This is a genomic window from Caballeronia sp. dw_276 (assembly GCF_018449635.1).
Lineage (GTDB): Bacteria > Pseudomonadota > Gammaproteobacteria > Burkholderiales > Burkholderiaceae > Caballeronia.
The window spans coordinates 230,687-285,670 of sequence record NZ_JAAVUV010000007.1 but is presented as its reverse complement, the minus strand read 5'-3'; the positions used below and the strand labels follow the sequence as shown (position 1 = coordinate 285,670).

Here is a 54,984-nt window from a genome sequence, read left to right as displayed (position 1 = left end):
GGAAGTATCGAAACGCAGCCGCCTCGGCGGCCTCGCGCGGCGCCTGCATGGCGTCGGGCCGTTGCTCGGGTTGATCGCGTTGTGCGTTGGCGGGACGCTGCTCAATCCCGATTTCGCGACCTTCGACAACGCGATGAACGTCCTCACGCGGACATCGTTCATCGGCATCATTGCGGTGGGGATGACGTTCGTGATCATCTCGGGCGGGATCGACTTGTCGGTTGGATCGATGGCCGCGCTGATCGCCGGCAGCATGATCTGGACAATGAACACGCTCGCCCACGGTGTCGGCGGACACAGCTTCGCGCCGCTGACGATCATTGCGATCGGTATCGTTTTAGCCCTCGTATTAGGGGGTCTTTTCGGTTTGGCGCATGGTCTGCTTGTGACGAAAGGGCGCATAGAACCGTTCATCGTGACGCTTGGGACACTCGGGATTTTTCGCGCCGTGCTGACGTGGCTCGCGGATGGCGGCGCGCTCACGCTCGACAACACCTTGTCCGATCTCTACGGTCCCGTGTATTACGCAAGTCTCTTCGGCATTCCTGTGCCGATATGGGTGTTCCTGATCGTCGCGGCGGGCGGCGTGGTCGTGCTGAATCGCACCGTGTTCGGGCGGCACGTCCAGGCGATCGGATCGAATGAACAGGTTGCGCGCTACGCCGCGATTCGCGTGGATAGCGTGAAGATCGTCACGTACGTGCTGCTCGGTCTCTGCGTTGGCGTCGCGACCGTGTTGTACGTGCCGCGCCTCGGGTCCGCGACGCCCACCACGGGCCTGCTCTGGGAACTCGAAGCGATCGCGGCCGTGGTCGTCGGCGGCACGGCGCTCAGAGGCGGTGAAGGACGTGTGATCGGAACCGTGATCGGCGCAATCCTGTTGTCCGTGATTGCCAACATCCTGAATCTCACCAGCATCATCAGCGTGTATCTCAACGCGGCAGTGCAGGGCGCCGTGATTATTTTCGTAGCGTTTTTACAGCGTGGACGTCGTTGAAGTCTGTTCGAACCGTGCCCTGAAACCCTATCAGGCGCCTGTCATGACAATGGAGACACAGCAATGAAAAACATTCTTCGCGCACTCGGCGCATTGACGCTGGCGGCGAGCGCCGTCTCGGCCATCGCCGCCGATAAAGTCACGCTCGGCGTCGCCATTCCAACGGCCACGCACGGCTTTACGGGGGGTATCGTGTGGTGGGCCAACGAGGCGAAAAAGGAGCTGGAAAAGGCGCATCCGGATCTGAAGATCATCGTCAAGACTGCTGGCGGTGCGCCAGAACAGGCGAACCAGTTGCAGGATCTCGTGACGGTCAACAAGATCAATGCGCTGGTTATTTTCCCGTTTGAATCAGCCTCTTTGACGCAGCCCGTCGCGCAGGTCAAGAAGAAGGGCGTGTATGTGACGGTGGTGGATCGCGGTCTGACCGATACCAGCGCGCAGGACGCGTACGTTGCCGGCGACAACACCGCGTTCGGCAAATTGCCGGCCGAATATCTGGCGAAGACGCTGGATGGCAAGGGCGACATTGTCGCGTTGCGCGGCATCCCCACGACGCTCGATAACGAACGCTGGACCGCGTTTGAATCGGTGATCAAGCAGCATCCCGACATGAAGATCCTCGACGCGAAATACGCCAACTGGAATCGCGATGACGCGTTCAAGGTGATGCAGGACTACCTGACGCGTTTCAAGCACATCGACGCGGTCTGGGCCGCCGACGACGACATGATGATCGGCGTGCTGAAGGCCATCGATCAGGCGAAGCGCACGGACATCAAGGAGGTGTTTGGCGGCGCGGGATCGAAGGAAGCGGTCAAGCGGATCATGGACGGCGACAAGCGGGTTCAAGCCGACGTGTCGTACTCGCCCAAGTTCATTTACGACGCGATCAAGCTCACGGCCGAAGCCCGCTTGAAGGGTGAAAAGCTGCCGGCCACGACCATCATTCCGTCGGTGCTGATCACGAAGGAAAACGCGAAGCAATTCTATTATCCGAACTCGCCGTTCTGAGTTTCATCGATTTGAATAGCAGTCAAATAGCAGTTGAGCGCACCCGTTCGTGGATCGACGATCATGAAAACCATCAAAGGCCCGGCCATTTTCCTGGCGCAGTTCCTCGGCGATGAATTGCCATTCGACAACCTCGCGCATCTCGCAGGCTGGGCGAAGGGGCTGGGCTATGAAGGCATTCAGGTTCCGTGCGATTCACGCCTGATCGATCTCGAGCAGGCGGCGAAAAGCGATGCTTATTGCGATGATCTGCGTCGTGTGGTGGACGACGCGGGCGTGTGCATCACGGAGTTATCGACGCATCTGCAAGGGCAACTCGTGGCGGTTCATCCCGCCTACGACACGCTCTTCGATGGCTTCGCAGCAAAGCATGTTCGCGGCAATCCGGAGGCGCGCACGGCGTGGGCGATCGAGCAGGTCGGGTTCGCGGCAACCGCGTCCAGACGCCTGGGCCTGGACGCGCATGTGACGTTTTCAGGCGCGCTGGCGTGGCCGTATTTGTATCCATGGCCGCAGCGCCCGCAAGGTTTGATCGAAACCGCGTTCAGTGAACTCGCCACACGCTGGCGTCCGTTGCTCGATGCTTTCGATCAAGCCGGCGTGGACGTGTGCTACGAGTTGCACCCTGGCGAGGATCTCCATGACGGCGTGACCTTCGACCGGTTTCTAGATGCCGTCGATCATCATCCGCGCGCCAACATACTTTTTGATCCCAGCCATTTCCTGCTGCAACAACTGGACTACCTTCAGTTCATCGATATCTATCATGAGCGTATCAAGGCATTTCACGTGAAGGACGCCGAGTTCCGGCCCAATGGCCGGCAAGGCGTGTACGGCGGTTACTCGGGCTGGGTGGACCGCGCGGGCCGCTTCCGTTCTCTCGGCGACGGGCAGATCGACTTCGGCGCGATTTTTTCGAAGATGGCTCAGTACGATTTTCCCGGCTGGGCCGTGCTCGAGTGGGAATGCGCGCTGAAGCATCCGGAAGATGGCGCGCGCGAAGGCGCGACCTTTATACGCGAACACATTATTCGCGTAGCGGATCGTGCTTTCGATGACTTCGCCGGAAGCGGTGCGAACGGTGAGGTTTTACGGGAGGTGCTGGGGATCCGGGGGTAGCGTGCCTACACATCGTATTGCCGTTGCGCTCGCGCGCATGATCACCCCGGACCAATCAAAGTGAAGCTTGTCACGTCAACCAGCACACGCGGTTGACGCCCGGGACGTAGCCGCCCCGCGATCCGCACAAAAGTGCGATCGTCGAGATGGGCCGCAACTGCCTTTGCATACTGTTCGTGGTTGAGTACGACGCGTGCCTTGATTGTTTCCTTGTCATGCTGAAGCAACCCAACGATAACTTCGCCCGCCCGGTTTCCTTCGATGTCGAATTGCCCGTTCAAGTGCTCGACGGTTCCAATGAATACGTCGTCGCGATCGTGCTCGACATCGCGCAACTCACGGCGCACCTCTTCTATACGCCCAAAGTGATCGCTTTTGATCCGTATGCTTTCGCTCGTGGGAATATCTTGCGGCAACGCCACAGTCGTTGCCCAACGGAATGACAGGTCGATGGTGTTCTGCATCTCTTCGTCATGCATACGCGTCAGCGCCTCACACAAATTTGAGGAAACGACGGGTGAGCGCGCACCTTTCTGCAAATCGACGAAGCGCGTAAGCGTGTCTGTCTCGATAGCATCGACGAGGTCTCGCACGCCGCGCCGCGCACTCAGCATGGTCATGCGAACGAAGGACTCGTTGGGGTTGGTAAGCGCCAGTGTGGATGGCGTTTCCATGGCATCGACCGGGCACGACACGCGCACCACGAAGCTACCACGCTCTGTGTGACCGAGCCTCGCGTGGCTTGCAAGCTGCGTGGCTTCGCCCCTGTGCAGACGCGGATGATGGGCCTGTGGTCGCAATACCGTGCAAGCCGAAGCGAGAAGGATCTGTTCGGCGCCCAAAAGCAACGACGCTGCAAACGACAAAGGCAAGCCTTCACTGAGCACGCCGCTGCCCGTCACCCGGTAATACATGGAGTCGTCACGCGAGATTGCGGCAAGCTGAACCAAATCCGCCGGCTTCATGCCTTGCAGGTCTGCGAGTTTGGACATGGCGAGTTCGCACGCCTCCGCGTAGTCCGGCGCGTGATGGTCCATGGGAATGACAATCTGGCGACGCGGCGCTGAAACGTGATTGAACACGTACAGTCCATCCACCATGCCATCGGGCAGCAATTGCCATCCGAGCGATTGAATGAAATCGCGCAGGCCTGACGGAGATAGCGTACTAAGCGTCATGGGGCACCTGATCGGAAAGGCTTCGATAAACAGGGATCTCGCGTCGCGAGATGCTTGCCATGAGTTGCATGAGACCGGCTCCGTCGAACGTCTGGTTCTTCGGGATCTTCACGGTGACTCCCGCTGCGTTGTTCGTGGCCGGGGCGCCGCGCAAGCTGACCCAGTAGGCGCATTTTCGAAGCACCAATTGCTCTTCGGAATGCTCCAGCCAGTCCTCGGCGTTCGGAGGCAGGAACAGCACGGCGAGTATTCGCGGCGACGCGTGCGTCTCACGGCGCAGGGCATCGTACTGTTGCGTCCCTGGGAGGAAGTAGGAGAGCGATTCGCCGTCGTCGAACGGCACTTTGACGGTTGCCTTCAATTGAACCTTGATGTCGACCTCGGTCAAGGCGCCGCCATTCGGAAACGGTTCCCAGCCCGTAAGAATGGCGTCGATGCCGGCATTGTCGTCGTGCCAGTTGCTGATCTTGCAGTTGACCCCTGCGTGCGACGCAATTGCGTGGAGATAAGCGTAGCTCAGCTCCGATTCTCTGTTGAGTACTGAAAGTGCAGTGGCCATGATTCTCCCGCTAATGTTTCCTATCGACAGGAAATGCTAGCGGGAAGCGAAAAACGCCGCCTGATGAAATTTTCGGCGCGACAAAATTTGGCAATTTTGTGCAGCTAGAAAAACAAAACGCCGACGCGAATGCGCCGGCGTTAGAACACCAACAATCAGGTGCTTCTGAAGCCCTTACGACCAGTCAGCGTGAAAGCTTCCCTTCTTGTCCACGCGCTCGAACGTATGCGCGCCGAAAAAGTCACGTTGCGCCTGCACCAGATTTGCCGGCAGCGTCTCCGAGCGATAGCTGTCGTAATACGCCACGGCCGATGAAAACGCCGGCACCGGCACGCCCGCCTTCACCGCAGCGACCACGACCTCGCGCAACGCATCCTGGTACTTCGCGGCGATGTCGCTGAAATACGGATCGAGCAGCAAGTTGTGCAAGTCGGCGTTCGTCTTGTACGCATCCGTGATCTTTTGCAGGAAACCGGCGCGGATAATGCAACCCGCACGGAAGATCTTCGCAATCTGGCCGTACTGCAGATCCCATTTGTATTCTTCCGATGCCGCGCGCAACTGCGCAAAGCCTTGCGCATACGAAACAATCTTGCTCAGGAATAACGCGCGCCGCACGGATTCCACGAACGCATTGCGGTCACCATCGAATTTCGGCGACGGTCCCTTCAACTGCTTGCTCGCCTCCACACGCTGATCCTTCAGCGACGACAGCACGCGCGCAAACACGGCTTCGGTGATCAGCGGCAGCGGTGCGCCGAGATCGAGCGCGTTCTGGCTCGTCCACTTGCCGGTGCCTTTTTGTGCGGCGCGATCGAGAATGACATCGACTAGATCCTTGCCGGTTTCCTCGTCCTTCTTCGAGAAGATCTTCGACGTGATCTCGATCAGGTAACTATCCAGTTCACCCTTGTTCCACTCGACATAAACGTCGCCCAGTTGCTTGTTCGACAAACCCGCCACGCGCTTCAACACGTCGTAGCTCTCGGCGATCAGCTGCATGTCGCCGTATTCAATCCCGTTGTGCACCATCTTCACGTAGTGTCCCGCGCCGTCCGGGCCCATGTACGCAACGCACGGCTCGCCGTCCGGCGCTTTCGCGGCGATCTCGGTGAGGATCGGGGCGACGAGGTCGTAGGCTTCCTTCTGGCCGCCCGGCATGATGGACGGGCCTTTCAGCGCGCCTTCCTCGCCGCCCGATACACCCGTGCCGATGAAATGCAGGCCCGACTTCGCGAGGTCGGTGTTGCGGCGGATGGTATCGGTGAAATGGGTGTTGCCGCCGTCGATCAGGATGTCGCCTTTTTCAAGCAACGGGCGCAACGAATCGATGGTTGCATCGGTGCCCTGACCAGCCTTGACCATCAGCAGGATGCGGCGCGGTTTTTCCAGCGACTCGACGAATTCTTCCAGCGTGTAAGAAGGCACGAGCTTTTTGTCGGGATGCTCGGCGATCAGCTCGTCGGTTTTCTCGCGACTGCGGTTGTAGACCGATACCGCATGCCCACGGCTTTCGATATTCAAAGCCAGATTGCGTCCCATGACGGCGAGGCCGACAACGCCGATTGCTTGTTTGCTCATGTTTCTCTCCGAATGACCGGAGCGCTTGCGGTTCGTGGCCGCGTACGCTGCGGATGCGTTTGTGTCAATGGGGGCGGTGCCCGCGACGGCGTTCCGGCCGGGCATCCTCGCCACCATGCGGGTGGCCCCCGGGCACTTGGGCCCGGCAGCGCGCAATCTGCCGCCGCTGCTACCCGCCGAACGCCGCGCGGAACGCGCAGACCGAGCGAGATTACCACTTTGACACGTAACTGGCAGACATCGGTTGCGGTTCGGAGCGCCGCACAGGCAGGTTGCACGGGCGTAAGCCGGCAAAACACATCGTGGAATCGGCTCCGGCAAGCGCCTCGTTCAGCGCCGGTCTAGAATGAGCGTCCCAGCCCGTTCCAGGACCGGTTCGCGCGAAAAGGCGCACCAAGGCAAACGCATGGCGCTTCGAAAGAAGATTCATCACTATCACGTGTACGTCATCGAACTCGCCGATCCAGTCTGGAACGAAGCGCGTTTCCGGCGCGCCAATCCGGATTACGTGCTGGGCAAGCCGTTTGTCTATGTGGGCATGACGGGCATCGATCCGGACGTTCGTTTCGATAAACACAAAGCCGGCATTCAGTCGAACCGTTATGTACGCGATTTCGGGCTGCGCCTGTTGCCGCAGCTGTACGAGCTGTACAACCCGATGCCTTACGAAGGCGCGCGGGAAATGGAAGTGGAGCTGGCCATAGGTTTGCGGGAAGCAGGATACGGCGTCTGGCAAGCTTGACCGCCGTAAGCAAAAGCGGCGTACGGACCAAACCAATTCCGTGCGCAAAAAAATCAGACTAATCAGGAGCAGCACATGCGGATTCTGGTGGTGGGCGCGGGCGCAATCGGCGGTTATTTTGGCGGACGGCTGCTGGATGCCGGACGAGACGTAACGTTCCTCGTGCGCGAACGGCGCGCCGCGCAACTTGCGAAGGCGGGCCTCAACCTGCGCAGCCCGAACGGCGATTTGTCGATACCCAACCCGCCCGTCGTGCTGGCAAAAGATGTAAGCGAACCGTTCGACCTGATCGTGCTCAGCTGCAAGGCTTACGATCTGGACGGCGCCATCGAATCGATAAAAACCTCGGTCGGTCCGAACACCGCCATCCTGCCGCTGCTCAACGGCATGCATCATCTGGACGTGCTCGAAACGCAGTTCGGCCCAGACCGCGTGCTTGGCGGCCAATGCGTCGCGGCCGTGACGCTCGACGCCGATGGCACCGTCGTGCATCTGAACAAGCTGCATTCCCTGACATTTGGCGAGCGGGCGGGCGGGAGCTCTGCGCGCATCGAGGCGATCACGGCCGAGCTGACAGGCGCGCAATTCGATGCCATCGCAAGCCCGAACATCCTCCAGTCCATGTGGGAAAAATGGACCTTCCTTGCCACGCTCGCGGCCGGAACGTGCCTGATGCGCGCGCCGGTGGGCGACATCATCGCGGCGCCGGGCGGTCAAAAACTGCTGCTCGATCTCTTCGATGAAGCCCGCGCCATCGCCGCCGCAAACGGTTTTCCGCCGGGCGAAGCCGCCGTGAAGCGCACGCATTCCATGCTGACCGAAGCCGGCTCCGGCATCACGGCTTCGATGCTGCGGGACCTGGAAAACGGCGCGCGCATCGAGGCGGACCACGTGGTGGGCGACCTGATTGCGCGCGGCAAGTTGGCGGAGCAGGAGCAACACGCGCCGATATTCTCGACCGCTTACACGCATCTGAAAGCTTACGAATCGCGACGGGATCGAATCAACGCGAAGGCCTCCTAGGCTCGGAAACGGCGAGGCTGTCGAAGTCAATGCTTTGAGTCCGCGAGAATAAAGCGGTACCCTCTTTCGCTTTCCAAAGCACTCATCGCGATCAATGCACGAAGACGCTCACGAACAGCCATCCGCGCCGCCGACCGTAGCGGAAATTTTCATCGGCTTCCTGACGCTGGGGCTGACCGCCTTCGGCGGCGCACTGCCGCTGGCACGCCGCGAAGTCGTCGAACGCCGCAAGTGGCTCAGCCCTGAAGAATTCACCGATCTGCTTGGTCTCTGCCAGTTCCTGCCCGGCGGAAATGTCATCAACTTGTCGGTGGCGATCGGGATGAAGTTTCGCGGTATTCCGGGCGCGCTCGCCGGTCTGCTTGGCCTGCTCGTGGGCCCATCGCTGATCGTGATTGCGCTCGGCGTGCTTTATCAGCGCACGCACAACGACGTGCACATTCGCCATCTGTTCGCGGGTTTGGCGGCGGCTGCCGCGGGTCTGCTGGTATCGATGGCGGTGAAAGTCGCGTGGCCGTTGCGCAAGAAATTGTCGATGGCGGTCGTCGCCGTGCTGGCTTTCGTCGCGATCGCGTTGCTGCGCTTGCCGCTGTTGCCGGTGATGCTCGTCCTCACGCCAGTATCGATTTTCATCGCGTCGAAAACGAATCGCGAGGTCAGCCGATGAACCACGATCTTGCTTCCCTCGCCGCGATTTTCAGCCAGCTTTCGTTGCTCGCGTTTGGCGGCGGCAATTCCATCTTGCCCGAGATGCAGCGGCAAGTGGTCGAGGTGCATCAGTGGATGTCGAAGGCGGATTTCTCCGCGATGTTCGCGCTTGCACAGGCCGCGCCGGGACCGAACATGATGATCGTGACGCTGGTCGGCTGGCACGTGGCGGGCTGGCCGGGTGTGATCGTGACATCGATTGCGAAGTTCGGGCCGTCGTCGGTCGTGACCATCGCGGCCATGCACGCGTGGGAGCGCTTCAAGCACCATCCGTGGCGTCGATACGTACAACTCGGCCTCGTTCCGATGACCGCGGGCTTGCTCGCGGCAAGCGCCGCGCTGATCGCGGAGGCGTCGGACACGCAGTGGGTGCTTGGCGGCATTACGGCGGTAGTCGCGTTGCTGTCGTTCAAGACAAAGGTGCATCCGCTGTGGTTGCTGGCGTTGGGAAGCCTGATCGGGCTGACTGGCTTCGGCCAGTTTTGAACGATGCCAGGCCGCCGATGCTCGAACGTGAAGCTTGAGTCGCCCTAGATGGACGACTCAGGCGGCATCGACGAGATTGGCGATGTCATGGACGTCGATGGTGCGACCATATTTGTTCTTCACGCCGTGTCCCCACGCCTGCACGAACGCGCCCGGGCTCAAGTAGTCCGCCAGTTCGGCCGCGGCGTGCGGCGGCATGCGCAGCGACGTGCCATCGTCGAGCAATGCGCCTCGCAACTCACCCTTCGGGCCATAGAGCGACAAGGTCACTTCACCTTGAATGTCCATCGGCTTGCCTTCGGCTTTCTCGGGCTTTGGCGCGTGATGTTGCGGGCCTTCATCGATAAGCTCCACGCCTTGCGCGCTCGTCAGCGATACCGCCGCGATGACGTTCGCGCCGCGCGGTTTGACGCCACGCACGCGGATGGTGTTGCCCAACGTGATGTGCTTTGCGATCTGCCTGGTCATGTGCGGCGGGAAGTGAACTTGCAGCTTGCCATCGGCGGTATTCAATATGACACCGTCGAGATCGCCGTGCGGATTCAACAGGAATTGCGTGACCTTGCCACGTGTTTCCGGCAGGCTGGCGGGATCGATCCAATGCATGAGTGCTCCTTTGAGAAGAGTGGGGAAAATTCAGTCGACGCGGCCGTAAAGCGGCGTCAGATTGCCGGGCGTGCCGAAGGACGTAGCTTGCAGCGATTGCCCGAAACGGTTGCGTGTGCCGTATCCGTGCGCCGCGACCAGCGCGCCCGGTTGCAGCAGCGCGGGAAATTGCCGCGCGCCGGGCGGCGTGAGCTTGATGACGGTGCCGTCGGCGAGCAGCACGCCGTCGGGTTCGCCACGCGGCGCGGTTGTCACCTTGAGCACACGGCCGCTGGCATCGAGCTTCACGAGGCCCACCCCTCGAAGCGACGGCGGCAGGCGCTGGGTATTGACGGCCGGCGGCTGGTCGATGGCCGATTGACCGCTGCGCGTGTTGGTGACTTGTTGTACGCGCAGCGCGCCTCCGGGTTCGGCGAAGCCGTTCACGCGAATGCTGTCGCCCGGCGCCGCGATTGCCGCGACGCTCGCGCCCACGTGCGGCGGAAAGCGGACGAGGGAATCGTCGCCGAGAAGCAAGCCGTCTATGTCGCCTTCCGGATTGATGAGGTATCGCTTGACCACGCCCGTGGTCACGCTCGCGGTAGTCGCGGGTTGCGCGGCGCCGGGGTCCAAGGGAGGCGGCGGCGCGTTGCCTGCAACCGGTGGCGGTGCGGCGTCCGGGGGCATCGGTGCATTCTGTGCAGCGCACGTGACTGCGCCCGTGATGACGGCGATCAAGCCGGCTGATTTCAGTGCGATGGCGAGTGCTTTCATGTCTGGCTCCGGCAGCGTTGCAAGTGGTGACAGCCATACTTTGCAAGCCCTATGCCATGCGCGAAAGCCTTATCGGGAAAGGGTTTTCGGATAATCGCCCGAATGCATGTGTCCAATTTTCCGACAGTCGATGTCGCGAATCTGGACAGCACGTCATCATCCCAATCCGTAGGCCGCCAGCTTCGTGTAAAGCGACTGCCGGCTGATACCGAGCCGTCGTGCAGCTTCGGCACGGTTACCCGATGCAGCCGAAAGCGCATGTGTAATCGCGAGCCGTTCCAGTTGTTCCACTGCATCGGAAAGCGACAGGTCGAACCACGCGGCGGGCAGACCTGTGGCTGTATCGCCGGAAGACGGCGTGTGCGAGAGAAATGCGAGATCGTCTGCAACGACGACTGGCCCGCGCGCCAGCGCGAAGACGCGCTCCATCGCATTCTTGAGTTCGCGAACGTTGCCGGGCCACGCATGTTGCAGTAGTTTGCTTTTGGCGCCGTCGCCGAGCGTTTTCGGGCGCGTCGAACCGGCTGCCGCAACGGCAAGAAAATGAGCGGCAAGGGGCGCGATATCCGCAGGACGTTCACGCAGCGGCGGCAAGTGAATGGGAATCACATTCAGCCGATAAAACAAATCCTCCCGGAATCGCTGCGCGGCAACCTCCGCCTGCAGGTCGCGATGCGTGGCGGCCACGATCCGTACATCAATGCCGACTTGCTTGTTGCTTCCGACCGGCGTCACCGTGCGTTCCTGGATCACGCGCAATAGCTTTGCCTGAAGCGGCCACGGCAAGTCGCCGATTTCATCGAGGAAAAGCGTGCCGCCGTCTGCCTGGGTAAAGCGGCCAATCCGCTCCGAGACCGCGCCCGTGAACGCGCCTTTCGCATGCCCGAAGAGTTCGCTTTCGAGCAGATCGGCGGGAATCGCCGCGCAATTGACCGCGATAAACGGCGCTTGCCGCCTATCCGATGCATCGTGCAGCACGCGCGCCGCGACTTCCTTGCCGGTGCCGGTTTCGCCGTTGATCAGCACGGTGGCCCCCGTTGCTGCAGCGCGGCCGATACTTTTCTGGACGTCGCGCAACGCGTCGCTGAAACCTAGCAGGCGTGGTGTGCTGTGCGCGTCGCGGGCTTCATCGGATATCTCCGAAGGATCGGCTTGCATCGACGCGCAAACGCCGAAGCCCGGCTGCGACAGCTCGATCTTCTTCAGCAATGCGGCGATCTGATCCCGGCCGATGGGCTTCGCGAGATGATCGAACGCGCCCAGGCGCATGGCGCGTACCGTGTTGTCGCTGGTGGCGAACGCGGTGAGCACGACGACCGGCAAGTCCGCGCGCGCGGGCATGTCGCGCAATCGTTCGAGCACCTCCAGACCGCCGCCCGAGTTCGAGTTCGATTTTTGCGCCATGCCATCGGGCATCCGCAGATCCAGGAAAACGCAGTCGATCGGTTCGATGCTTTCGAGCAGCGCGAGCGCCTCGCCCGGGCTTGCCGCTTCGAGCGTATCGTGGCTCATGTCAGTCAGCGTCTCGGCGAGACTCTCGCGAAAAGCGCTGTCGTCGTCGACTATCAGGATGTGCGCCATGGAATCTCGATGACAAAACACGCGCCCGTTTGGCGCGCTTCATAAAACGCTCGGCCGCCGTGTGCGGCTGCAATCTCGCGCACCACGGCCAGACCCAGTCCCGACCCGGCGGCGTGACCCGTGACGAAAGGTTCGAAGATGCGTTCACGCTCGGCTTGAGGCACGCCAGGGCCATCGTCGGCAACGTCCACGCGCAGCGTGTCGCCAACCTGCGACGCATGAATCGTCACGCTGCCGCCTTGCGGCGTATGACGCAGGGCGTTCAGCACGAGGTTATCGAGTGCGCGCGACAATTGCGCGGGATCGAAGAAGGCCAGAGCAGGCGTCGGGGCCGTCCCTTCGATGATCGTCAGCGCGACGTCTGCGTTCGCCGCCGCTTCCCTGTGCAGCGCGACGCGTTCGTCCAGCCACGCGCGCACTGCCACGGGCCGCGCGTCGACCCGCACAGGCTGCGTAAGGGCCAGCAAGCCTGAAAGCTGCTCTTCCACCCGATGAATCTGCTCAAGGATTGTGGCAAGCGCGCGCTGCTTGCGGTTTTCATCGCCGGCAAGGGCATTTTCTGCCTTGAGCCGCATTGCGCCGATCGGATTGCGGATCTCGTGTGCAATCTGCGCGGCGAGCCTGCCAAGCGCTGAAAAACGCTCGGCTTGCGCGAGCCGGGCATTCAGGTCGGCCGTCTGAGACCGCAGCGCCGCAGTGCGCGCTGCGTGGGTGTTGAACGCTTCCACGATGCGATCCAGCTCCGGCTCGCCAGTCTTCCCAATTGGTTCTGCGATAAGGGCAGTACCGTCCGGCTGGGCGCTTGCATGTTGCGCGACGCTGCGTTCCACTGAAGCGAGCTGCGCGCGCCAGCGCCGCAACCGCACACCCAGAGCAATCGCAATCCCGACAATGCCAGCAAGCAGCACTGCAAGTGCGGCAAGAAGGCTGCGGCCAGAGGCGCCTAGCGAAGGCTGCGAGCGCGTGAGCGTCCACGCGAGCAACGCCGGGCGATGCGGCACCGGACACGCCGCCACGATCACCGCGTCCTGCTGGCCACTGACTACATCGGTCGACGTCGTTTGTTTCGCCGCCGCCGCGCGCAACGTCCGCAGGATGAGCGGCGTCTCGGCGTCGGGCACATCGCGCTTGATGCCGCTGCCCTCGTAGGTGGGAAATGCGTAGGCGTCGAATACGCCGCGCTCAGTGCCCGCATTGCGCCAGAAACCGCCTTCCACCCCGGGCATTTGGGCGAGTACTACGTCGAGAATCGCGTGCATCAGGTCCGTATGCGGATCGGCATCTCGATTGTTATCGATGGAAAGATCGTAGCGCGACGCCACCGCCTGGCAGCCGGCCACGCTGCGTTCGCGGGCGGCGTCGATACGCCTTCCCGCGTTCTCCCGCGCCATGAACAGCACCAGCGCGCAAAGCAGCGCGCACATGACTGCCACGAGGGCCCAGAAAACCGCTAGCTGGCTGGAAAATGAAAGGCGCGCGGAAGAAGCGGGCATGTAAGGAGCGCGAGAGAAGGTGCAGCATTACAGCAAGAATCTTGCCGGGGTTCTGTTCATGCCGCGCGTACGTTCCAAGCGGGCAGACTCGTTGCTCAATAGAATGTCTGTAATCCGTTAAATGGAGCATCACTCATGGCGATGGCAACCGAATACACACCGGACGCGCCGCCGCGCGCGGATGTCGACGCGCTGCAAGGCCCGTCGGTTATCGAGTTCGGCACCAACTGGTGCGGTTACTGCAAAGCGGCCCAGCCATTGATCGCGCAGGCGTTCAACGATCATGCCGACGTTCGGCACCTGAAGATCGAGGACGGCAGCGGCCGGCCGCTTGGCCGTTCCTTTCGGGTCAAACTCTGGCCGACACTGGTTTTTCTGGACAACGGGCGCGAGGTTGCGCGGCTGGTCCGGCCACACGACGTATCGGAGATACGGGATGCATTTGCGCTGATCGGCCAGGCTTCTTCCACGTAAAGCCATCTCCGGCGAGGGTTTGTACCGAGCATCGTCGGCGAGGAGGCGGGCAATATCATCGGTGAGAGCGGGCGCGAGAGTTGCACGCTTATTGGCAACCGTTGTTTCTCAGCAGGAGAATCACCATGCCGCGTTTCGCCGCCAATCTCACGATGATGTACAACGAGCACGCATTTATCGACCGCTTTTCGGCGGCGGCACGCGACGGGTTCAAGGCCGTGGAGTTTCTGTTTCCATACGAATTCCCGCCGTCCGACATCAGGACGCAACTGGACGATAACGCGCTCAAACAGGCGCTGTTCAATGCGCCGCCGGGCGACTGGAGCGGCGGGGAACGCGGGCTTGCATCGCTGCCGGGACGTGAGGACGAATTCAAGCGCAGCATGGACATTGCGCTCGACTATGCGCGCATCCTTGGCAACGACAAGTTGCATGTGATGGCCGGTCTCATCGCGCCGGGAGAATCGCGTGAGCAACATCGCGAGGTATATCTTAAGAATCTCGCGCTCGCGGCGAACATGGCTGCTTCCGCGCATGTGACCATCGTGATTGAACCGATCAACACGCGCGACATGCCGGGCTTTTTCCTCAACCGGCAGGACGAGGCACAAGCGATCTGCGGCGAAATCGGCGCGCCAAATCTTCAGGTCCAGTTCGATTGCTACCACTGCCAGATCACGGAAGGCGATCTCGCTGTGAAATTGCGGCGCGACATGAAGCGGCGCAATGCGGGGATCGGCCATATACAGGTCGCAGGCGTACCCTACCGCAACGAGCCGGATACGGGCGAGGTGAACTATCCGTACCTGTTCGATCTCATCGATTCACTCGGTTACAGCGGCTGGATTGGATGCGAATACCGGCCGCGCGCGGGAACTTCCGACGGCTTGGGATGGCTTAAGCTTAATCAACATTCCGGTCACGCAGCGCGTGCAGGCTGACGGCGCGTTCGAAACTTTCAAGGAGAAACTCACATGCAGATCACGGGCGAAATGTTGATCGGTAAAACGGCGGTGCGTGGAACAGACGCGACGCTGCACGCCTTCGATGCCGCGCATAACATCGATTTGAAGCCGGCGTTCGGCGCTGGCGGAGCAAAGGAAGTTGCGCGTGCGGCCGAGCTGGCCGAACAAGCCTTCGATACGTACCGGCTTGCGCCGCTCGAAACACGCGCGCAGTTTCTTGAAGCAATTGCGGACAACATTGTTGAACTCGGCGATGCGCTCATCGAGCGCGCGCACGCTGAATCTTCGTTGCCAAAAGCGCGTCTCGAAGGCGAGCGCGGCCGCACGGTCGGGCAACTGAAACTGTTTGCCTCGCTTGTGCGTGAAGGACGCTGGTTGAGCGCCACGCTCGACTCGCCGCAGCCCGATCGCAAGCCGTTGCCGCGCCCTGATCTGCGTCTGCAGAAGATTCCCGTTGGCCCGGTTGCGGTCTTCGGCGCGAGCAATTTCCCGCTGGCGTTTTCGGTGGCCGGCGGCGATACGGCCGCCGCGCTTGCCGCCGGATGTCCGGTCGTCGTCAAGTCACATCCCGCGCATCTGGGCACATCCGAGATGGTCGGACGCGCGATACAAAAAGCGGTATCGGACATCGGTTTGCCTGAGGGCGTGTTCTCCCTTGTAGTGGGCGCTGGCAACGAGATTGGCGAAGCGCTGGTCGCGCATCCGGCCATCAAGTCCGTGGGATTCACTGGCTCGCGGCGCGGCGGTCTGGCGTTGATCGAGATTGCGTCGAAGCGGCGCGAACCGATTCCCGTCTTCGCCGAAATGAGCAGCATCAATCCATTCTTCGTTCTGCCCGGCGCGCTGGCCGCACGCGCGGAGCCGCTTGCAAACGGATTTGTGGATTCGGTCACGTTGGGCGTCGGCCAGTTTTGCACGAACCCGGGACTCGTGCTTGCACTGGAAGGACCGCATTTGCAGGGGTTTATCGATTATGCGGTGAGCGCGCTGGAGAAGAAGGGCGCGCAGACCATGCTCACGGCGGGGATCGCCTCGGCGTACCAGGAGGGCATCGCACAACGCGACAAATCCGGCGTCGAGCGTATCGCGACCGGTGCCGAAACCGATGCGCCCTTCGCCGCGTTGCCTGCGCTTTTTAGCGTCAGCGCCGAGCGTTTTGCGGACACGCCGCATCTGGAGGATGAGATCTTCGGGCCGACCGCGCTGATCGTGATTTGCCGCGATGAAGACGAAATGCTGGACTTGACGCGGCGTATCGAAGGCCAGTTGACCGCTACGCTGCAGCTGGAAAACGATGACGTCCCGTTCGCACGCCGCCTGATGCCCATCCTCGAGCGTAAGGCCGGGCGCATTCTTGCAAACGGCTTTCCGACGGGCGTCGAGGTATCGTATGCAATGGTGCATGGCGGCCCGTATCCCGCGACCTCGGACAGCCGCGCGACGTCCGTTGGCGCAATGGCAATCGAGCGTTTCCTGCGGCCGGTGTGTTATCAGGACTTGCCGGCGGCCTTGCTGCCGCTTGCACTTCAGGACGACAATCCGCTGAGCCTGTGGCGTTTGCGCGATGGCGAACTTGGACCCAATTGAACAAGGAGACTTTATCTTGATGGAGCGCCGTTATCCCGATCCCGCCGTGCGCGTACTCGACGAACGATTCAACAAGCTGCGCGTGACGGCGGCATCGGTGGAATGTCTTTATCAGGGCGCTCGATGGTCGGAAGGCCCGGTCTGGTTCGGCGACACACGTTCGCTTTTGTGGAGCGACATTCCGAACAACCGCATGCTTCGATGGGATGAGGAGACGGGCGTTGTCAGCACGTTCCGCAAGCCCTCGAACAACGCGAACGGCAACACGCGTGACCGCGAAGGCCGGCTGGTGACGTGCGAGCACTTGACGCGCCGCGTGACACGCACCGAATACGACGGATCGATCACGGTCATCGCCGATCAATACCAGGGCAAGCCGCTCAATTCTCCCAATGACCTCATCGTCAAATCCGATGGTTCCATCTGGTTCAGCGATCCGACCTTCGGCATCGACGGCTTCTATGAAGGCGAACAAAAGACGCCGGAGTTGACGCCGGGGGTGTATCGAGTGGACGGAAAGAGCGGTGAAATCACGTTGATGATTTCTGATCTCGCCGGTCCGAACGGACTCGCGTTTTCGCCCGATGAGTCCGTGCTTTATGTGGTCGATTCACGCGCATCGCCGCGTGAGATCCTTGCGTACGAGATGGCGCCCGATGGCCTTTCGTTCAAGGATTCACGCGTGGTGATCGACGCCCGTGACGGTACGCCCGATGGTTTTCGCGTCGATATCCATGGCAACCTCTGGTGCGGCTGGGGCATGGGCAGCGACGAACTCGACGGCGTGCGCATCTTTACGCCGAAGGGTGAAGCGATCGGGCATATTGCATTGCCCGAGCGTTGCGCCAACGTATGTTTTGGCGGCCGTCACCGCAACCGCTTGTTCATGGCTGCAAGTCACGGCCTGTATTCGCTCTACGTCAATACCCAGGGCGTGAAGGGCGGCTGACGTCTCAAGGCGCCGCGCGTTTTTCCATCAGCTTGTGCGGTTCGGCTACCACGGCAAAACCAAAGCGCGCATACAGCGTATGCGCGCTCGAAGTTGTCAGCAGCATCTTCCGCAACCCCTGCAGATCAGGATGCGAGAGTACGCATTCCACGAGCCAGATGCCGAGGCCGTCGCCCTGACTTTCGGGCAAGACGAACACATCGGCAAGATACGCGAAGCTCACCGTATCCGTGATCGCGCGCGCGTAACCAATCTGAACGCCACGATGAAAAAGTCCGAACGCAATCGAATGACGCGCCGCGCGTTCGACCTTTTCGCGTGCGATGCCCGGCGACCAGTACGCGACTTCACTCAAGTACCGATGCACGACATCGAAGTCGAAATCATCGATATCCGTCGTCACACGATAATCACCGCGAAGCCATTCAGTCGTCATCAACGCACCTTGTAGACGCGGCCGGTTTCGAGCCCTTCCACGCTGCGGCTATACGCCAATGCAACGCGTGCGCCCGACGCGGCTTCGAAGCCACGGAAGTACGGGCCGAACGATTCGCGCGCTTCTTCGAGCATGGTCGCATTGACCACGTTGATGCGCAGGCCGCGCGGCAGTTCGATGGCGGCGCCGCGCACGAAACCTTCAATTGCGCCGTTGACGGCCGCCGCGCTCGCGCCGTATTTGATGGGTTCGTCCCCAACGATTCCGCTCGTCAACGTGAATGAGCCACCATCGTTCAAATATCGCTGTGCGTGGAGCACGAGATCGACCTGGCCCATGAGCTTGTCATTAAGGCCAATGCGAAATTGTTCGGATGTCATCTGGGAAAGCTCGCCGAAATGCACATGGCCGGCGGTTGCGACGATGGCATCGACCTGTCCGATCGATTTGAAAAGCGCATGAACGCTATCGATATTCGTCAGGTCCACGCGATGCGCACCGCGCGTGGCGCCGATCTCGAACACTTCGTGGCGCGGAGCGAATTCAGCGAGGACGGCGCGGCCAACTGTGCCGGTTGCACCGATGACGGCAATTTTCATGAGAGGCTCATCGAAGAAAGAAATGGGCTCTCATTGTGCGTTTTTACGGCGGCTTGAACAAGACGCGGCGCTCGGCGCCGCGCTTTCAATCCTTCTCGTGCGCGGCGTTCGGTGAAAGCAAGAAGATCGATGCCGCCAGTTTGGCCACCAGCACCGCGCCGGTAACGACGGCGGCCGTCGGCAGCACTCTCCACTCGGCGGCAAGCATCGGTCCGACAATCGCGACCGAAGCAACGCCAAGTGCAATTGCCGTCCACCGCGCCCACTGAAAGCGCATTGCGACGCAAGCGTACAAGCCGCCAACCAGTATTCGCGATGCAACCAGCGGCGCGAGCGGTTCGTCCGGACCAACCATCAACGCAAGTCCCATTTCAGCCCACGAGAGTACGTAGGCCACGCCCAGACACGCAATTGCGGTCGAGAGCGCCTGTTGTGTCCAGGGTGCGTGCAGATCGAATGAGCGTGACGTGCTTTGCGGCGCGGCTTCGTTCGAATAGGTATTGGTCGTAGTCATGTCTGGTCCCGTGGCGTACTTTTTTTGGAATTTCCGATGCTTTTGTCTGACCCGCGGTCCCTTGATGCACGAGGCATGCCAGCTGTGTTCAAACCTGGGAACATCGCTTGCTTTCAAAGCTTTAAGCCCGCTGGAGGCGGATTTGCCTGAAGAAACGCGTGTCGTGGCCAACGTCCCGTTCCAAAGGAGCAACGGCAGCGGCATTGCTCCATTACATGGTTTTCCTTTGCAATGGCAGGCTTTACACAGTGACCCAGCGAACCGGATCGACCGAAGCTGAACGAAAAAAGGAGCATTTATGAGCACCGCGCAATCCCATGAGCCCAAGGAACAGAACCCGCATTCGGAACGCGGGGAAGACGACGTCGATAAAGCCGTCGAGGACACATTCCCAGCAAGCGATCCGCCATCCACGGGCGGTGTGACACGCATCGAATCGGACGACGACAAGAACAAGTCGAAAGCCAAATAAATAAAGACCGCGCTGAATTCAGCGCGGTCTTTTTTTGCTCTCAGCGATCTATAGCGTATTCAGGACTTATCACGCCGCTGGATTTCGATCAGCCTTGAAGGACGAACGTGATTGACCGCGTAGTGCTTGCGTCCGCGTAACGTATCGCCGCGTGCATCGCGATCCACGAAGTCGTACTGCCGCTCCACCTCTTCCGCGTCGGGCGCGATCATGCCTTTATCCACCACGCTGAAGCCATTCTCCAGTTTGAGTGCGAGGCCGTTGCGCACAGGACGGCTATCGAAACCGCCCAGGCCATCGCCTTGTTCGAAGTGTGAATTCACGAGCGATGCATTGACGCCAACGAACGCATTTGGATTCTCCTCGATCAGAAATTCATCCCGCGAGGCATCACGATTCTTGGCGTCGGCGTCAACGGTGTCGTCCAGCGTGTCGTCGTTGAGCACATCGATTGCATGGCGCGTGATGTTGAGTTCGCTGATCGGGCCGCCTTCGTCCTTCGGTGCATTGCGCGTCTCCTCATCCTGCCGCGGACCCGCCTGATTGCTCTTTGCTGCGGCGGCGACATCGCCCGTGTTTGCGTGCGCGGTTTCCGTTTCCGGCTTTTTCAACGGGCTGTCAGCGGCGCGTTGGGTTTGCTTGTCCTGCGACTCGTTGTTTTGCGTGTTGTCCATGGTTCACTCCGCCTCGGCTTGATTGATCCGGGCATAGGACGCAAGAACTATTCCGGAGCGCGCACGAGCCTTGCGGTAGGCGAATGGAATAAACAACGGGATAAATCATCAGTAAATGTTCTAAACGCAATCGATTTTTTTCAGTCGAACATGCCATTCTGCAAGAGTATGATTTGTTGTTCGCCGGGCCCGCGCACGTTACCGGACCATACTGACAACGTGTACGTGAGCGAGCAGGAGATGACCATCGCGAATCCAGCGAGGCACTTAAAAAATGGGGGTGACTAATGCAATACGACGATGCGTTTTCACATCGTGGATATCTACTGAATTGCGCGCCCGCGCGTCAGGGCGATGGCTGTTTTCAACCGTACGTCGTGATCTCGCGGTCCAGCGACGGTGAACTGGTCGCAAATCGTTTCTTTCCCGCTGACCTGCGCTTCGGCAACGCCGATGAAGCCATCGCGCACGCAAGAGACTGGGCCGTCCGATGGATCGACGCCAGTCATGTGAAAGCGGATCCAAAGTCCTGACCCTGCAGCACGTAACGGCGAGGTGTGGCGGAATCGGCCGTGCGCCAGGTCCGGCATATCGGCGAAAAAACGGTTAATCTCGGGGCATCGATTAGAACGTGCCTTTATGGCGTACACCGCTCAAGCTCCGAGACATGCCCAAAACCGTTTCCCCCGAAGCTTTGGCTTCATCCCACGAATGGGGCCTCGACAAGATCGTGGCCGACCTGCGCGCGTCACGCGAGCAACTGCATCGCACGCGCCATCCGCTTGGTATTCGCGAGTTGCCGTCGCGTGAAGCAATTGTCAAGATCGTCAATGGCCTGCGTTCCGCGCTCTTTCCCACGCATTACGGCGCTGCCGATCTGACAGCCGAAAGCGTGGATTACTACGTTGGTCATACGCTCGAAAGTACGTTGCGCCTTCTTGCAGAACAGATCCGGCGTGCGCTGCGTTTCCTGCCCGAAAATCACGATCTCAGCGATGCCGAACTGGGCACGCATGCGTTCGAACTCGCCCGCGAGTTCGGTTCGCAATTGCCTGGCATTCGCGCGCTTCTGGTGAGCGATATCCAGGCTGCGTTCACCGGCGACCCGGCCGCGCAGCACATCACGGAAATCCTGCTGTGCTATCCCGGTGTGTGGGCCATGACGCATCATCGGCTGGCGCATGCGTTGCACAAGCTCGGCGTGCCGCTGCTCGCGCGCTTTATCAACGAGATTGCGCATTCGGCGACAGGTATCGATATCCATCCAGGCGCCACAATCGGGCCGAGCTTTTTTATCGACCACGGGACGGGTGTCGTGATTGGCGAGACAGCCGTGATTGGCGAACATGTGCGCGTGTATCAGGCGGTGACGCTTGGCGCGAAGAGCTTCCCGGCCGGCAACGATGGCGTGCTCGTCAAGGGCAACGCGCGGCATCCGGTCGTGGAAGACCACGTGGTCATCTATGCCGGCGCGACCATTCTTGGGCGCGTGACCATTGGGCGGGGATCGGTGATTGGCGGCAACGTCTGGCTCACCCATAGCGTGCCGCCGGGCAGCAGCGTCTCGCAGGGCAAGATCCGCGAAGTGGGCGAGGGCGTGGCGCCCGAGGGCGGCGGCTGAAGCGGCCACTGAAGCGGCCGCCCTGGGCTTCAGCTATTCGACACGCTGAAGCCGCTCGGATGTCCAACGATAGCGAGAAATTCGCGGCGGGTGGACGGGTCGTCGCGGAAGGTGCCCAGCATGCGCGACGTCACCATGGACGCGCCCGCCTTATGCACACCGCGCGTGGACATGCATTGATGCGATGCTTCCAGGATCACGCCCACGCCTAGCGGCTGAAGGACTTCTTCGAGCGTATCGGCGATCTGCGCCGTCATCTTTTCCTGGATCTGCAGGCGCTTCGCGAACGCATCCACGAGCCTCGCCAGCTTCGAAATTCCCACCACGCGTTCGCGCGGCAGATACGCCACGTGTGCCCGCCCGATGATCGGCACCATGTGATGTTCGCAATAGCTTTCGAAGCGGATGTCCTTGAGCACGATCATTTCGTCGTAGCCCTGCACTTCGGAGAACGTGCGCGCGAGGATGTCGCGGGGATTTTGCGCATAGCCCGCGAAAAACTCTTCGTAAGACCGGACCACGCGTGCGGGGGTATCGATAAGACCTTCGCGGGCGGGATCGTCACCGGCCCATTTGATCAGCACGCGAACGGCGGCTTCGGCTTCTTCGCGGCTCGGACGATCAGATTGATCGCGGATGTCCGGGGACGCGTCGGGGTTGGTGCGCGTGGCGCTCATTGAAGGCTCCAGATGCTTGTAGCGAAGTCATGAAGCCCCCATTGTTCCACGTTTTCTCATCGATAAGACCCCGGTCCAATGTCGGGTTCTTCAGGCTTTACCCCCTCCGTCGATGCCCGAACCCGTTTGCCAGGTTTTTTTTCCTTCATCGGATAACTTGCCCGAACTATTGTTCTTGTCGGGTTCCGTGCCTTCTTCGGCCATTGGGCCGCCCGGTTGCTGCTGCGCGGGCTGCTTTTCGCCCTTGCGCTGCGCCCGGCGTTCTTCTTGCGATCGGCCCGCGTAATTGGTATCGGTCGGCTTGTCGGTCATGGCGGTCTCCGTAGGTGAGTGACAAGATGACGCGCGCAAGGGGCGTTCCTTCTGCGGGCAGGGTAGATGTCATACCAGGATATACGCCCAACTGTTTGGGCTGCATTTCGGGCGTTAGAGTGGCTGCACAGTCATCCACAAGGGACCGCCTCATGAAACGTTTTCACATTGCGCTCGCCGTTGGCAGCCTCGATGCTTCGATCGCGGATTATTCGCAACGTCTTGGCCAGGCGCCGACCGCCGTCGTACCAGGCGCCTACGCAATGTGGCGCACCGATCTGCTGAACTTCTCGATCAACCAAACAAGCGATCCTGCGAAAGTGGGATTGCTTCGACACATTGGCTTCGAAGACGATTCAGCAGCGGGTTTTGCGAAAACACGCGATATAAACGGCATCGAATGGGAGCAGTTTTCGCCCGATGAACAGGACCGGCGGATCGTCGAGACGTATGGCAACGCGATCCGTCCAGCCTGAAACATCGCGGCTCTTACGTGCGTGTAATCGAAATGCCGCCATCGACCAAAGACGCCGTGCCGGTCACGAACGATGAATCATCGGATGCAAGATACAGCACCGAGCGCGCGAGTTCTTCCGGCGTCGCGACGCGCTTCAACGCGTGCAGGTTCGTGATGAACGCTTGCGACTCGGCGGTATTGTTCATGTCGCGATACATGGGGGTATCGACGGCGCCCGGGAGCACCGCGTTCACCCGCACGCCTTCCGCGCCATACTCGGCGGCCAGCGCTTGGGTGAGGCCGATCAACCCGGCCTTGCTTGCCGCATACGCCGCCGTGCCGGGGAACGCGAACGAATAACCTACGAACGTCGATGTGAAGATGATCGAACCGCCGCCATTCAGGAGCATTGCGGGGACTTGATGCTTCGCGCCGAGGAACGCGCTGGTCAGGTTGGTGCCGAGCGCGCTTTCAAATCCTTCCTTCGATACCGACACCGACGGCCCCATTTCTCCCAGCGTGCCGGCGTTGTTGAAAGCGACATCGAGCCGGCCGAACTTTTCGATCGCCAGCGCGACGACCGCCTTCGCATAATCTTCCGATTGCACATCACCGGCGAGATACACAGCTTCTCCGCCATCCGCCTTGATCTCGGCGACGAGTGTTTCGAGTTCCGTCGCGCGGCGCGCAGCCAGCACGAGTTTCGCACCTTCCGCTGCAAACAGTTTTGCCGTCGCGCGGCCAATTCCGGCGCTCGCGCCCGTCACGATAGCCACTTTTCCTGAAAGCCGATTCATGATGATTCTCCGATTGGTTCAATTTGCCCGGCGCCCGATGCCCCGGTCCATGTGACGCAATGTAAGCGCAGCGAAGGCTTGCGAACAGGCACGGAAGATGGTCTTATCGTTCAGCTTTTGTGAATCTTGACCGGAGACAGCGATGGATAGACTGCGCGCTTATGAAGTCTTCGTGGCCGTGGTGAAACGCGGCAGCTTCACGCGCGCGGCCGATGCGCTCGATACATCGCCGGCGAACGTGACGCGATATATCGTGGAGCTGGAGGCGCATCTCGGGACACGGCTGCTCAACCGCAGTTCGCGAAGGTTGTCGCTGACGTCCGGCGGCGAGGCGCTTTACGAGCGCTGCGTGACCATACTTGATGACCTCGCCGAGACCGAAGGGCTGGTTTCATCGTCGACGGCGGAGCCGCGCGGGCGCTTGCGCATCAACGCGCCGCTGAGCTTCGGCGTGCTGCAGCTGGCGCCCTTGTGGCCTGAGTTCATGCGCCGGTATCCGGATGTGGAACTGGATGTGGCGCTGGTCGATCGCGTGGTGGATATTGTCGATGAAGGCTATGACCTTGCGATCCGCATTTCGCGAACCGGGTCGATGGGAAACGCTGCGCGCAAGCTTGCGGCGTCGCGCAATGTGCTGTGTGCATCGCCGGAATATCTCAAGGGCCGGCGTTTGCCCGAGAAGCCCGCGGATCTGGTCGAGCATCGGTGCATTGGTTATACCTACGCGGCGAGCGGCGATGACTGGCAGTTTCTCGATGCCGACGAAAAACCGCACAACGTCCGGGTGAATTGTCGGATGCATACGAATAACGGCGATACCGCGCGTGCGGCGGCGCTCAGCGGACTGGGCGTGATCTGGCAGCCGACGTTCATCATTGGCGGCGATTTGCGCGCGGGGCGGCTGGTTGCGCTGATGCCGGCGTTTCATATGGCGGATATCGATGTGCTGGCCATGTATCCGAGCCGCCGGCATTTGAGTTCACGCGTGCGCGTGATGATCGATTTTCTGGTTGAGGCGATGGGTGGCGTGCCGCCGTGGGATAGGGGGTAGGGGTGGGGGTGGGGGTGGGGGTGGGGTGCGGTGGGGTCCTGCTTTTTAGGTCTTCGCGCGTTCTGTCTTAGCTGTTCTCTTTAGCACTATTAGCCACTGTCCGTGGCGGCACTTCATTTCTTTGTCCAACGGCGACAAAGAAACGAAGCAAAGAAAACGCCTTCCAAACGAGGGCACATAAGTGTCCCCAGCGTGCAGTGACAACGGTTTGGTACCCCAAAAGCACGCTCGGCGCATAACGCCGGACAGCTGAAACCCTCCCGCTCCGTCAACAGATACCCACACGCTTCGCCACCAGTGTGGAATCCGTTAATACGGAAACCTGGCCTACGCATAACAACGGAATAGCCCAATAGATCCAAAGCAACTTGAATTCAAAGCCTCGTCACCGGCACGGCCGACCCTTCGGTTTGGGCATCAGCGCGCGCAGCGCGGAAGCCTGGTTGATGGATTCCCACACTGGTGGCGAAGCGTGTGGGTTGCCGTTGACGGAGGGGGAGGGTTTCAACTGTTCGTTGTTATGCGCTGAGCGTGCTTTTGGGGTACCAAACAGTTGTCACTGCACGCTGTGGACACTTAAGAATTAGCGGTTGAAAGGCGTTTTCTTTGCTTCGTTTCTTTGTCGCCGTTGGACAAAGAAATGAAGTGCCGCCACGCACAGTGGCTAATAGTGCTAAAGAGAACAACTAGAACGGAACGCGCGAAGACCAAGCAGCAGGAACCCAGCACTCCCCCCGCCCCCCCAAGCGCCAGCAACCCCCTAAGCCGATAACAACGATCCCGTCCGGAAAGCCGTAGCACTCGCAATGCGCGCGACTTCCATCCCGGCCGTCGTGAAGCGCGCGATCTGCCGCGCGTACAAGATCCCCGACACCGTGCTGTACAGGGTCGTGACGGTATCGGAAAGCGGGTCGATCACATCGGCCACCGCCTCACCGGCCTTCACCATGGCGCCTACTTTCGCGCGAAAAACGAGCACGCCACTCGCGGGAGCGACGATCGGCTCAGCCCCGGCAAGCGGCGTTGCCGGATACGACAACTCGGGCATGGCGGGCGCGGGCGCGTCGATCACGCCGCGATGCATCAGATAGTTGATGATCCCTTGCGCGTCGGCATCGGCGAATTCATACGATACGTCGTGCTGGCTGCGCAATTCCACCGTCACCGAAATGCCGCCGTTAGGGATCGGAAAACGCTCGCCGAATTTCGCGCGCAGATCCGACCAGCAGAAGCTGTGGATTTCATCGAAGGGATTGCCCACCGAATTCAGCGCAAGCAGCGACGCCTTCGAATCCAGATAACGCGCGAGCGGTTCGACTTCTTCCCAGATGTCAGGGTTCGTGTAGATATGCAGCGCGGCGTCGAGATCGCAGTGCAGGTCGAGCACGACATCGGCGTCGTATGAGAGCTTTTGCAATGCAAGGCGTTGCGATTCGAGTTCGGTCTGCGGCGTTTGTTCGTCGAGCGCAGCGCGCATGGCTTCGCGTACGGCGCGCTTGTTTTCGTTGATATCGCCCGAAAGCCTGCCCTCGATACGCGACGCAATCAGCGCGCCGAGATCATGGAAATTGCGGTTGAAATTGTGGCCGCTGTTGAGCTCGAACCGGCCGAGCAACGTGCCGTGCATGTTCTGGTTCAGGCCGATAGGGTTCGGCACCGGCACGATCACCACTTCACCGCGCAGCTTGCCCGCGGTTTCCAGTTCGGCGAGCTGGCGGCGCAAGCGCCATGCGGTCAGCATGCCGGGCAGTTCGTCGGCGTGCAGCGAGGACTGAATGTAGATCTTCTCGCCGCCACCGGGGCCGTAATGAAAGCTCAGGATATTGCGGCTCGTGCCAAGCGACGGTGAAATCAGGGTGTGCGTTTTGGTTTGCATGGTGGTCGGACGCGCGACGTGCCGTCAAGGCTTCGCGCTTCGATGAGTGATATCGGCGTGTTCAGGAGAGCGGGGCGGCGTAGACCCACGGTTGAGGCGCGTGCTGCGGGCCCGGTTCGACCTCGATGCCGCCTGCTCCGGACCTTCGATCTTAGCCGAAAACGGCGTTGCCGCCTCACGCAGCGCGTGTGGACTGCTAAAACAAAACGGGCTCCGCGACGACGCGGAGCCCGTTTTTCGAAGCAACTTAGGTGCTGATCAGCCGCCGTACACGTCGAAGTCGAAATATTTCTTTTCGAGCTTCTTGTACGTGCCGTCCTTGATGATCGACGCAATGGCCTTGTCGATCTGCGCCTTCAGGTCGGTGTCTTCCTTGCGCAGGCCAATACCAGCACCGTTGCCCAAAATCTTTTCATCGACGAGATCCTTGCCTACGAAGTCATAACCGGCGCCGCGCGGGGTCTTCAGGAAGCCGACATCGGCTTGCACTGCGTCCTGCAGCGCTGCGTCCAGACGTCCTGCCAGCAAGTCGGCGTACACGCCGTCCTGGTTCTGGTACGGGGTAACCGTCACACCCTTGGCTGCCCAGTAGGTCTTGGCGTAGGTTTCCTGGATGGTGCCTTGTTCCACACCGACCGTCTTGCCCTTCAGGCCTTCAGGCGTCGGCAGGATGCCGCTGCCCTTCTTGGCGATCAGGCGCGTCGGCGTGTTGAACAGCTTGCTCGAGAACGCAATTTGTTCGGCGCGCTGGGGCGTCATGGACATCGACGAAAGAACGCCGTCGAACTTCTTGGCCTTCAGAGCCGGAATCATGCCGTCGAAATCGTTTTCCACCCATACGCACTTCGCCTTCAGGCGCGCGCAGATTTCATTGCCGAGATCGATGTCGAACCCGACCAGCTTGCCATCCGGACCTTTCGATTCGAACGGGGCGTAGCTGGCGTCGACGCCGAAACGGATGGTCGAGTAATCCTTCGCATTGGCGGTGACGGAGGTGATCGATGTGACGGCAAGCAAAGAGATCGTCAAAGCCGCGAGCAGTTTTTTCACTGTTTTTACTCCATAGGTGGTCGGTACGTCCCGGACAGGTTGCTGTCCAGGTTCGCCCGGCGCGAGGTCCCTCACCGCCGGACGGCTTACATTCCGCGGATTGTGTCCGCAATAGAATCGCAGCAGGTTACCAAGCCAAAAAAATCTGGGAGTTAGTGAAAGCCCCGATAGTAAATCTCAAGACCGTTGATTGACGGGCCTCTTCGGCGTGTGCGAGTAAATCGGTGCTTTTTTGTGTGGCGCGTTTTGCTGCCGCCGCGTGGCCGGCGGCAGCGATCGGTTCCTGATCTACTTACTGCGCATCGATACGGCCATAAATGCCGGTCGTCGGGGTCGGGCCTGCTGCAAAGAACAGCGTGTTGGTCGGCTGGCTTGCTGCGTTATTGCCGAACGACATGCCCCAGATGCCCGTCTGCTTGACCGGCGTGCCGTCCGCCTGCGTCAATGCGCCGATAAACGCGCCCGTGGCCGGATTGAACGCGTTGATGGTGCCGTCGCCGAAGTTGCCGATCAGCAAGTCGTTGCTCGCCGCGCCGAAGTTGGCTGGCGCCATTGCGATACCCCACGGCGAGTTCAGCGCACCGCCAGAAGCGATGCGCTTGATGAAGCGGCCGTCGGTATCGAAGGTATCGATCACGCCGTTACCCGCGCCGTTGACCTGCTTGCGGCCATCCGTGCCTTGTTTTGCGTACGTCACCGTGACCGTCGTGCCCGTCACGTTGATGCCGAACGGTGCAAAGCCGGCTGGCAGCGACGGGTCCTGGAAACTGCCGGCGAGCTGGACCTTGCTGAAGTTTTTATCGAAGACGTCGACCTTGTTGTTATGGAAGTCGGTCGCGTACAGGAAGTTGCCGGTCGCGTTCTTGCCGATCGCGAGGCCCTTGTAGACCGCGGCGCCCGCGCCGTCGTCGAAGGCGATGACGGCGGTCGTCGGCAGCACCTTGGGCGACCAGCCCGCGATGGTGCCGGCTTCCGTCGCCCACATGAACAGCGCGTTGCTCGTCGCGCCGTTCGCGCTGATCTGGAAGTCCGTGCTGGTGTTGAACACGATGCCCGTCGGGCCGCCCGGGCGGCCGTTCGCAGCAGCCGGAATGGTGACAACGAGCGATTGCGGCACGCCGTTGCCGTCGTACAGCGTGGACTTGCTCGTGGCATTGTCCGACACCCACATGACGCCCGTGGGATTAAATGCGATGCCCCAGCCGTTCTCCAGGTTGGCATCGGTATGGGCGGCTGGCGTGCTGCCGTCCGATACCAGCAAAGTGGTCTTGAACGGGCCCGTCACCGCCGTGTTGTTGTTCGAATTGGAATCACTGCCGCCGCATGCCGCCAGCGTTGCAACGGTAAGTCCCAGCATCACGGACAAGGCAAGCTTCTGCTTAAGTTTCATTGGAATTCTCCTCTTGCGGTATGAGTGGTGTTCACACGGCCGCCTCGTTGTTGAGGGCCGGAGAACAGACGACATGGATTCGCCGGACACGGGCGTCCGCTGCATGCGCAGCCGGTTGCCTGTCTCCTTCAAGCGTCCGAACGTCTCACTCTGAACGCGCGCATCGAATGATTTATTCCAAAGTATTTCCACGGAAAGTTTATCTGTGTTCCTAACTAAGGCGACGGTCCCGCGGCATTTGCAGAGCGCATCGGCGGCTCATTTATTTTTTTTGAATGCGATGGAATAAACCTGCGGCCTGAACCGTTAGCGCAGAACGGTCAAAACTCCACGATAAGAAACGACATGAGGGTGATAAGGCGCGGCGTGACCGGTCCGTTAGACCTCGTCTTCCAGCGGCACGCCGGTTAGCGACACGAGAAAGTCGAAGAACGCGCGCACCTTCGCCGGCAAGTGATGCCGCGACGGATACGCGGCATAAAGCGGGAAGGTCTCATCGGCCCAATCGGGAAAGAGGTCGATCAGCCGTCCGCTTGCAAGCAACTGCTCGACGCCGAGCGCCAGGACCTGGGCAATTCCATGACCGGCGAGACACACGCCATGCATGGTCCCCACGTCGTTGAGGCTCAGACGTCCGCGCGCCGAGATAACGACCTTCTTCTTGCCCCGATGAAATTCCCAAGGAAACGGACGGCCCGTTTCCGGGTCACGAAAGTTGATGCACGTATGCGGTTCGTGTTCGAGGTCCGCAGGCGCGAGCGGCCGTCCGTACTTCTTGATGTACGCAGGCGACGCCACTGTGATAATCCGCGTCTCCAGTAGCTTTCGCGCAATCAGCGAGGACTCGCGTGGTTCGCCGAACCGCACGGCAAGATCGAAACCGTCGGCGACCATATCGCTGAGCTGGTCCCTTGTGATCAGATCGAGTTGCAGGTCGGGATATTTTTCTACGAAGGCACCAAGCCGCGAACCGAGAAAGAGACGCGAGAAAAACGGGTCGATGTTCACACGCAAGCGTCCGCGCACGGCGCTCGCGCCGAGCGACGCCGATGCTGCAGCCTCTTCGAGTCCGCTGAGCAAAGGCACGATCTGTTCGTAGAAGCGGCGCCCTTCGTCGGTGAGCGTCACCGAACGTGTGGTCCGGTCGAAGAGCCTGATACCGAGCCGTGCTTCGAGCCGCGCAACTGCTCGGCTGACGCCGGACTGCGACATATCGAGTGCTTCGCCTGCGGCGGCGAAACTGCCGCTATCGACGATCGCGCTCAACACACCCATGCCGTTCAGTATTTTTTCGTCGAAACTCATGGGCATGCCTTCCCGTCATCAATTCGATGGAACGCATGCTAACGCGAAATGCATTTACATGGAGCCTTGTGGGTCTCGGATGGCCGCGTTCGGGGATCAAACCCTCTCGGACACTCGGTTGCGCTTTGGCGCATTCTCGGTATTGCTCAAGTCGTTTGACCGGAACCGCTGGCGGTATTCCATCGGACTGATATGCAAGCGCTTGCTGAATGTCCGCCTGAGTGTGTCGGCGCTTTCGAAGCCGCATCGCCGCGCGATCACGGATACCGTGTGATCGGTGCTTTCAAGATAACGCCGGGCGGCGTCGATACGCGCATCGTTGAGAAAAGCCATCAGGCTCACGCCGCATTCCTTGCTGAAAACCCGCGAGAGATTGCGCGCGCTCATGTTCAGCCGTTGGGCAAGCGATGACATGGTGTGCGGCAGATGAAGATTGTCGAGCAGGTACTGCCGGACAGGCTGGATTTGGGAATCGGCGGCGCCCTGGGTTTCGAGCAATGGACTGAACTGCGATTGACCGCCCGCGCGCCGGACATACACGATCAGATACTTGGCGACATCGAGCGCCATCTTCTTGCCGAAGTCCTCTTCAATCATCACGAGCGCAAGGTCGATACCCGCCGTCACGCCCGCGGTCGTATAGATGCCCTCGTCCTTGACGTAGATCTGATCGGGTTCGACATTGGCCTTTGGGAACATGGAGGCGAGCCGCGCTGCGTCCATCCAGTGAGTCGTGACCGTCCGGTTATCGATCATGCCGGCCGCGCCGAACGCGAACACGCCATTGCAAATTGCAGCGATACGCCGGCTGATACGGCGTTGCTTGACGAGCCACTCGCTAAGCGTGGAGTCTTCCAGCACTTCAAAAATGCCGAGCCCGCCTGGAATGATCACCGTATCGAACTGCGGGCATGGGTCGAATATTGTTCTGTCCGGCACGACAGTGAGACCGCTCGACGATCGCACGGAGCCGCGGGTGGTCCCGACAGTCAGCATTTCGTACTCACACTCGCCTTGGCTCAGGATGCGAACTTCGGCGAACGCATCCTTGGGGCCTGCGATGTCGAGCAACTGAAAGCCGGGAAACAGCACCATGGCGACGGTGATCTTGCGCATACGCAGTTCCAGGAGTTCTAGGGCTAGCTGTTTATATAATCTCGCGGCATGGTCCGCCGCAACGACGTGCCATGCAGGCTCTGCTGCGCCAATGCTCCAAACAGAAGGCCAAGCGCAGTCCACATGACCGCTTGCATTCCGAGGGCCGCCAGGCGGAATTTCCAAAGCAATACGGCGGGGAAAGCGCTTGGCACTTCATTGATTTCGGGCATCGCAATCTGAACAGCAGCAATGACCACGACAAATACTGCACCGCCAATAATAGACGCGTTCCATGCATCGAGCCGGCTTAGCGCGGCGCGCCGGACGCCAAGCGCGAACACCATAACCGCCAGGGAAATGACAATCATCAGAAAGTAGAGGCCTGTTCTATAGCCAATCGTCTCAGGGTCTCCAACCGATGGCGGATTGGCCGGATATTTGATTGCAGGCACGACTACCAACACCACGAACCCGCTTAGCGCAATCAACGCAGACAAGGCTTTCGGACCAAGCTTGCCAACCCTGCCGATCATTGCCGCAAAGCTCAGTGCAAATAATCCACCTATAGCAGCGCCGTACGCAAGGACCCCGGTCAACAAACCGATACCCGCTTGCGTGTGACGGCTGACGAGTTCAGGTTCGGGCGCTTCGCCTTTGGCTTCATCGGCTTTTTGTTCGAACGATATCGCCTGATCGACTTGCGGCTCGCCCGCGATCCTTGCAAAACCGAAAGTCAGCAAGCCCGCGGCAATTCCCGCAAGCATTCCGCGCACCAATAATTTACCGACCATGAGACGCTCCTTATCAGTGGCAAGGAAAGCCGAGGAGATGCCGGCCATCGTGGACAAATTCGTGGACGTACATTCCCGGAATCAGCGAAGTCGCACCTTCTTCCGCGCCGACAAAATAAATGGCGAGGAGCATCAGAAGACCGCCGAAAATGGCCCACGGCATCAGTTCGCGAACGGGTAACGGAGAGGGGAATGCAACGGGATCGAGTACAGCGTCGTTCATCATGAAAATCTCCTTAGGGCTCTAGCCCGAATATGAATGCGTGGATTTCCTAAGCGCCGGCGCTTGCGAATACGGCATCGATACCTGCCATTTCCAAAGCCGAGAGTACGCCTGCATCGACAAGCGTTTTCTTTAGCGCGACAAAAAAGCGTTCGTAATAGTCCCAACGCGGTTGCCCTTCGCAATAGCCGTCTTCCCATTGCGCAATCGACTCAATCAGGTTCTGCCTGAAGGCTTCCCATTCGAAATAACCCGCCTTCGACAACGACAGCGCAAGGCCGAATACTTCGCGTTCCCAGGGTTTATCGAAGAGAAATTTGCCTTGCAGACGTGGCGGGGAATCAGGTTGGCCGAGCATGCTCGACGCTGCGTATTCCTCGAAGCGAGTGAACATGATCAGGCCACGGAAGTTGAGGTCGACGATGGCGAAGGCACGAGGGCGACGCCCATCATGGCTTCCGGCGTGATGAGCGCAGCCAGTTCGTCCTCGCTCATGTCGTCTGTTCCGGCGGGACGCTCCGGCACGACGAACCATCGAATCTGCGCACTGCTGTCCCAGACCTTGACTTTCGTCTCCGGCGCGACGGGCACGCCGAATTCACGCAGCACCGCACGGGGTTCACGCACGCCGCGCGCGCGGAATACAGGGTCCTTGTACCAGTACGGCGGCAGGCCAAGCACCGGCCATGGATAGCACGAGCACAGCGTGCAGATGATCAGATTGTGCACACCGTCGCCGTTCGCGACGGCCGCCATGTGTTCGCCTTCAGCGCCGTCCATGCCTTGAGGCAGGTTCATGGACGCAATGGCCTTCGGCGTATCGTCTATGAGAAGTTGCTTGAACGCAGGGTCCAACCAGGCGCGCGCCACGATGCGCGCGCCGTTGAACGGACCCGCGATCGTTTCGAAATGGCCGAGGACCGTATCGACTGAATCGCTGCCGAGTACGCCTTTCTCGATCAGCAGCGCTTCCAGTGCACGCACCCTCGCGGCGCTGGCCGCTTCGCGTTCGTCGTCGTATTTGAATAGTTCGCTCATGGTCTCGATTCCTGGCATGGTTTAGTTGGATGCAAGCAGATAGGCATCGAACAGGTCAGCGTAGATGGTCGTGTTGGGCTCGCTCTTCTCCTTGCCCCAGATATCCGCGGCATCGAACGCCACGCGATACACCGGCATCGCATGACCAATGCCGTCCGGACCTGTCGAGACGAAGTAGGAGAACGCGCCGGGATATACGAGATCCACCGTGCCTGCCTTGTTGCGCAGATACCCGGGCAGCCGCGTGTGATCCACCGCGTCGGGATCAGCCACGCGCACGCGTGCGCCTTTCGCAAAACGAGGTGCCTCCTTGAACTCGTGAAAGCCTGAATCACCCTTGACCAGGTAAGCGCTGATCTGCGCGGCGATCGCCGGATTGGGTTGATCCGGAAGTGCAGCCTGCGGGTTGGCGCGATAGTGACCGGTCTTTTCGTCGAGTTCATCGGCCGATACATAACCTTCGTCGATGAAAAACTGCGAGATGCCCATCAGCCATTTTTCGTAATAGCGATACTTGAAGTATTCGAACGGTTGCATGCCTTCCGCACCCGTACGTAGCGATGCCCACGTCCATGTGTTCTTGAACGTAGTCGGCAACTCGGCGATGGGATAGCGCGGCAACGCGTTCGCGAGATGCGTGCTCTCCGCCATCATGACCGTGTGTATGCCGAAGATGCGTCGCTCCCAAGGCTGCACGAACACATTGGTTTCGACATTCACCGGGCCGAGGTTTTCGAGTCCGCCCAGGTTGTGCTGTAGTTTCATTCGGTAGCCTCCTTCGTCCGTAAAGTCAGTTGAGTTGTGGTTCAGGCTTGCGCGTCAGCGCATCGCCGAGCACTTCCGACACAATGCCGAACAGCGCACCGGTAACCAGCGCGGCCGCGGCAACGAGTGCGGGGTTATGGATTCCGGCGGTTGTGATCGCCTTGCCCGTCGCAACCGTGGTGCCAACCGTGGATGCAAAGCCCCACACCACGGCGGGCAGCACGTTCAACAACTTGAGCTTCGACGCTTGCACCATCGCCGCGCTGCCCACGCCCACGCATATCGCGGCAATGATGGGCGTCTGTGTCGAGCTTGCGATCGCGAGAAGCGAGAGCGACGCAATGACGAGCCCGACCAGGTTCGATGCGACGCTCTGAACAAACCCGGCCGAGCCGCCGCCGACCACGAAGAACGACGCCCATGCGATGAACGTCACCCATACCGGGACGGGAAAAACGGTGGCAGTGACATAGGTATCGACGACAGCCAACACACCGATGCTGACCGTGAACGCTTCGGACTTTTTCATTGCAGGCTCCTTGAGGGTGGGGGATTCACGACGGGTGGAGACAGTTCACGAATGCTTCTCGAAGACGCGGCATATCGAGATCGCGGCCGATGAAAACAAACTTGTTTTCACGCGCTTCATCCGCGCGCCATGCCCGGCCGGGGCGGCCTTCGAGCAACATGTGAACGCTGTGAAAATGAAACTGGCGAGGCTCCGATTCAAAATGCAATACGCCCTTCATGCGCATGAGTTGTTGGCCACGTTCCTGCACAAGTTGATTGATCCATTTATTAAACCGGTCAGGATCGAGCGCGCCTCTTTCAATCAACGCGCATGATTGAATGGATGCGTCGTGCTCGTGGTCATGAGCGTTTTCATCGAGTAAATCGGGTTCCAGTTCCAGCAGCGCGGGCAATGAAAAGCGCCGCACGCCAAGCAGCGAATCGGCGGCAACGCGCGATTGACTCGCGGTAGTGATGGACGCTGTCGGATTGAGCGCGCGTATTTGAAGCTCGAGTTGCTGCAGCGAAGATTGATCGATGAGATCGATCTTGTTGATCACGATCACATCGGCGAACGCAACTTGTTCGCGGACAATCTCGTCATGAAGTTGCTGGCCGAAATGATGTGCATCGACCACGGTCACGACCGACTCGAGTTCGACTGCTTCCCGGAGGTCGGGGTCTGCAAGAAAGGTCTGAAGCACCGGCGCCGGATCGGCAAGTCCGGATGTTTCCACTATCAACCGTTCTAGCCTGCCGTGCGATGCGCCTTGCGATCGTGCGAGCAGTTCTTTCACGCTCGCCACCAGATCGGCGCGCACGGTGCAACACACGCAACCATTATTGATTTCGATCAGCGCCTCTTCTTCGGCGACGATCAGTTGACCATCTATGCCGACTTCGCCGAACTCATTCACGACCACGCCAATGCGGCCGCCCGTGTGCTGCTGCATGAGATGATTGACGAGCGTGGTCTTGCCCGCACCGAGGAAACCGGAGATCACGGTCACGGGAATCTTTCTTGAAGCTTGGGGCTGGTGCATGGCTGATACCCACGAGGGCTGAGTGAAGTCAGCCTCGTTTAGAGCGAGTATCAGGCCCGTTTCCGCTGGGCGGCTTTTGCGCGACGTGCTCTGTCTCGAATGCGCCTATCTAATGTCTTTATATGTCGGAGCGGTACGTAACGGACAAAATCCGCCTGCGTCGGGTCAAGCTCGGGCTGCTGATTCTTGGTGCGGCAATGCGCATTCATGCCCGCGTCTGGGGCGCAATGTTCCGTGACTAATCGCCTGAAGAAACACCGATTGATGCGTGCAAGTCATTGATGCAGATTAGCCCCGTGCACCGCGGGCGGCTTCACGCCGCAGCAATGCTTCCGCGACGGACACGATCTGGTTCATCGCCATCTTGAGGTGATCGCGAAGAATGCGTGTACCAAGTCTCACGTCACGGGCGCGGCTCGCCTCGATCATTTCAATATGTTCGCGCCGTGTGTTCTCGCGAATAGGGACGTTGACGACCTGAAAGCGGAAATAACGCTCGTTGCGATCGTTCAGGCGCTTGAGCGTTTCGATGGCAAGGTGAAGTCCCGAGGGCGCATAAAGCGTCTCGTGAAACCGCCAGTTCAACTGGCCCCATGTGGCTTCAGTGGCGCTTTCCATTTCATCGACTATTTCAAGCGCCTTCGCCAGGGTGTCGTCGTCGCTCGCGGCCATCGCCGCGCCAAAAATCCACGGCTCAAGCCGCAGGCGGATCTCGAAGCTTTCCCTGACTTCGTCCGCGGAGATCCCGCATACGTACGCGCCTTTATGCGGGATCAGCGTCACGAGCCCCTCGCCGTGAAGGCGAGTAATGGCTTCGCGGATGGGTACTCGGCTTACGCCGAGTTCATCGGCAAGCGCTTCCTGACGCAGGGCTTCACCCGAACCGATTTCACCGCGCAGAATTTTTCCACGAATGGCTTCGAGCACGAGATCGACGGTCGTCGCGCGCGTGATTTTGGGGGCGCGCGCGCTTGCAAGTTGAGAGTGGGCTTCGTCGGGAAGCAGGTCGTCGGCGAGCGACGGAGCGGAATTGGCGCGCTGCATGAATGCGGTTCCAGAAGAAATTCGTCAAAGACATGATGCCACAAATGGATGTTGTATCCATTCGGCCCGATGGCGCACGCAGGTCCGAGAGCCGCTTCCAGGCTTGATTACGGGCCGATAACTCCAACTTCGGACCGCTGTGAAGCACTGAAAAAGTGAGAAAAAACTTTCTTGACACCGGCTTTTGTAAACAGCATATTGGATACAATCTCCAGAAATTCAGAGGAAATCAGAAGTATGCCCGAGGGCAGTTACTTGAGCGTCGGCCGGACAATTCGAGAGGGTTTTTCATGCGTTGGAGCAAGGTGCTGAATGTGGTGAACTGCCACGCCGAGGGGGAAGTCGGCAATGTGGTGACCGGTGGCGTATTCGATGTTCCAGGCGCTACCATGTTCGAAAAAATGATGTACCTGGAAGAGAGCCGCGACGACTTGCGCAAGCTCTGCTTGTTCGAGCCGCGTGGTTCAGCGAACCAGAGCGTGAATTTCATCCTCCCTGCTACCGATCCCCGTGCGCAGATGGGGTATGTGATCGCGGAATCGACCGAATACCCCGCAATGTCGGGCTCGAACACGATGTGCGTAGCCACGGTGTTGCTCGAGACCGGCATTCTTCCGATGACAGAACCGGTGACCGAACTGGTTCTCGAGGCGCCTGCCGGCCTGATCAAGGTGCGATGCGAGTGTTCGCAAGGCAAGGTGACCAAGGTTGAATTCACGAACCAGCCGGCTTTCGCGAATCACCTGGGCAAGGTTATCGAAGTAGCGGGACTCGGCAGCATCACAGTCGACGTTGGATATGGCGGCATGACCTATGTGCTCGTGGATGCGCAAAGCCTCGGCTTCAATATCACGCCCGATGAAGCGCGTGATCTGTGCGAACTCGGCCAGACCATCAAGGCTGCAGCGGCGGAACAACTGCCTTCGCCGCATCCGCTCAATCCGCTGATCAAGGGCATTACGCAAACCGAATTCGTATTGCCGTTGCGACGTGAGAACGGCGTGCTGACCTCGCGCAATACGGTGATCGTGTCCCCCGGCCGATGCGACCGCTCGCCTTGCGGAACGGGCACATCGGCGCGGCTCGCAGTGATGCATGCGAAAGGCCAGATTGGCGTGGGCGAGAAGTTCATCCACGAATCGATCATTGGTTCGGTGTTCGAAAGCCATGTCGCGTCGGTTACGCGACTGGGTTCGTACCCGGCGGTGGTGCCGGTGGTATCGGGTCAGGCGTGGATCAGCGCGATTTCGCAGGTAGGCATTGATCCAAGCGACCGGTTTCAGACAGGCTTCACTTTGTCGGATACCTGGCTGGAAGCGGTCGACGACAAGCTGATCAAATCGAGAGCGTAACTCTCATCAAGACGCGTTGATTCACAGAACATTCGACGGAAAACTAACAAGGAGTACTTTTCATGTGGCATGGTGTTTATCCCGCAGTAACCACGAAATTCGACGCCGACGGAAAACTGGATCGCGACGAGATGGTGCTTGGATTTTCGATCCAGCTCGACGCAGGGTGTGACGGCTTGATTGTATGTGGGTCGCTGGGCGAAGGGCCGATGTTGTCGCACGCCGAACGCATCGAAGTACTGGACACCGCGCTTTCGGTTGCGGGCGGTAGGCCAATTCTGATGACGGTTGCCGAAGCCTCCACCAAGGAAGCTTGCGCGCTGGCCGAGAAAGCTCGCAAGGCCGGCGCCGCTGGTTTGATGGTGGTGCCCAGTATGGTGTACCACACGGACGAACGTGAAACGGTAGCCACGCTCAAGGCGGTTGCGGCCGCGGGCGAATTGCCCGTCATGATTTATTCGAACCGTATTGCGTATCGAGTCGATGTGACGTCGCCGATTCTGGAAGCGCTGGCGTCGGATTCGCATTTCGTCGCGATCAAGGAATCATCGGATGACATTCGCCGCGCAACCGAAATTCTCACCATCTTCGGCGATCGATACGACGTGCTGACGGGCGTGGACAACCTCGCGTTCGAAGCGCTGGCTGTAGGCGCACATGGTTGGGTCGCGGGATTGTGCTGCGCGTTCCCGGCGGAAACCGTGGCGATTTATCGCTTGATGAAGCTCGGCCGATACAAAGAGGCGCTCTCCATCTATCAATGGTTCCGTCCGTTGCTCGACCTCGATGTGAGCTCCTACCTCGTGCAAAACATCAAACTGGTCGAAGCGATCACCGCGAATTCGAACGATCGCGTGCGGATGCCGCGTATGGCGCACGAAGGTGCAAAACGCGCACACATTGAAGCGTTGGTACGCCACGCAATAGAAACCCGTCCGCCGGTTCCTTCGGATATCTGATTAATAAAACCTGCTCCGCGTGAGCGTTCCAGTTGAAACATTATTTGTGGGAAGAAAAAATGCGCTTAACCAGAAACTTCGTAGTCTGTTGCGGTCTTTCTGCAATCATGGGAACGGCTCTCGCGGACACCACGGTGACAATCGGATTGTCCGGGCCGCTCACCGGCAATCAGGCGGGCAGCGGCAAGGACAACGAGAACGGCGCGAAGCTCGCCATTCAGGATCTGAATGCGAAACCGCTGGTTGTCGGCGGCCAGAAGATCACGCTCAAACTAGACTCGGAAGACGATCAGGGCGACCCGAAGGTCGGCGTCCAGATCGCTCAAAAACTCGTCGATGGTGGTTCGATTGCGATCCTCGGACCGAACAACTCGGGCGTCGCCATTCCGGCATCGCGCGTGTTCAACGGCGCGGGCGTCGCGATTCTTCCGGTTGCATCGAATCCTGCGTTGACGGCGCAGGGCTTCAATACCATTTTTCGCATTGGTGCGAGCGACGCGCAGCTCGGCGGTTCCATGGCCGATTTCGCGAAGAATGTGCTGAAGGCGAAAACGGTGGCAGTGATCGATGACCGCACCGCTTACGGTGAAGGCATCGCAACCGAGTTTTTGCGGGAAGCCAAACAGATCGGCCTGACTGTGGTCGGCCAGGACTATACGAACACGAATGCGGTGGACTTCAAGGCCATTCTCTCGACGCTCAAGGCAAAAGATCCGGACGCCATTTTTTATGGCGGCTACACGGCGCAGGCCGGGCCAATGGTCAAGCAGATGCATCAGATTGCATTGAAATCGAAGCTGCTCGGCGGCGATGGGATCTGCTCGGCGGAAATGGCGCAATTGACGGGCGAGCTTTCGTCGAATGTGTTTTGTGCGCAAGGCGGCTCGGCGCTGGACAAGACGGACGCAGGGCGCGCGTTCATCAAGCGCTATAAATCGACCTACAACATGGACATGCTCGTGTACGCCGCCAATTTCTACGACGGCACCATGATGATCGCGCAGGCCATGCAGGCAACCAATACGACCACGGACCGTGCGAAGGTGCGCGCATATCTGGCGAACGTGCAATACGACGGCATTGCAGGCCACTACGCATTCGATGCCAACGGCAACCTGAAAGGCGCCCCAACGACCGTCTACACGTTCAGAAAGTCGCAGCTGGTTCCGAATTGAGCAAGCCTGTCAGGCTCAAGACGCGGTGTTCCGCGTCTTGCTTTGCTTGCGATGCTTGGGCGCAGAAGAATGATGTTTTGTGGTTCCACTGCCTGACATCGACGATTGTCCTTCGCCAAAATGATAGGTTTCGGCGGATGCTCCGCTTGAAATAAGGGCGAAGGCGCCGAGTGTCGAAACGATGATCACATGCTTGAGCTTCATGGGACAGGCATCCTTTGTGGAAAGTGCGTCAGCTTATACCAAACGAAAGCAAATCGAAGCTGACGCGCCAACCTATTCCCTTATTTGCGCAATGGCCGGTCCTGCATGAACCATGACAGGGCAAACGCCAGCACCACAACGGCGCTCGCCACCAGAAACACCACGTGCATGGAACCGGCGAACGCATTGAGGTAAACATCACGCGCGGCGGCGGGTAACTGATGAACCATTGCCGGTCCCATTGACCTCGGCATTTCAGTGCCCGCCGGAAGTGCATCGCCAAGCCGTGTTTGCAGGCCGTTCGAAAAGATCGCGCCGAACGTGGCTACACCTACCGATCCGCCGATCGACCGGAACAGTGTCGCGCCGGATGTCGCCACGCCTATATGCTTGAACGGCACCGCGTTTTGCACCGCCAGCACGAGCACCTGCATGACCATCCCAAGACCGAGTCCGAGCAGCAGCATGTACAGATACATGATGTGAAGCGGCGTGGCGAGTTCGAGCCGTGACAACAGGAACATTGCGACCGCCACCAGTGCCGTTCCACAGATTGGGAACCAGCGGTACTTGCCGATCTTGCTGATCATCCGGCCGCTGATAATGGATGTCGAAAGCACGCCGGCCATCATGGGCAGGACCTGCAGGCCGGCTTGCGACGGCGTCGAACCCTTCGCCACCTGAAGGTAAAGCGGCAGGAAGGTGGTCGCGCCGAACAGCGAGAATCCCACAATGAAACCGATTAGTCCGCTCAAAACAAAAGTGCTCTCCTTGAAGAGCCCAAGCGGCATAATTGGTTCGTCGGCAAGTCGTTCTTCATGGATGAAACCGGCCAGAGTAATGATCCCGAGCGCCAGCGTGAACCAGAGCTGCGGAGAACTCCAGGGCAGCAATGTGCCTCCCTGACTGGTAAAAAGAATGATACAAGTGAGCGATGTAGCCAAAAACGCAGCGCCCATGTAATCGATTTTATGCTTCACATGCGCCACATGCGGCTTGAACACCAGCCCGATCACGATCAGCGCCACAACGCCCAACGGCACGTTGATATAGAAGATCCAGCGCCATGAAAGATGCTCGACAATAAACCCGCCCAGCAAGGGCCCAAGCACGGTAGCCAAGCCGAACACGCCGCCGAACAAGCCTTGATAGCGCCCGCGTTCCGCAGGCGGAATCACGTCGGCAATGGCCGCCATGGTCACGACCATCAGGCCGCCGCCGCCGAGCCCCTGCAAAGCGCGCAAGACAATCAACTGGGTCATGTCCTGCGCGACGCCGCACAGGATCGACCCTGCCAGAAAGATCAGGATCGCCGCCTGGATCACGACTTTGCGGCCGAACAGATCGCCGAACTTGCCATACAGCGGCACCACGATGGTGGACGTCAACAGATAAGACGTCACCACCCAGGACAGGCTTTCAAGTCCCCCAAGCTCGCCCACGATAGTCGGAAGCGCCGTCGACACAATTGTCTGGTCGAGCGCGCCGAGCAGCATGACGAGCAGCAGCGCCGTAAAAAGCAGCCGGATGGGCGGCCGTTCGGTTGCGGGAAGCGCAACGGTGGGTTGCAAGGTTTCCATTCAAGCGCCTGGAATTAATTAACATGGAAGTTAATATTAGGCGACGTCTTTTCCTGGGTCAATTGCGACTATGACTAAAAATGTAACCGAACCTTCCCGAAGTAATGTTTCCGGCGATGCGGAAAAGCCCGTTCGCCGGCGCGGCCGCCCGACAGGCGGGCAACTTGGCGAGCCGCGGATGCTGTTGCTGGACGTTGCATTGTTGCTGTTCGCGCGCCATGGAATCATGGAAACGACGCTTGGCGCAATCGCACGGGAAGCGGGCGTTACGCCGGCCATGGTTCATTACTACTTCAAGACTCGCGAACAACTTCTGGATGTGTTGATCGATGAGCGTTTCGTGCCGTTGCGAGCAAAGCTTGGCTCTGCGTTCGCCAATTCGGATGCGGAACCGGCTGAGGCGCTGCGTGCTTTTGTAGAAGGGCTGGTCACGGTGTCCGAGCAGAATCCGTGGTTTGCGACGCTCTGGATTCGCGAGGTGATCAGCGAAGGCGGCCTGTTGCGCCAGCGGATTGCGGAGCGTTTCGGCGATGCAAACCAGAAGGCGTCGATCGAACGCATCGAAAAGTGGCAGAAGGAGGGCAAGCTCAACCCGGATCTGGAGCCATCGTTGTTGTTCGTTTCATTGTTCGGGCTCACCTTGCTACCCCTCGCCGCGAACTTCAAGTGGGCCGAAGAGCACGGATTCAAGCCGAGGCGCGACAACATCGCGCGGCACGCTGTTGCAATGCTGATGCAGGGCGTCGGGCCGGTTTGAGCTAAGGGAATACTCAGGCCGGCACCGCGACCGGCGCTGAATTGCTGCCTGCGTCGAGCATTCGCACAGCGAAGCCATAACATCGCTCGATCAGATCGGGCCGCATGACATCGCGAGGAGGACCTTGCGCGATGATCGTGCCATCCGCGAGGAACGCGAGGGTATCTGCATGACGCGCCGCCAGGTTCGGATCATGCACGATCGCCATTGCGCCCATGTTCCAGTCGCGCGCCGGATCGCGCACAGTCGCAAGCAACCGATGCTGATGCGAAAGATCGGGCGCTGCGGTGGGTTCATCGAGCAGGAGATAGCGTGGGATATCCGCACTGCGCGTGGTGCCCGTAAGCTGGCTGGGTGATTGAGAGCACCTGGCTGGCAGCACGCATCGATGTGCGGACTGTGGTTTGAGTGTTGGCTATGTGGTTAGCGTTGTAGTACGTCTGTAAGCCTGATGAATTTATTGCAAATAAGTATCATTATCAATAACGTTCGTGGTGACTTTTTGTTGAATGCTGATCGTTCAGATCGCCGGAATTTGTCACGACCAACATGAAGTTCGCCAAACAAACCTGCGTGCAAATGAAACCCGCCATGCATTGCGTGCTACCGTTCGTCCTTTTTGCAGCCAGGAGACGGCCATGCCGACCGGACGAGTAAAGTGGTTTAGCGACGCAAAGGGTTTTGGTTTCATCACGCCGGACGATGGCAGCGAAGAATTGTTCGCGCATTTCTCGGAGATCAAGACGGAAGGATTCAAGACGCTGCTGGAGAACCAGAAGGTCAGTTTTGATATTGGCCAGGGTCCGAAGGGCAAGCAGGCATCGAATATCCTGCCTGCCTGAAGGTCCGGAAACGGCCTTAGTGGTTGTGCGTTTCGGGATGCCGCAGCCGCGAATGATTGCGCCCGTACGAGACGTAGATCACGAGTCCAATCACCAGCCAGACAACAAGACGCATCCAGGTGACCAGCGGCAAGCCGGTCATGAGCAGTAGACAAAACAGGATGCCGAGAATCGGCACGACAGGTACGCCCGGCACACGAAACGGCCGGCTCGCGTCCGAGTCGCTGCGTCGCAAATAGATCACCGCGCCGCATACAAGCACGAACGCGAACAGCGTCCCGATGCTTACCATCTCGCCCAATACGCTGATCGGCGTGAACGCCGCAACGACGGCAACCACAGCGCCGATCATGGTCTGGCTCAGATGCGGTGTCTTCAAGCGCGGATGAACTCGCGCGAAGAGTCCGGGCAACAGGCCGTCCTGCGACATCGTGAAAAAGATGCGGCTCTGGCCATATAGCAACACGAGGATCACCGTCGTCAGGCCGGTAAGCGCGCCCACCTTGATGAGAATGGAAAACCATGTAAGGCCGATCACATCGACGCCCTTGGCGATCGGATCAGGCACGTTCAGTTCGCCATAAGGCACGAGGCCCGTGAGCACACCCGCGACCGCGATATAGAGGATGGTGCAGATCACGAGCGACCCGAGAATGCCGATAGGCATGTCACGTTGCGGCTTGCGCGCCTCTTGCGCAGCAGTCGAAACGGCATCGAAGCCGATGAACGCGAAGAACACCACCGCCGATCCACGCAAGATCCCGCTCATGCCGAAGTTGCCGAACTCGCCGGTATTGGGTGGAATGAACGGATGCCAGTTCGCCGGATGCACGAAGAACACGCCGAGCGCGAGGAACGCCACCACCACGAACAGCTTGATGGCGACCATCACGTTGTTGAGCCGCGCCGACTCCTTGGTGCCCATCACTAGCATGAGCGTGAGCAGCGCGATGATAAGCACGGCCGGCAGATTGACCACGCCGGTGACGGACGTGCCATCGGCGAGTTTCACGATGGTGCCCGGCGCGGCGGCGAAGCGAGGCGGGAAGTTTATGCCGAGGTTATGCAGCAGGCTTACGATATATCCCGACCAGCCGACCGCGACCGTCGCTGCTCCCATCGCGTATTCGAGTATCAGGTCCCAGCCGATGATCCAGGCGAACACCTCCCCGAGCGTGGCGTACGTGTAGGTGTAACTGCTGCCGCAGACGGGCAGCATGGCCGCGAGTTCCGAGTAGCACAAGCCCACGAAGGCGCATGCAATGCCGCCCAGTACAAACGACAAGATGATGCTTGGTCCCGCGAATTGAGCAGCAGCGGTGCCGGTCAGCACGAAGATGCCAGCGCCGATGATCGCGCCGATTCCCATCGCCGTGATGCTGAGCGCGCCCAGTGTTTTGGCGAGCGGGCGTTCTCCGCCGTCAGCACTCTTGATGATGTCGTCGACGGATTTGCGCGCCATGTAACTCGTATCAGCCATCAGTGTCGCCTCGTTCGTACGTTGGTGGACACGAACCGGTCCGGCGAGGCCGGTCCGATCTGCGGATCACTACGAAATACGGTTGATGCAAGACGACTCAGCGCTACGCATTACTACGCATGAGCGAGCGGCTGATGATGCTGAAGACCCGGCCTCTGCAACTTGAGACCGAGTTTTGGTGACCCAGTCTATGCCGAATGAATTTGGTTGTGAAGCAGTGAAAAAGCCGGTGTTGGCGGCAGGCATTGCGGACAGGAGTGGCGAGGGGATTAAAGCGCGGATGCAGGCGGGATCGGGTGTGCTGCTTGCTAAATACTTGTTTGTAGCGGCGTGCAACGCGCCGGAAAGCTGCCCCCGGCGCGTTGATCAGTCAGTGCTTATTATTCAATGCTTGCGGCGCTCGCGCACGGCCGCTGCGAGCGTCTGCAGCACGGGTTCGGTCTGCGTCCATGCGAGACATGCGTCGGTAATCGATACACCCTTGCGCAACGGCACGCCCGGTTTCAAATCCTGGCGTCCTTCTTCCAGATGGCTTTCGATCATCACGCCGATGATCCGCTTGTCGCCATCGTTCAATTGACGCGCGATATCTTCGCCGACTTCAACCTGGCGCAGATGCGACTTGCCCGAGTTCGCATGCGAGCAATCGATCATCACCTGCTCGCGCAAGCCGACGTCTTTCAATGCGGCGCATGCAACCGCGACGCCTTCGCGATCGTAGTTCGGGCCTTTCTTGCCGCCGCGCAAGATGACGTGTGCATCCGCGTTGCCCCGCGTTTCGAAGATGGCGGCCATGCCCATCTTGGTCATGCCCATGAACGCATGGCTTGCCGCAGCCGCGACGATTGCGTCCGCCGCGATCTGCACGCCGCCGTCAGTGCCGTTCTTGAATCCGATCGGGCAGCTCAGGCCTGAAGCCAGTTGCCGATGACTCTGGCTCTCCGTAGTACGCGCGCCGATTGCGCCCCACGCGATCAGATCCGCGATGTATTGCGGGCTCAGCAGATCGAGGAACTCGGTGCCCGTAGGCAGCCCCATGTTGCCGATATCGAGCAGCAACTGGCGCGCGCGGCGAAGCCCTTCGTTGATGCGGAACGTGCCATCGAGCAAGGGGTCGTTGATATAACCTTTCCAGCCCACGGTCGTGCGCGGCTTTTCAAAATACACGCGCATGACGATCAGCAAATCGTCGCGCAAAGCGTTAGCGGCGGTTTTCAAGTGCTGCGCATATTCGATCGCCTGATCGTGATCATGGATCGAGCACGGGCCAACCACGACGACCAGCCGGTCATCGCGGCCTTGCAGAATATCCGCGATTTCGACGCGGCTTCGTTCCACCAGCGTCTGCACGGACGGGGTCACGGGCAGGTCGTCTTGCAGCAGCGCCGGCGAGATCAGCGGACGGACGGCGCCGATGCGGACATCGTCAATGCGCGTCGTGTCCTGGGTCGCGTCGGCACGGCCGGCCTCCTGGTCGTGGAATGGGTTGTCGAGGCGGCTCATTGTGGGGTTCTCCGGAACTGGGCTGAGTCCGCGATTATCGCATTTGTGCCGATCCCGGCGCGCTACCGGGCGGGTTAACGCGGCTGTAATGTGAAGCGCTTGCTGAATATAGTGTGACTCTTCGCGTCCCAAAAAAGGACGTCAATCGCGTAGACGAGGAGACGGACGTGGCTGAGAAGCTGGGATCACCTATAGGCGTGGCGAACTCAACCAGCATGAATTTTCGATGGACCGTGCTGATCTGGCTGGTGGCCGGCGGCATCATCAATTACATCGACCGTGCAAGTCTTTCCATTGCAGCGCCGGAAATGATCCGGGAACTGGGTTTATCGCGTACGCAGATTGGCTTGCTCGGCACCGTCTTCGCATGGACCTACGCCGTGATGCAATTGCCGGCGGGATGGGTGATCGACCGGTTCGGCGCTAAAAAAGCCTATGCGGTCGCAATGATCTGGTGGAGCGTCGCGACCTATATGACCGGTGTGGTCGGCTCGGTCAGCGGCTTGCTCGTGATGCGCGCGTTGCTCGCAGTCGGTGAAGCGCCATGCTGGCCGACCTCCGCGAAAATCACGGCCGCGTGGTTCCCGAACAAGGAGCGCGGTTTCGCAACCGGGATCTGGGATTCATCGTCGAAATGGGGACCCGCGCTTGCGCCCGCCGTGCTCGTTGCGTTGATGGTCGCATTCGGCTGGCGTTCGCTCTTCCATGTGGCGGGCGCGGTCGGCATTGTGTTCGCTATCGTCTTCCTGCTGCTGTACCGCAATCCGGAGCAAAGCAAACGGCTTTCGAAAGAAGAGTTCGCCTATATAGAGGCGGGCGGCGGCGGGCGCGAGCGGTCGATCAGCAATTCAACGCACGAATGGCGCGGCTTGTTCACGCATCGAAGCGTGTGGGGCATGATCCTCGGCTACTTTTGCGCGATCTGGCTGTGGAATCTATTCCTCGTTTTCCTGCCTTTGTATTTGCTCGACCGATTTCATATTTCGTTCGTGCAACTTGGTATTTACGCAAGCATTCCGTGGATTGGCGGCGCGGTGGGCGAGATCATCGTTGGCTATCTGACGAAGAAGATGGTCGATCGCGGCATGGCGACGCCTATCGATGCCAAGCGCATGTGGATCGTGATCTGCGCGATTGGCGCGGCAATTTCGGCGGTTGCGATTCCGTTCGTGGACTCGCTGGGAATGACGATCACCCTGATGACGCTCGGTCTCGCGTTTCTCGCAGCGATCATTGGAGCGGCCTGGGCGCTGGCATCGGATGTCGCGCCCAAATCCATGGTCGCTTCCGTGAGCGCAATCCAGAATTTTGGCGGGTATTTTGGCGGGGCGTTCTCGCCGGTGGTGGCGGGCTTTATCGTCGATAAAACCGGGTCATACACCATCGCCCTGATTTCGGGGGGCTTGATTGCGGGATGTTCCGCGGTGTTCTACTGGTTCATGGTGAAGCGCGTCGTAGCGGAGAAAGGCGAAGTTTAGATAAAAATACCCTTCCGGCTTGGGGCCGGAAGGGTAATGCCACTTAAACCACTGTTGCTTGTCCCGATCCAAGATCGGCACCGGTCGTCGGATCTGAATTCGGATCCGATGCCGTGCGTGCAGCCATGGCTTGCAAAACATCGATGTCTTCCGCCGACACACCCACGCTCGCCAATCCGTCACCGCCATCTACGGCCGGTTGCGGATCTTCCACGAACTTCCAGTCGGCGCCTTCATTCCACGGTCCGCGTAACGCCGGTTCCGTGCCTTGCGACATGTTGTAGTACACGCTGGTAAATTCCGGCTTGCCTGGCAACTTTCCTTGCGGGAAATTCGGCTGGATGGAATGCAGCGCTTTTTCGAAAGACTTTTGATGCGCGATCTCGCGCGTCATCAGAAAGCCCAGCGTGTCGCGGATGCCTGGATCATCGGTGAGATTGATCAGGCGTTCATAGACGATCTTTGCGCGCGCTTCGGCCGCGATGTTCGAACGCAGGTCGGCGGTCGGCTCGCCAATCGTATCTATATAGGCAGCCGTCCATGGCACACCCGCCGAACTCGTCAGTGCGGGGCCGCCGCCATACAGCAGAGACGTGATATGCGAATCGTTGCCGTTGCCCGTTAGCGACCGGTACAACTCGGCTTCTTCTTCCACGCCTTCAGCGAGTTGGCCCTTCGCGCCTTTGTTCAGCATCGCGACGATCGAACCGATGATCTCCAGATGGCTTAGTTCTTCAGTGGCGATATCGAACAAGAGGTCCTTGCGGCCCGGATCGTCCTCACCAACTGCTTGCGTGAAGTAGCGGCACGCAGCCGCGAGTTCTCCTTGCGATCCGCCGAACTGTTCCAGCATCAAGTTCGCGAGACCGGGATTCGGTGCAGCAACGCGTACTGTGTATTGCAGGCGTTTGTTATGTACAAACATGGGTGAATCTCCTTGAGGTTGAGTCGATGTGCTGCGTCGTCTTATCTACAGACGTGTTTACGCCCGCGAATCATCGCGACAAAAAACAAATCGAACGTGTCGAATTACTCCGGGCGGCAACGCTTTTACAGCCACGCTGCACCCAGCCAAGGGCGCCCGGATCTCAAAGCGTATGAAGTGCTTTGGCGAACTCGCAGCAACGTCACCACGAGGAAAAGAATAGGACTACGGGATTAGCTTCAGCATTGCCCGTACCCGGGACCTTCCGTTCGCGCTTATATCCTTAAAAAGTCAAAATAATTTGACGCGACGCAAAAACCAGCCTATAACCATCTCATGGGATGGTAATGGGAAGGAAAAAAAGCGATGCAAAAGTTAGAGGTGGTTCGACCAAAAGGTGGCGAGACCGAGAAAATCACGATCAATCTGGGCCCCATCGACCTGGGGCAGATCGATTTACTGGTGGAAGAAGGTTTCTATTCGAACCGTACGGACCTGATTCGCACTGCGATCCGCAACCAGTTGGCAACGCACGCGAATGTCGTAAACGAAACGGTCACTCGCCGCGCGCTGGTGCTCGGCATGCAGCATTTTTCGAAACGCGATCTGGAAGCTGCGCGTGACGCCGGCGAGCGTTTCGACATCCAGGTGCTGGGGCTTGCAAGCATCGCCGCCGATGTCACGCCTGAACTCGCGCTGGAGACGATTGCATCGATCGTGGTGCTCGGCGCGTTCCACGCCTCGCCTGCGGTGAAATCAGCGCTGGCTGGCCGGATCGGATAAGCGTTTAACGACGCATCAAGGAAAAGACAATGAAACTCGACGATGGATTTCTGCATTCGATGCAGGACGCAATGAAGCTGCTGCGCACACGCGGGCCGAAGGAAGCGACCGCGGCGCTGCAGGGCATTCTGGGAGGGCAGGCGCCTTTGGCATCTCAAGCACCGCCTGCTCAACCGGCAGCGCCAACACCCGGCGCATTCAGCACGCATTCTTATGCGAACGCGGCGGGACACAGGACGTACAAGTTGTACGTCCCCGCGCAGTACAACGGGCAGCCAATGCCGCTCGTCGTGATGCTTCACGGCTGCACGCAAGACGCCGATGACTTCGCTGCCGGCACGCAAATGAATGCGCTGGCCGAACGCGACGGGTGCATGGTGGTGTACCCGGTGCAGCCGCAACAGGCGAATGCGTCCAAGTGCTGGAACTGGTTCAAGCCTGCGGATCAGCGGCGCGATTCCGGCGAGCCGTCTTTGATCGCGGGCATCACGCGCGACGTCATGGCGAAGCACGCGGTCGATCCGGCGCGCGTGTATGTGGCGGGTTTATCGGCGGGCGGGGCGATGGCCGCAATCATGATCCGCGACTATCCCGATCTTTACGCCGCCGCCTGCGTGCATTCCGGGCTCGCGGCAGGTTCCGCGCACGATCTGCAGTCGGCGCTCGCGGCCATGCGTGGCGGCAGGACATCGCGCGCTCAGAATGCAGAATCGCCAAAGCGGCCGATGATCGTGTTTCATGGCGACGCCGATACAACCGTGCATCCGTCCAACGCCGGCGAGTTATTGCGACCGTTCGGCGGCCAGGCAGTGGTTTTCGAAGACGCCTCGCGCGCCGACTCCGGCAAACGCAGGAGCACCGTCGAACGCGTGAAATCGGCGGATGGCGTGGATGCCGAGTCGTGGCTCATCCACGGCGCGCCGCACGCCTGGGCAGGCGGAAGCGCACGAGGTTCATACACGGACGCAAGCGGCCCTGATGCAAGCGCGGCCATGATGCGCTTTTTTCTCGATCATCCGATGCATGCTTAAACGAAGGGACACTATGGACGAACACGCAAACGAACGCGACATGGCATTGCTGCGCGAGGTGATCGCGCTCTCGGAGAAGTCCAGGCGCGATGGACGTCATCCGTTCGCCGCGCTCATCGCCAATGAACATGGTCAGATCGTCGCGCAAGCCGGGAACAATTCGATGCCACCGCTGGGCGACCCCACCCAGCACGCCGAGTTGCGCGCCGCCGCGCAGGCGGCGAAGGATCTGTCGCCGGAGCAGTTGCTGAAGTGCACGCTTTATACGAATGCCGAGCCGTGTTGCATGTGCTCGGGCGCGATCTACTGGTGCAACATTGGTCGCGTGGTGTATGCAATGTCCGAGCGACGCTTGCTGGAGATCACCGGGGATCATCCGGAGAATCCGACTTTCTCGCTGCCGTGCCGCGAAGTGTTCGCGCGCGGGCAGCGAGAGGTCAGTGTGGTCGGGCCGCTGATTGAAGATGAAGCGGCGGTCGTGCATGAAGGGTTCTGGGAATAACCGCTGCCCGAATCATTTTCAAGCCGGCAGCGAAAAGCTCCCGATCGCTTCGCGCAATACATCGACTTGATCCTTCAGCGAATGCGCTGCGGCCGCTGCCTCTTCAACCAGCGCCGCATTCTGCTGCGTGACCTGATCCATCTCGCCCACCGCGCGATTCACCTGTTCGATACCCGCGCTTTGCTCATTCGAAGCGTGGCTGATTTCATCCAGAATCTCGTTCACGCGACGCACGGAGCTGACGATCTCACCCATCGTGGCTCCCGCGTTGCTTACCAGCGATGCACCTTCTTTCACCGTATCCGTCGATGTCCCGATCAGCGCCTTGATCTCTTTCGCGGCCGTCGCCGAGCGTTGCGCGAGGCTGCGAACTTCCGCTGCCACGACCGCGAAGCCGCGTCCTTGTTCCCCCGCCCGAGCTGCTTCAACCGCAGCGTTCAGCGCGAGAATATTGGTCTGAAACGCAATGCCGTCGATCACGCCGATGATGTCGCCGATCTGCTTCGAGCTTTCGGTAATGCGCGTCATGGTGTGGATGACTTCTTCGACCACGCCGCTGCCGCGCTGGGCGACATTGGCCGCTTCGCCTGCGAGCTTGGCCGCTTGCGTGGCGCTATCGGCGTTCTGCTTCACGTTCGCAGTCATCTCGTCCATGCTCGATGCCGTTTGCACGAGCGCGGCGGCTTGCTGTTCCGTCCGCTGCGACAGATCGGTGTTGCCGGCGGCAATCTCCGACGCCCCCACATTGATGTTCTCAGTCCCGGCGCGAACCCGCGAGACGGTCTCGACCAGGCCACTTTGCATTTCGCTCAGCGCATACATCAGGCTGTGTGAATCGCCGGCGGCGAGCGGCACGTGCGTGGTCAGGTCGCCGCGCGCAATGCGTTGCGCCGCGCTAACTGCAATCGACGGATCGCCGCCGAGTTCACGTTTGATACTGCGCAGCACGAGCAACATTGCCAGCGACGCCAGCACGCCGAGCACCGTCGTAATCGCAAACCAGCGCAATGCGCTCGCGTAGAACGCGCTCTGGATATCGTCGGTGTACATACCTGTCACGATGTACCAGTCCCATGGCACGAAGTGATTTGCGAAGCTGATCTTTGGCACGGGTTTTTCGCTGCCGGGCTTCGACCACAAATAACTGATGAAACCGCCTTCGGGCGTCGAATTACCCGCATTGACGATATTGACGAAGAGTTTGTTGCCCGCCGGGTCGGCAAAACCTGCCAGATTCTGGCCGTTCAGCGCTGGTTTGATCGGATGCATGATCATGACGGGGCGCGAGTCGTTGACCGAGATGTAGCCGTCGGTGCCGTATCGCATGGAGGCGAGGACATCGAGTGCGCGCTTTTTCGCTTCGTCTTCGGAGATTGTCTTGTTGGCGGCGAGGCTCTGGAAATGCGCCGTCGTGCTCACGCCTTGTGCAACGAGCGCCTTGAGTTGATCGCGCCGGTCATCGAGCGTGGCCGAACGGCTTTGCCACGCCCCAATGAACCCGATTGCTACAAGTCCGAGCCAAAGCACGGCGATCATCGATCCGAGCTTTTGATTCAACGTCATCTTTTTCATGTCTACCGCCGTCGCCTGTGTTGAACCGAGTATTTGAATATGTGCGGCGTTGGGGCGCTGCCGAACGCCATGCCTGACTCATTTACGGCATGGCGGCGGTGGAATGTAGGGGTGGGATAACCCGTAGCTGAAAAGCACTTGAGCGCGAGCACTTTTAAGCGCCCGCCTGCACCGATCAGAACATGCTGCGGATTCCCAAACGACCCACTGCTTGTTTCTGGTTGCTCGACGGATTGAATCCGGCAATCTGTGCTGCGTTCGCGTCACCGGCGGCCTTTTGGTAAGCGCCCATCGCGTACACCGAGGTGCGCTTCGACAACGCATATTCAGCCGTCAGATTGAACTGGTTGTATTTCGGCTGAGCGCCCGTCGCATGATCGCGGCCCGTCGTGTACGTATAACCTGCACCGATGGTGATTGCCGGGGTTGGCGTGTAGAGCCCGGACAATTCGTAGTTCTGGAAGGTCGCATCGTGTCCGGCGCTGCCTTGCTGGAAGATCGTGTTCGTGAAATCGGCGAGCACGCGCAGCGATCCGAGCACTTGATACGAAGCGCCGACACCCAGCACGCGCTGCGCGCGCGCCGCCGTCAGGTAGTCGCCATAGACCGAATTGGTGAAGCCGGGATAGTTCTGGTAACCCTGCGTGGACACGCCCGGATCGTTGATCCGCAAATAAGCGACGCCCGCGCTGAAAGGGCCGGCCGCGTATGTCGCGCCTGCGCTGAACGTGGCGTTATCGGAAAATTTTCCAGCGATTCCGCCTAGTGAATAAAGTCCGCCGAACGTGAAGCCCGCAACAGTCGGACTCCGATATTTCACCGCGTTCGCGATCGGAAAGCCGTTATCGGTGTTGTCCATATCGTTTGGATGCGCGAAGTAATAACCGCCGACATTCCCGTTGAGCGTATAAGGCTCGACGAAATCGACGATCGAATCCCACTGGCGACCCAGCGTCACCGTACCCGCCTGCGCGCTTTCGAGGCCGGCGTACGCGTTACGCGAAAATGCCAGGCCGCTGCCAAGCCTGCCGGAGTTGATATTGAAGCCGCTTTCCAGGCGGAAGATGACGGAGAGACCATCGCCGAGTTTTTCCGTGCCGCTCATCCCCCAGCGGCTGCCGGCGGTCACACCGGACGCGAGTTGAAACAGGCGATTGCCCTGGACGTTGCTGACGACGTCGACGCCGTCTTCCAGAAGTCCGTATAGCGTCACCGTGCTCTGTGCGTGCGCGATGGATGCGGTGGCAGACGCGGTCGCCACGATAGGAAGGATTACTGCAAGT

General features: G+C 59.7%; 59 protein-coding genes and 1 pseudogene (2 of these 60 only partly in view). 25 read left to right on the top strand and 35 right to left on the bottom strand.

Features of this window, described 5'->3' with window-relative positions; genetic code table 11:
• The 3 genes from HB633_RS17315 to HB633_RS17305 form a co-directional block, all read left to right on the top strand.
• Window positions 1-997, top strand: the 3' portion of a protein-coding gene (locus tag HB633_RS17315; RefSeq protein WP_213779393.1) for an ABC transporter permease. It extends 26 nt beyond the left edge of the window; only the last 997 of its 1,023 coding nucleotides appear in the window; the start codon falls outside the window, past its left edge; its stop codon occupies window positions 995-997.
• Window positions 998-1,060: 63 nt separating this feature from the next.
• Entirely contained in the window at window positions 1,061-2,011 is a 951-nt protein-coding gene (locus HB633_RS17310) for a substrate-binding domain-containing protein (RefSeq protein ID WP_213779392.1), read from the top strand.
• A gap of 63 nt (window positions 2,012-2,074) precedes the next feature.
• The gene (locus tag HB633_RS17305; protein ID WP_213779391.1) at window positions 2,075-3,130 is read left to right on the top strand and encodes a sugar phosphate isomerase/epimerase; all 1,056 of its coding nucleotides are present in this window, start codon (window positions 2,075-2,077) and stop codon (window positions 3,128-3,130) included.
• Window positions 3,131-3,171: 41 nt separating this feature from the next.
• Here the strand turns inward: HB633_RS17305 and HB633_RS17300 are convergent, their stop codons facing one another.
• From HB633_RS17300 to gndA, 3 genes are all read right to left on the bottom strand, one after another.
• Window positions 3,172-4,308: a hypothetical protein gene (locus HB633_RS17300; RefSeq protein WP_213779390.1), complete on the bottom strand. Its 1,137-nt coding sequence runs from the start codon at window positions 4,306-4,308 to the stop codon at window positions 3,172-3,174.
• The gene (locus HB633_RS17295) at window positions 4,298-4,867 is read right to left on the bottom strand and encodes a DUF4365 domain-containing protein (protein WP_213779389.1); all 570 of its coding nucleotides are present in this window, start codon (window positions 4,865-4,867) and stop codon (window positions 4,298-4,300) included. The genes HB633_RS17300 and HB633_RS17295 overlap by 11 nt, the downstream gene beginning before the upstream one ends.
• Before the next feature lie 174 nt (window positions 4,868-5,041).
• Window positions 5,042-6,448 carry an NADP-dependent phosphogluconate dehydrogenase gene (gene gndA / locus HB633_RS17290; protein WP_213779388.1) on the bottom strand — a complete coding sequence of 469 codons (1,407 nt, stop codon included), beginning with the start codon at window positions 6,446-6,448 and terminating at the stop codon, window positions 5,042-5,044.
• Between the two features lie 406 nt (window positions 6,449-6,854).
• Here gndA and HB633_RS17285 point away from each other — a divergent pair, with 406 nt between their 5' ends.
• The 4 genes from HB633_RS17285 to HB633_RS17270 all read left to right on the top strand — a co-directional run bounded on the left by HB633_RS17285 (window position 6,855) and on the right by HB633_RS17270 (window position 9,407).
• Window positions 6,855-7,190: a hypothetical protein gene (locus HB633_RS17285; RefSeq protein WP_213779387.1), complete on the top strand. Its 336-nt coding sequence runs from the start codon at window positions 6,855-6,857 to the stop codon at window positions 7,188-7,190.
• Between the two features lie 75 nt (window positions 7,191-7,265).
• On the top strand, window positions 7,266-8,213 hold the full coding sequence (gene panE, locus HB633_RS17280; RefSeq protein WP_213779386.1) for a 2-dehydropantoate 2-reductase: 948 nt from the start codon (window positions 7,266-7,268) through the stop codon (window positions 8,211-8,213).
• 94 nt (window positions 8,214-8,307) lie between these two features.
• Window positions 8,308-8,880 (top strand): chromate transporter, encoded by a 573-nt coding sequence (locus HB633_RS17275; protein ID WP_213779385.1) that lies wholly within the window; start codon window positions 8,308-8,310, stop codon window positions 8,878-8,880.
• On the top strand, window positions 8,877-9,407 hold the full coding sequence (locus tag HB633_RS17270; RefSeq protein ID WP_213779384.1) for a chromate transporter: 531 nt from the start codon (window positions 8,877-8,879) through the stop codon (window positions 9,405-9,407). Before HB633_RS17275 ends, HB633_RS17270 begins: the two co-directional genes overlap by 4 nt.
• A gap of 57 nt (window positions 9,408-9,464) precedes the next feature.
• Here the strand turns inward: HB633_RS17270 and HB633_RS17265 are convergent, their stop codons facing one another.
• The 4 genes from HB633_RS17265 to HB633_RS17250 all read right to left on the bottom strand — a co-directional run bounded on the left by HB633_RS17265 (window position 9,465) and on the right by HB633_RS17250 (window position 13,840).
• Window positions 9,465-10,013: a hypothetical protein gene (locus tag HB633_RS17265; RefSeq protein ID WP_213779383.1), complete on the bottom strand. Its 549-nt coding sequence runs from the start codon at window positions 10,011-10,013 to the stop codon at window positions 9,465-9,467.
• Between the two features lie 30 nt (window positions 10,014-10,043).
• Window positions 10,044-10,766, bottom strand: a complete 723-nt coding sequence (locus tag HB633_RS17260; protein ID WP_213779382.1) for a hypothetical protein — start codon at window positions 10,764-10,766, stop codon at window positions 10,044-10,046.
• A 156-nt stretch (window positions 10,767-10,922) separates the two neighbouring features.
• Window positions 10,923-12,347, bottom strand: a complete 1,425-nt coding sequence (locus tag HB633_RS17255) for a sigma-54 dependent transcriptional regulator (RefSeq protein WP_213779381.1) — start codon at window positions 12,345-12,347, stop codon at window positions 10,923-10,925.
• Window positions 12,332-13,840 (bottom strand): HAMP domain-containing sensor histidine kinase, encoded by a 1,509-nt coding sequence (locus HB633_RS17250; RefSeq protein WP_213779380.1) that lies wholly within the window; start codon window positions 13,838-13,840, stop codon window positions 12,332-12,334. Before HB633_RS17250 ends, HB633_RS17255 begins: the two co-directional genes overlap by 16 nt.
• Before the next feature lie 135 nt (window positions 13,841-13,975).
• On the opposite strand from HB633_RS17250, the gene HB633_RS17245 reads away from it, so the two are divergent.
• The 4 genes from HB633_RS17245 to HB633_RS17230 all read left to right on the top strand — a co-directional run bounded on the left by HB633_RS17245 (window position 13,976) and on the right by HB633_RS17230 (window position 17,815).
• Entirely contained in the window at window positions 13,976-14,314 is a 339-nt protein-coding gene (locus HB633_RS17245) for a thioredoxin family protein (RefSeq protein ID WP_213779379.1), read from the top strand.
• A gap of 125 nt (window positions 14,315-14,439) precedes the next feature.
• A complete protein-coding gene (gene otnI / locus HB633_RS17240; RefSeq protein WP_213779378.1) occupies window positions 14,440-15,255 on the top strand; it encodes a 2-oxo-tetronate isomerase in 816 nt (271 codons plus the stop codon).
• A 33-nt stretch (window positions 15,256-15,288) separates the two neighbouring features.
• Window positions 15,289-16,866, top strand: coding sequence for an aldehyde dehydrogenase (NADP(+)) (locus HB633_RS17235; protein ID WP_213779377.1), 1,578 nt, complete (start codon window positions 15,289-15,291; stop codon window positions 16,864-16,866).
• A gap of 19 nt (window positions 16,867-16,885) precedes the next feature.
• The gene (locus HB633_RS17230; RefSeq protein WP_213779376.1) at window positions 16,886-17,815 is read left to right on the top strand and encodes an SMP-30/gluconolactonase/LRE family protein; all 930 of its coding nucleotides are present in this window, start codon (window positions 16,886-16,888) and stop codon (window positions 17,813-17,815) included.
• Window positions 17,816-17,819: 4 nt separating this feature from the next.
• Here the strand turns inward: HB633_RS17230 and HB633_RS17225 are convergent, their stop codons facing one another.
• From HB633_RS17225 to HB633_RS17215, 3 genes are all read right to left on the bottom strand, one after another.
• Window positions 17,820-18,251, bottom strand: coding sequence for a GNAT family N-acetyltransferase (locus tag HB633_RS17225; protein ID WP_213779375.1), 432 nt, complete (start codon window positions 18,249-18,251; stop codon window positions 17,820-17,822).
• Complete coding sequence (locus HB633_RS17220; RefSeq protein ID WP_213779374.1) at window positions 18,251-18,850, bottom strand: short chain dehydrogenase; 600 nt, start codon at window positions 18,848-18,850, stop codon at window positions 18,251-18,253. The genes HB633_RS17225 and HB633_RS17220 overlap by 1 nt, the downstream gene beginning before the upstream one ends.
• Window positions 18,851-18,935: 85 nt before the next feature.
• Window positions 18,936-19,364 (bottom strand): hypothetical protein, encoded by a 429-nt coding sequence (locus HB633_RS17215; RefSeq protein ID WP_213779373.1) that lies wholly within the window; start codon window positions 19,362-19,364, stop codon window positions 18,936-18,938.
• A gap of 298 nt (window positions 19,365-19,662) precedes the next feature.
• Between HB633_RS17215 and HB633_RS17210 the strand changes: the two genes are divergently transcribed.
• Window positions 19,663-19,836, top strand: coding sequence for a hypothetical protein (locus tag HB633_RS17210; protein WP_213779372.1), 174 nt, complete (start codon window positions 19,663-19,665; stop codon window positions 19,834-19,836).
• Window positions 19,837-19,895: 59 nt separating this feature from the next.
• Here the strand turns inward: HB633_RS17210 and HB633_RS17205 are convergent, their stop codons facing one another.
• Window positions 19,896-20,510: a DUF3005 domain-containing protein gene (locus HB633_RS17205; RefSeq protein WP_213779371.1), complete on the bottom strand. Its 615-nt coding sequence runs from the start codon at window positions 20,508-20,510 to the stop codon at window positions 19,896-19,898.
• Between the two features lie 287 nt (window positions 20,511-20,797).
• Here HB633_RS17205 and HB633_RS17200 point away from each other — a divergent pair, with 287 nt between their 5' ends.
• Both HB633_RS17200 and epsC read left to right on the top strand, forming a co-directional pair.
• Window positions 20,798-21,043, top strand: a complete 246-nt coding sequence (locus HB633_RS17200) for a hypothetical protein (protein WP_213779370.1) — start codon at window positions 20,798-20,800, stop codon at window positions 21,041-21,043.
• 134 nt (window positions 21,044-21,177) lie between these two features.
• A complete protein-coding gene (epsC, locus tag HB633_RS17195; protein WP_213779369.1) occupies window positions 21,178-22,131 on the top strand; it encodes a serine O-acetyltransferase EpsC in 954 nt (317 codons plus the stop codon).
• Window positions 22,132-22,160: 29 nt separating this feature from the next.
• On the opposite strand, the gene folE is transcribed toward epsC, so the two are convergent.
• Together folE and HB633_RS17185 are read right to left on the bottom strand one after the other, a co-directional pair.
• A complete protein-coding gene (gene folE / locus HB633_RS17190; RefSeq protein ID WP_213779368.1) occupies window positions 22,161-22,808 on the bottom strand; it encodes a GTP cyclohydrolase I FolE in 648 nt (215 codons plus the stop codon).
• A gap of 90 nt (window positions 22,809-22,898) precedes the next feature.
• On the bottom strand, window positions 22,899-23,120 hold the full coding sequence (locus tag HB633_RS17185) for a hypothetical protein (RefSeq protein WP_213779367.1): 222 nt from the start codon (window positions 23,118-23,120) through the stop codon (window positions 22,899-22,901).
• Between the two features lie 152 nt (window positions 23,121-23,272).
• On the opposite strand from HB633_RS17185, the gene HB633_RS17180 reads away from it, so the two are divergent.
• Window positions 23,273-23,596: a hypothetical protein gene (locus HB633_RS17180; RefSeq protein WP_213779366.1), complete on the top strand. Its 324-nt coding sequence runs from the start codon at window positions 23,273-23,275 to the stop codon at window positions 23,594-23,596.
• A 13-nt stretch (window positions 23,597-23,609) separates the two neighbouring features.
• Here the strand turns inward: HB633_RS17180 and HB633_RS17175 are convergent, their stop codons facing one another.
• Window positions 23,610-24,374: an SDR family oxidoreductase gene (locus HB633_RS17175; RefSeq protein ID WP_213779365.1), complete on the bottom strand. Its 765-nt coding sequence runs from the start codon at window positions 24,372-24,374 to the stop codon at window positions 23,610-23,612.
• A 142-nt stretch (window positions 24,375-24,516) separates the two neighbouring features.
• Here HB633_RS17175 and HB633_RS17170 point away from each other — a divergent pair, with 142 nt between their 5' ends.
• Window positions 24,517-25,425 (top strand): LysR family transcriptional regulator, encoded by a 909-nt coding sequence (locus tag HB633_RS17170; RefSeq protein ID WP_213779364.1) that lies wholly within the window; start codon window positions 24,517-24,519, stop codon window positions 25,423-25,425.
• A 760-nt stretch (window positions 25,426-26,185) separates the two neighbouring features.
• Here the strand turns inward: HB633_RS17170 and HB633_RS17165 are convergent.
• The 13 genes from HB633_RS17165 to HB633_RS17105 form a co-directional block, all read right to left on the bottom strand.
• On the bottom strand, window positions 26,186-27,301 hold the full coding sequence (locus HB633_RS17165) for a succinylglutamate desuccinylase/aspartoacylase family protein (RefSeq protein ID WP_213779363.1): 1,116 nt from the start codon (window positions 27,299-27,301) through the stop codon (window positions 26,186-26,188).
• Between the two features lie 258 nt (window positions 27,302-27,559).
• Window positions 27,560-28,351, bottom strand: coding sequence for a lysine/arginine/ornithine ABC transporter substrate-binding protein (locus HB633_RS17160; RefSeq protein ID WP_213779362.1), 792 nt, complete (start codon window positions 28,349-28,351; stop codon window positions 27,560-27,562).
• Window positions 28,352-28,643: 292 nt separating this feature from the next.
• Window positions 28,644-29,741, bottom strand: coding sequence for a TIGR03118 family protein (locus HB633_RS17155; RefSeq protein WP_213779361.1), 1,098 nt, complete (start codon window positions 29,739-29,741; stop codon window positions 28,644-28,646).
• Window positions 29,742-30,119: 378 nt separating this feature from the next.
• The gene (locus tag HB633_RS17150) at window positions 30,120-31,046 is read right to left on the bottom strand and encodes a LysR family transcriptional regulator (protein WP_213779360.1); all 927 of its coding nucleotides are present in this window, start codon (window positions 31,044-31,046) and stop codon (window positions 30,120-30,122) included.
• Between the two features lie 96 nt (window positions 31,047-31,142).
• The gene (locus HB633_RS17145) at window positions 31,143-32,162 is read right to left on the bottom strand and encodes a GlxA family transcriptional regulator (protein WP_213779359.1); all 1,020 of its coding nucleotides are present in this window, start codon (window positions 32,160-32,162) and stop codon (window positions 31,143-31,145) included.
• A 23-nt stretch (window positions 32,163-32,185) separates the two neighbouring features.
• Complete coding sequence (locus HB633_RS17140) at window positions 32,186-32,935, bottom strand: CbtA family protein (protein WP_213779358.1); 750 nt, start codon at window positions 32,933-32,935, stop codon at window positions 32,186-32,188.
• Window positions 32,936-32,948: 13 nt separating this feature from the next.
• Window positions 32,949-33,158, bottom strand: coding sequence for a CbtB domain-containing protein (locus HB633_RS17135; protein ID WP_213779517.1), 210 nt, complete (start codon window positions 33,156-33,158; stop codon window positions 32,949-32,951).
• A gap of 49 nt (window positions 33,159-33,207) precedes the next feature.
• Window positions 33,208-33,552, bottom strand: a complete 345-nt coding sequence (locus tag HB633_RS17130; protein ID WP_213779357.1) for a nitrile hydratase accessory protein — start codon at window positions 33,550-33,552, stop codon at window positions 33,208-33,210.
• A gap of 2 nt (window positions 33,553-33,554) precedes the next feature.
• Window positions 33,555-34,196: a nitrile hydratase subunit alpha gene (gene nthA, locus HB633_RS17125; protein WP_213779356.1), complete on the bottom strand. Its 642-nt coding sequence runs from the start codon at window positions 34,194-34,196 to the stop codon at window positions 33,555-33,557.
• A gap of 21 nt (window positions 34,197-34,217) precedes the next feature.
• A complete protein-coding gene (nthB, locus tag HB633_RS17120) occupies window positions 34,218-34,961 on the bottom strand; it encodes a nitrile hydratase subunit beta (protein WP_213779355.1) in 744 nt (247 codons plus the stop codon).
• A 25-nt stretch (window positions 34,962-34,986) separates the two neighbouring features.
• On the bottom strand, window positions 34,987-35,490 hold the full coding sequence (locus HB633_RS17115) for a DUF1097 domain-containing protein (RefSeq protein ID WP_213779354.1): 504 nt from the start codon (window positions 35,488-35,490) through the stop codon (window positions 34,987-34,989).
• Between the two features lie 25 nt (window positions 35,491-35,515).
• Window positions 35,516-36,481, bottom strand: a complete 966-nt coding sequence (locus HB633_RS17110) for a GTP-binding protein (RefSeq protein ID WP_346730329.1) — start codon at window positions 36,479-36,481, stop codon at window positions 35,516-35,518.
• Window positions 36,482-36,802: 321 nt separating this feature from the next.
• A complete protein-coding gene (locus tag HB633_RS17105; protein ID WP_213779352.1) occupies window positions 36,803-37,558 on the bottom strand; it encodes a GntR family transcriptional regulator in 756 nt (251 codons plus the stop codon).
• A 290-nt stretch (window positions 37,559-37,848) separates the two neighbouring features.
• Between HB633_RS17105 and HB633_RS17100 the strand changes: the two genes are divergently transcribed.
• From HB633_RS17100 to HB633_RS17090, 3 genes are all read left to right on the top strand, one after another.
• Entirely contained in the window at window positions 37,849-38,910 is a 1,062-nt protein-coding gene (locus tag HB633_RS17100; RefSeq protein ID WP_213779351.1) for a proline racemase family protein, read from the top strand.
• Window positions 38,911-38,972: 62 nt separating this feature from the next.
• Window positions 38,973-39,869: a dihydrodipicolinate synthase family protein gene (locus tag HB633_RS17095; protein ID WP_213779350.1), complete on the top strand. Its 897-nt coding sequence runs from the start codon at window positions 38,973-38,975 to the stop codon at window positions 39,867-39,869.
• A 107-nt stretch (window positions 39,870-39,976) separates the two neighbouring features.
• Window positions 39,977-41,044, top strand: coding sequence for a branched-chain amino acid ABC transporter substrate-binding protein (locus HB633_RS17090; RefSeq protein WP_255580968.1), 1,068 nt, complete (start codon window positions 39,977-39,979; stop codon window positions 41,042-41,044).
• A 15-nt stretch (window positions 41,045-41,059) separates the two neighbouring features.
• Here the strand turns inward: HB633_RS17090 and HB633_RS17085 are convergent, their stop codons facing one another.
• Together HB633_RS17085 and HB633_RS17080 are read right to left on the bottom strand one after the other, a co-directional pair.
• Window positions 41,060-41,248, bottom strand: coding sequence for a hypothetical protein (locus HB633_RS17085; RefSeq protein WP_213779348.1), 189 nt, complete (start codon window positions 41,246-41,248; stop codon window positions 41,060-41,062).
• A gap of 80 nt (window positions 41,249-41,328) precedes the next feature.
• Window positions 41,329-42,828, bottom strand: a complete 1,500-nt coding sequence (locus tag HB633_RS17080) for an MDR family MFS transporter (protein WP_213779347.1) — start codon at window positions 42,826-42,828, stop codon at window positions 41,329-41,331.
• A 70-nt stretch (window positions 42,829-42,898) separates the two neighbouring features.
• On the opposite strand from HB633_RS17080, the gene HB633_RS17075 reads away from it, so the two are divergent.
• Window positions 42,899-43,585, top strand: coding sequence for a TetR/AcrR family transcriptional regulator (locus HB633_RS17075; RefSeq protein ID WP_213779346.1), 687 nt, complete (start codon window positions 42,899-42,901; stop codon window positions 43,583-43,585).
• A 13-nt stretch (window positions 43,586-43,598) separates the two neighbouring features.
• Here the strand turns inward: HB633_RS17075 and hmuV are convergent.
• A pseudogene (gene hmuV, locus HB633_RS17070) lies at window positions 43,599-43,901 on the bottom strand (hemin ABC transporter ATP-binding subunit); the annotation flags it as partial.
• A 322-nt stretch (window positions 43,902-44,223) separates the two neighbouring features.
• Between hmuV and HB633_RS17065 the strand changes: the two are divergent.
• Window positions 44,224-44,427 (top strand): cold-shock protein, encoded by a 204-nt coding sequence (locus HB633_RS17065; RefSeq protein ID WP_060818122.1) that lies wholly within the window; start codon window positions 44,224-44,226, stop codon window positions 44,425-44,427.
• A gap of 16 nt (window positions 44,428-44,443) precedes the next feature.
• Here HB633_RS17065 and HB633_RS17060 read toward each other — a convergent pair whose 3' ends face one another.
• Together HB633_RS17060 and HB633_RS17055 are read right to left on the bottom strand one after the other, a co-directional pair.
• Window positions 44,444-45,907, bottom strand: a complete 1,464-nt coding sequence (locus HB633_RS17060; protein WP_213779345.1) for an amino acid permease — start codon at window positions 45,905-45,907, stop codon at window positions 44,444-44,446.
• A 384-nt stretch (window positions 45,908-46,291) separates the two neighbouring features.
• On the bottom strand, window positions 46,292-47,410 hold the full coding sequence (locus HB633_RS17055; protein ID WP_213779344.1) for a 3-deoxy-7-phosphoheptulonate synthase: 1,119 nt from the start codon (window positions 47,408-47,410) through the stop codon (window positions 46,292-46,294).
• A 167-nt stretch (window positions 47,411-47,577) separates the two neighbouring features.
• Here HB633_RS17055 and HB633_RS17050 point away from each other — a divergent pair, with 167 nt between their 5' ends.
• On the top strand, window positions 47,578-48,888 hold the full coding sequence (locus HB633_RS17050; RefSeq protein ID WP_346730328.1) for an MFS transporter: 1,311 nt from the start codon (window positions 47,578-47,580) through the stop codon (window positions 48,886-48,888).
• Window positions 48,889-48,931: 43 nt separating this feature from the next.
• Here HB633_RS17050 and HB633_RS17045 read toward each other — a convergent pair whose 3' ends face one another.
• Window positions 48,932-49,813 carry a manganese catalase family protein gene (locus tag HB633_RS17045; protein ID WP_213779343.1) on the bottom strand — a complete coding sequence of 294 codons (882 nt, stop codon included), beginning with the start codon at window positions 49,811-49,813 and terminating at the stop codon, window positions 48,932-48,934.
• A gap of 366 nt (window positions 49,814-50,179) precedes the next feature.
• Between HB633_RS17045 and HB633_RS17040 the strand changes: the two genes are divergently transcribed.
• The 3 genes from HB633_RS17040 to HB633_RS17030 are packed head-to-tail and all read left to right on the top strand — an operon-like array spanning window position 50,180 to window position 52,129.
• On the top strand, window positions 50,180-50,596 hold the full coding sequence (locus HB633_RS17040; protein WP_213779342.1) for a CopG family transcriptional regulator: 417 nt from the start codon (window positions 50,180-50,182) through the stop codon (window positions 50,594-50,596).
• Between the two features lie 29 nt (window positions 50,597-50,625).
• Entirely contained in the window at window positions 50,626-51,627 is a 1,002-nt protein-coding gene (locus tag HB633_RS17035; RefSeq protein WP_213779341.1) for a PHB depolymerase family esterase, read from the top strand.
• 13 nt (window positions 51,628-51,640) lie between these two features.
• Entirely contained in the window at window positions 51,641-52,129 is a 489-nt protein-coding gene (locus HB633_RS17030) for a nucleoside deaminase (RefSeq protein ID WP_255580967.1), read from the top strand.
• Between the two features lie 18 nt (window positions 52,130-52,147).
• Here HB633_RS17030 and HB633_RS17025 read toward each other — a convergent pair whose 3' ends face one another.
• A complete protein-coding gene (locus HB633_RS17025) occupies window positions 52,148-53,692 on the bottom strand; it encodes a methyl-accepting chemotaxis protein (protein ID WP_213779515.1) in 1,545 nt (514 codons plus the stop codon).
• A 184-nt stretch (window positions 53,693-53,876) separates the two neighbouring features.
• Window positions 53,877-54,984, bottom strand: partial view of a porin gene (locus tag HB633_RS17020; protein ID WP_213779339.1) — the 3' portion only. Its footprint extends 11 nt past the window's final position; only the last 1,108 of its 1,119 coding nucleotides appear in the window; its start codon lies beyond the right edge, outside the window — the gene reads right to left on this strand; the stop codon is at window positions 53,877-53,879.

Bases quoted from the DNA above. Each gene is read 5' to 3' on its own strand.
- HB633_RS17310 (WP_213779392.1), top strand. From the start codon at position 1,061: ATGAAAAACATTCTTCGCGCACTCGGCGCATTGACGCTGGCGGCGAGC.
- HB633_RS17305 (WP_213779391.1), top strand. From the start codon at position 2,075: ATGAAAACCATCAAAGGCCCGGCCATTTTCCTGGCGCAGTTCCTCGGC.
- HB633_RS17300 (WP_213779390.1), bottom strand. From the start codon at position 4,308: ATGACGCTTAGTACGCTATCTCCGTCAGGCCTGCGCGATTTCATTCAA.
- HB633_RS17295 (WP_213779389.1), bottom strand. From the start codon at position 4,867: ATGGCCACTGCACTTTCAGTACTCAACAGAGAATCGGAGCTGAGCTAC.
- gndA (WP_213779388.1), bottom strand. From the start codon at position 6,448: ATGAGCAAACAAGCAATCGGCGTTGTCGGCCTCGCCGTCATGGGACGC.
- HB633_RS17285 (WP_213779387.1), top strand. From the start codon at position 6,855: ATGGCGCTTCGAAAGAAGATTCATCACTATCACGTGTACGTCATCGAA.
- panE (WP_213779386.1), top strand. From the start codon at position 7,266: ATGCGGATTCTGGTGGTGGGCGCGGGCGCAATCGGCGGTTATTTTGGC.
- HB633_RS17275 (WP_213779385.1), top strand. From the start codon at position 8,308: ATGCACGAAGACGCTCACGAACAGCCATCCGCGCCGCCGACCGTAGCG.
- HB633_RS17270 (WP_213779384.1), top strand. From the start codon at position 8,877: ATGAACCACGATCTTGCTTCCCTCGCCGCGATTTTCAGCCAGCTTTCG.
- HB633_RS17265 (WP_213779383.1), bottom strand. From the start codon at position 10,013: ATGCATTGGATCGATCCCGCCAGCCTGCCGGAAACACGTGGCAAGGTC.
- HB633_RS17260 (WP_213779382.1), bottom strand. From the start codon at position 10,766: ATGAAAGCACTCGCCATCGCACTGAAATCAGCCGGCTTGATCGCCGTC.
- HB633_RS17255 (WP_213779381.1), bottom strand. From the start codon at position 12,347: ATGGCGCACATCCTGATAGTCGACGACGACAGCGCTTTTCGCGAGAGT.
- HB633_RS17250 (WP_213779380.1), bottom strand. From the start codon at position 13,840: ATGCCCGCTTCTTCCGCGCGCCTTTCATTTTCCAGCCAGCTAGCGGTT.
- HB633_RS17245 (WP_213779379.1), top strand. From the start codon at position 13,976: ATGGCGATGGCAACCGAATACACACCGGACGCGCCGCCGCGCGCGGAT.
- otnI (WP_213779378.1), top strand. From the start codon at position 14,440: ATGCCGCGTTTCGCCGCCAATCTCACGATGATGTACAACGAGCACGCA.
- HB633_RS17235 (WP_213779377.1), top strand. From the start codon at position 15,289: ATGCAGATCACGGGCGAAATGTTGATCGGTAAAACGGCGGTGCGTGGA.
- HB633_RS17230 (WP_213779376.1), top strand. From the start codon at position 16,886: ATGGAGCGCCGTTATCCCGATCCCGCCGTGCGCGTACTCGACGAACGA.
- HB633_RS17225 (WP_213779375.1), bottom strand. From the start codon at position 18,251: ATGACGACTGAATGGCTTCGCGGTGATTATCGTGTGACGACGGATATC.
- HB633_RS17220 (WP_213779374.1), bottom strand. From the start codon at position 18,850: ATGAAAATTGCCGTCATCGGTGCAACCGGCACAGTTGGCCGCGCCGTC.
- HB633_RS17215 (WP_213779373.1), bottom strand. From the start codon at position 19,364: ATGACTACGACCAATACCTATTCGAACGAAGCCGCGCCGCAAAGCACG.
- HB633_RS17210 (WP_213779372.1), top strand. From the start codon at position 19,663: ATGAGCACCGCGCAATCCCATGAGCCCAAGGAACAGAACCCGCATTCG.
- HB633_RS17205 (WP_213779371.1), bottom strand. From the start codon at position 20,510: ATGGACAACACGCAAAACAACGAGTCGCAGGACAAGCAAACCCAACGC.
- HB633_RS17200 (WP_213779370.1), top strand. From the start codon at position 20,798: ATGCAATACGACGATGCGTTTTCACATCGTGGATATCTACTGAATTGC.
- epsC (WP_213779369.1), top strand. From the start codon at position 21,178: ATGCCCAAAACCGTTTCCCCCGAAGCTTTGGCTTCATCCCACGAATGG.
- folE (WP_213779368.1), bottom strand. From the start codon at position 22,808: ATGAGCGCCACGCGCACCAACCCCGACGCGTCCCCGGACATCCGCGAT.
- HB633_RS17185 (WP_213779367.1), bottom strand. From the start codon at position 23,120: ATGACCGACAAGCCGACCGATACCAATTACGCGGGCCGATCGCAAGAA.
- HB633_RS17180 (WP_213779366.1), top strand. From the start codon at position 23,273: ATGAAACGTTTTCACATTGCGCTCGCCGTTGGCAGCCTCGATGCTTCG.
- HB633_RS17175 (WP_213779365.1), bottom strand. From the start codon at position 24,374: ATGAATCGGCTTTCAGGAAAAGTGGCTATCGTGACGGGCGCGAGCGCC.
- HB633_RS17170 (WP_213779364.1), top strand. From the start codon at position 24,517: ATGGATAGACTGCGCGCTTATGAAGTCTTCGTGGCCGTGGTGAAACGC.
- HB633_RS17165 (WP_213779363.1), bottom strand. From the start codon at position 27,301: ATGCAAACCAAAACGCACACCCTGATTTCACCGTCGCTTGGCACGAGC.
- HB633_RS17155 (WP_213779361.1), bottom strand. From the start codon at position 29,741: ATGAAACTTAAGCAGAAGCTTGCCTTGTCCGTGATGCTGGGACTTACC.
- HB633_RS17150 (WP_213779360.1), bottom strand. From the start codon at position 31,046: ATGAGTTTCGACGAAAAAATACTGAACGGCATGGGTGTGTTGAGCGCG.
- HB633_RS17145 (WP_213779359.1), bottom strand. From the start codon at position 32,162: ATGCGCAAGATCACCGTCGCCATGGTGCTGTTTCCCGGCTTTCAGTTG.
- HB633_RS17140 (WP_213779358.1), bottom strand. From the start codon at position 32,935: ATGGTCGGTAAATTATTGGTGCGCGGAATGCTTGCGGGAATTGCCGCG.
- HB633_RS17135 (WP_213779517.1), bottom strand. From the start codon at position 33,158: ATGAACGACGCTGTACTCGATCCCGTTGCATTCCCCTCTCCGTTACCC.
- HB633_RS17130 (WP_213779357.1), bottom strand. From the start codon at position 33,552: ATGTTCACTCGCTTCGAGGAATACGCAGCGTCGAGCATGCTCGGCCAA.
- nthA (WP_213779356.1), bottom strand. From the start codon at position 34,196: ATGAGCGAACTATTCAAATACGACGACGAACGCGAAGCGGCCAGCGCC.
- nthB (WP_213779355.1), bottom strand. From the start codon at position 34,961: ATGAAACTACAGCACAACCTGGGCGGACTCGAAAACCTCGGCCCGGTG.
- HB633_RS17115 (WP_213779354.1), bottom strand. From the start codon at position 35,490: ATGAAAAAGTCCGAAGCGTTCACGGTCAGCATCGGTGTGTTGGCTGTC.
- HB633_RS17105 (WP_213779352.1), bottom strand. From the start codon at position 37,558: ATGCAGCGCGCCAATTCCGCTCCGTCGCTCGCCGACGACCTGCTTCCC.
- HB633_RS17100 (WP_213779351.1), top strand. From the start codon at position 37,849: ATGCGTTGGAGCAAGGTGCTGAATGTGGTGAACTGCCACGCCGAGGGG.
- HB633_RS17095 (WP_213779350.1), top strand. From the start codon at position 38,973: ATGTGGCATGGTGTTTATCCCGCAGTAACCACGAAATTCGACGCCGAC.
- HB633_RS17090 (WP_255580968.1), top strand. From the start codon at position 39,977: ATGGGAACGGCTCTCGCGGACACCACGGTGACAATCGGATTGTCCGGG.
- HB633_RS17085 (WP_213779348.1), bottom strand. From the start codon at position 41,248: ATGAAGCTCAAGCATGTGATCATCGTTTCGACACTCGGCGCCTTCGCC.
- HB633_RS17080 (WP_213779347.1), bottom strand. From the start codon at position 42,828: ATGGAAACCTTGCAACCCACCGTTGCGCTTCCCGCAACCGAACGGCCG.
- HB633_RS17075 (WP_213779346.1), top strand. From the start codon at position 42,899: ATGACTAAAAATGTAACCGAACCTTCCCGAAGTAATGTTTCCGGCGAT.
- HB633_RS17065 (WP_060818122.1), top strand. From the start codon at position 44,224: ATGCCGACCGGACGAGTAAAGTGGTTTAGCGACGCAAAGGGTTTTGGT.
- HB633_RS17060 (WP_213779345.1), bottom strand. From the start codon at position 45,907: ATGGCTGATACGAGTTACATGGCGCGCAAATCCGTCGACGACATCATC.
- HB633_RS17055 (WP_213779344.1), bottom strand. From the start codon at position 47,410: ATGAGCCGCCTCGACAACCCATTCCACGACCAGGAGGCCGGCCGTGCC.
- HB633_RS17045 (WP_213779343.1), bottom strand. From the start codon at position 49,813: ATGTTTGTACATAACAAACGCCTGCAATACACAGTACGCGTTGCTGCA.
- HB633_RS17040 (WP_213779342.1), top strand. From the start codon at position 50,180: ATGCAAAAGTTAGAGGTGGTTCGACCAAAAGGTGGCGAGACCGAGAAA.
- HB633_RS17035 (WP_213779341.1), top strand. From the start codon at position 50,626: ATGAAACTCGACGATGGATTTCTGCATTCGATGCAGGACGCAATGAAG.
- HB633_RS17030 (WP_255580967.1), top strand. From the start codon at position 51,641: ATGGACGAACACGCAAACGAACGCGACATGGCATTGCTGCGCGAGGTG.
- HB633_RS17025 (WP_213779515.1), bottom strand. From the start codon at position 53,692: ATGACGTTGAATCAAAAGCTCGGATCGATGATCGCCGTGCTTTGGCTC.